This is a genomic window from Thermoflexus sp., from assembly GCF_042408815.1.
GTDB lineage: Bacteria > Chloroflexota > Anaerolineae > Thermoflexales > Thermoflexaceae > Thermoflexus.
Genome location: NZ_JBHOQR010000019.1, coordinates 1 through 45,039, shown reverse-complemented (window position 1 = coordinate 45,039; position 45,039 = coordinate 1). Strand labels below are relative to the sequence as shown.

Below are 45,039 nucleotides of genomic sequence, written 5' to 3'. Positions count from 1 at the left end.
ACGGATCGCCCTTCCCCTGTTCCTCCTCGCCCTCCTCCTGGGGCCGGCGGTGGGATCCCCAGGGGGACGATGGATGTGACGATTCTGGCTCATGCCGCTTCGCGTATAATGGATCGTTTCCATCGCCCCGTTTTAGGCTGTTCCACATTCCTCAAGGGCGCTATCGGCTGCCGGGCCACCGGAACCCGCAACAGCAGTTCTAGACCCCCTCTCTCCGCCGTTTGGAGCCCCTGTCCCTCTGCGCGATGGACGTCTCTTTCCCTGGCGCTGCCTCGAATTCTGCAATAAAATCAATGAGGTAATTTTTGTGTGAACTTCACTTAATTTGCTTGATGCTGAGATGCCCTGCCTGCGGGGAACTATCCTCGGGGAGTTCGCCATGGGACGCCTGTCACGGTCTTTCTGGACACGCTGGGGGGTGCCCGCATTGCTGATTCTGCTTCTCGTAGTGATGATCGGGCTGATCGGGGTCGCGATCGGCATCGCAGCTGGCTGGATCCCATGGTCCTGAGCGAGGAGCCTCGCCACCGACCCGATCCGCCCTGTTTCTTCGGATCCGGACCTGCACCTTCTCCATCCCAGGCCCAGGAGGTCCAGCGATGTCGGTGCAGCAGATCCTGCCCTTTGTATCGACCGCGGTGATGGCGATCTTTATTCTCGCCGTGTTCCGGCGATATGCCGAACGACGGGGAACCCATCTCCTGCTCTGGGGAATCGGGCTCACGATGTTCGGCCTGGGGAGCTTCGCGGAAGCCTATCTGGCCCTGGCCTGGAATCCGTGGGTCTTTCGGATCTGGTATCTTTTCGGTGCCGCCCTGAACGCTGCCTGGCTAGGCCAGGGAACGGTCTATCTGCTGGCCCGCCGGCGCGCGCTCGCCCACGGGCTGCTCGCGCTGCTTGTGCTGGGAAGCCTGATCGCGGCCTATTTGATGTTGACCACCCCGCTGGAGGCCTCGGCCTACACCCCGGCCCGTCCGATCAGCGAGCAGTATCGCGCGATCATGCCGCCCCGAGCGCCGGTTCGCATGACCACACCCTTCTTCAACATCTATGGGCTGATCACCCTGGTGGGAGGCGCCCTCTACTCGGGGTATCTGCTATGGCGGCGGCAGATTTTCCCCCATCGGGTGCTGGGGAACGTGCTGATCGCGGCGGGGGCGCTCTCCGTCGCTACAGCCAGCACCCTCACCCGCCTGGGGCTGGGCCAGTATCTTTACATCGGGGAGCTGGTGGCCGCCACGTTGATGTTCATCGGTTTCCTGCTGGCCACTCAGCGCCCCGCTGCCGCGCCACAACCCCAAAAGGCGTAGGGCTCCGCTTCCGATCGGCCGGAGGCGTCCCCTGGGCGATTCGGAACAGCGAAGGACTAGCCTTTCCCTCGGGCATTTCCCCCCGCTGGATGTTCCTCGGGGCCAGTCTGGGGATCGGCCGGACGCCTTCGGCTCCTCGTCCGATCCCCCCGCTTGGCACTTCGCCAGGATCCACCCTAAACTGGAAAGACATCGCCGGTTGAAGCCCGCGAGGCTTCCCGAAATGGCATCCGAGGCCCACAATGGCTGGGGATTTTGGGCGCTCCCGGTGCACATCCCGCAGGAGGAAGGAGCATGGCCGAGGGATCGATGTGGCGCGGCATTATCCATGCGTATCGTCCATTTCTCCGAATCGCCCCGCTCGCCCCCATCACCCTGTATGAAGGAAACACGCCGCTGCTGCCCGCTCCCCGTCTGGCCCAAGCCATCGGTCTCGCCGGTTCTCTCTTTTTGAAATACGAAGGCCTCAACCCGACGGGTTCGTTTAAAGACCGGGGGATGACCACGGCACTGACCCAGGCGGTGGCGGAGGGCGCGCAGGCGGTGATCTGCGCCAGCACCGGGAACACAGCCGCCTCCGCAGCGGCCTACGCCGCCCGCGCCGGCCTGCAGGCCATCGTCCTGGTCCCGGCCGGGAAGATCGCTCTGGGGAAGCTGGCGGCCGCCATGGCCTACGGCGCCGTCGTTCTGGCAGTGGAGGGGAACTTCGATGAGGCCCTGAGGTTGGTGCGACGCGCCGTGGAAGCCTATCCCATCGCGCTGGTGAACTCCCTGAATCCCTACCGTCTGGAGGGACAGCAGACGGCCGCCTTCGAGATCTGCGACCAGCTGGGGCGCGCGCCGGACTGGCTGTGTATCCCGGTGGGGAACGCTGGGAACATCACGGCTTACTGGAAGGGTTTCCGCGCCTACTATCAGGCGGGACGGATCCACCAGCTCCCGCGCCTGCTGGGGGTTCAGGCCGAAGGAGCGGCCCCGCTGGTCCTTGGCCATCCGGTGGATCAGCCGGAGACCATCGCCACAGCGATCCGGATCGGCCGCCCCGCCCGGGGGCCTGAGGCCCTACAGGCGGTTCAGGAATCCCGAGGGCGCTTCCTGGCCGTCTCCGACGCTGAGATCCTAGAAGCGTGGCGGATGCTGGCGGCGCTGGAAGGGATCTTCGTGGAGCCGGCCTCGGCGGCCGCTATCGCCGGGCTGCGCCGAGCGCTGGCCCAGGGCCTGATCTCGCCCTCTGAGGAAGCGATCGTGGCCGTGCTCACCGGCCACGGCTTGAAGGATCCGGAGATCGCGTGGCGGGCCCTGCCGGCCCCCACCCGGATCTCAGCGGACTGGGAAGCCCTCCGCCGCGCCCTGGAACCGTTGCTCGAGCGCTCGGCGGAAGTCCGGATGAAGCTGGAGCCCCCGCTTCCTTTCCCGGGCGCGCCCTGCAGCTCTCCGCCGCAGGCCTGATTTCCCATGGGGCTGGAGGACAGATGGATCGCCGAAGACCGCTCGCCTGCCCTTGATCGCTTCTCTCCTCCCCGGCCTCTTCGAAAACCACCGGGGGATGGGATCGCTTATCCCTGCGAGGATCCAAACGATCTGCACCCCGCCATCCACAGCGGAGGGAAGCGGCCATGGCCGAAGTGCAGATCAAGTGGCTGGAGAAGCGCCAGTTCGTGGGGATCGACAGCACGCGGCACAGTGTGGTGATCTCCGGCACTGGGCCGGAGGACAGCGTGGGGATGAAGCCGGCGGAGCTCCTGCTGATCGCCCTGGGAGCGTGCTCGGCCTTCGATGTGCTGGACATCCTGGAGAAGAAGCGGCAGAAGGTCACAGGCCTGGAGGTCCGGGTGCAGGGGGAACAGGATCCGGATCCCCCCTGGGCCTTCCGGCGCATCCACGTGATTTACCGAGTGCGCGGGCGCGGTCTCTCCCCGAAAGCCGTCGAGGATGCGGTCCGGCTCTCGGAGGAGAAATACTGCTCGGTCAGCGCCACTGTGCGCGGCGTGGCCGGGATCACCCATACCATCGAACTGATGGAAGAAGGATGAATGCCGCTGGCGCAATGGATGGGGGATCTTGCGCCAGGCAAAGATACGGCAGGTGAGGCGCCGTCTGGATCAGCTGGCCGCGGAAATCGGGAAAAATCGATCCCCTAACCGTCCCGCCGGGTCCGTCTCATCCCCTGCAAATAGCCGGGGGCCCGGCAAGTTTCGCCGGGCCCCCGGCCCTTAGGGGGTGCGCGCTCCTCTATCGGCAGCGGGTGAAATCCTTGCCCCATTTATTGTTCCCCATTTTAATAGAGAGGAACACGCGGGTCAACTTCCCGCGACCAGGCGTTAATGCCCCCGCGCAGGTTGCGGACCCGGAGCCCGGCTGCCTGCATGATCCGGGCGGCTTGAGCACTGCGCGCCCCCGTCTTGCAGTAGACCACGTATTCCCGGGTGGGATCCAGCTGGTTCAGGCGCGCCGGCAGCTCCCGAAGGGGGATCAGGATCGCTCCTTCCAGGCGGCAGATCTCCCACTCGTGGGGCTCCCGCACGTCCAGCAGCACGATCCCCTGGCCATCCCGTTCCAGCATGGCCTTCAGCTCTTGAGGCGCGATGTCGAACTCGGTGCGCACCTCATGCTCGTGGATAGGCATGCCGCAGAAAGCCTCGTAGTCGATCAGCTCGCGGATGGTCGGGTTTTCGCCGCAGACGGGGCAGGCCGGGTTCTTGCGCAACTTGAGCTCGCGGAAGCGCATGCTCAGAGCATCGTAGAGCAGCAGCCGCCCGATCAGCGGCTCGCCCTGGCCGATGATCAACTTGATGGCCTCTGTAGCCTGGATGGCGCCAATGACCCCCGGCAGCACACCGAAGACCCCGCCTTCGGCGCAGGAGGGCACCAGGCCCGGCGGTGGGGGCTCCGGATAGAGACATCGATAACACGGCCCCACCCGCGCGTCGAAGACGGTGGCCTGCCCCTCGAACCGGAAGATGCTGCCGTAGACCAGAGGCTTGCCCAGGAACACACAGGCATCGTTGACCAGGTAGCGGGTGGGGAAGTTATCCGTGCCGTCGATGATGATGTCGTAACCCCTCAGGATCTCCAGGGCGTTGGCGCTGGTCAGCACCGTCTCGTGGGTCTCCACCGTGATATCCGGATTGAGGTCCAGCAGACGCGCCTTGGCCGAGGCCAGCTTGGGCTTGCCCACCCAGGAGGTGCCGTGCAGGATCTGGCGCTGGAGGTTGCTCTCGTCCACCACATCGAAATCCACCAGGCCGATGCGCCCCACCCCGGCAGCGGCCAGGTAGAGCGCCGCCGGGGAGCCAAGGCCGCCGGCGCCGATGATAAGCACGCTGGCAGCCTTGAGCTTCTTCTGGCCCGTCAGGCCGACCTCCGGCATCAGGAGGTGTCGGCTATACCGACGGATCTCCTCGTTCGTCAGAATCACTTCATTCACGTTCAACATCCGGACCTCCTCAGGGATGCAGAATGCAAGTCGGGATGGGATCGTGTTCCCTCCGCCAGTCCAGATCCTTTCCGAAGCTGGAGCCATTGCCGGCGCAGCGTCTCCGCTGTCGCCACCCCATTGTTCACCACCCGCACCGTCCCGGAGGCGTCCACCCACATCGTGGTCGGCACTGTCCACACCCGATAACGGGCCGCCGCCTCTGGATCGGCGGTTACATCCACGGACCGCACCGTCACCGCCTCCTTCCACTCCGCGGCCAGGGTCTCCAGAATCGGCGTCTGGAGCAGCTGGCACGGCCCGCAGGTCGGCGTGTGGAAATAGAGCAACGTCAGCGAGCCCTCCAGGTCGGCGGCCCGGGGCCGCGCCAGCCGGCGCTGCGCGCCGGCGATCAGGCACCAGCCAGCCCAGAGCACCAGCAAAATCCCTGCCGCGAGGAGGAGGCGCTCGATCATCCCTCCCCCTCCCGACGCTCTATGGGCCGAACCGTGAAGCCGGGGACGCCCAGGCGGTTCAGCTGGTAATAAACGAAACAGCCCGCGCAGAAGCCGAAGAACAGGTTCAAAGCCGCCAGGACGATCACCACCCAGGTCAGCGCCCAGCCAATCACGGGATAACCCAGGAAGAGGGCAATCGCTCCGCCCGCCAGGACGGTCCCCCCAAGCCCCTGGGCGAAACGGTGCGGCTCGGGGTTATCGGTCAGCACCCGGGGCCGCAGCCAGCCCCGCGGCCGGAGGATCCGGAAGTAAATCTGCTGGAATAGCGCTGCCCCCGGCGCGGCGGTTCCCACCAGCATGACCAGGGCTACGAAGGCCACCAGCGCCGGCTGGTTCAGGATCCATCCCAGAAGGTTCAGCGTGATGATGGAGGCCTGGTTGAACTTCAACGCCGTGTGATCCACCTTCCGCTCGACCATGGCCCACCTCCCGCAATCGAAGGCACAATGCTTAACGTTTGCCCGTCCGAGATCGGGGTTTCCTCCCCCTGAAGGTATCGCACGTCCTCGTCGCCCAGGTAAAGGTTCACAAAGGAGCGCAGACGGCCCTCTTCGTTAAAGAGATGCCGCTGGAGTTCGGGGAAGCGCTCCGTCAAGGCCCGCAGGGCCTCCCCCACCGTCCTCGCCTCCACGGTGACCACCTTCTCCCCTCGGGTATAGACCCGCAGCGGGGTCGGGATCAGGATCTGAACGGCCATCGGGTTTCCACCTCCGCGCGGAAGTTTGTTCGGTTAGGAGTTCGGCATCCAGACTGCCCGATCCTGGAAGGCGAATGCCTGCCCGCGAGATCCTCAGGGCATGATCTCGAGGGTTCGCTCAATGAACGCCGAGCGATCTTCCTTCAGCTCCCATACGCGCCAGTCGGTCGCCCGGCCGTTCTCAACCGAGACGATGAGATAGGCATACCAGGGCCAGGCATGCTCCCGATCGAAATCCGAGGGCCGGGCCGGATGATCCGGATGGGAATGGAAGAAGCCGAGGACGTCCAGGCCCTCCGCAGCGGCTTCCCGCTCGGCTGCCAGGACCTCCTCCGGCGGGATGAGGAACCGGTGGGTCTGCTCCTCCGGATCCGCCCACCGGTTATCCACCAGCCGAAGGCGTTCCACGATCTTGGCGCCATCCACCTCGCGGCCGAGGAAGATCCCGCACGCCTCGGCCGGATAGCCCGCCTCCACGTGAGCTCGGATCTGCTCTCGATGGGCTTGACGCAACCGCAGAATCATCGAGCCTCGCTCCTGTGCGTTAGGCATTCCCCTCGAACCAGAAGTTCTCGCTTAAATACTTATATCCCGCATCCGGGAAGATCGTCACCACCACACCTTCTCGCAACCGGGCGGCGACCTTCAGGGCGGCGGCCATCGCCGCCCCCGCCGAGATCCCCACAAAGAGCCCCTCCTCCCGGGCCAGGCGCCGGGCCATGGCATAGGCCTCCTCGGTGGCGACCGGGAGGATCTCATCCAGCAGATCCGGGTCATAGATCCCGGGCCGGATGGCCGTCTCCATATGCTTGAGGCCCTCCAGGCCATGGAAGGGCCCGTCCGGCTGCACCCCGATGAGGCGGATCGACGGGTTCCGCTCTTTCAGATAGCGGCCGACGCCCATCATCGTCCCACTGGTCCCCAGGCCGGCGACGAAATGGGTGATCCGCCCCCCGGTCTGCTCCCAGATCTCCGGACCGGTAGTGCGGTAATGGGCCTTCCAGTTGGCCGGATTGTTGTATTGATCCGCATAGAAGTATCGCTCCGGGTCCGCCTCATATCGGCGGCGGGCTTCCAGGATGGCCCCATCGGTCCCTTCCAGCGGATCCGTGAGGATCAACTCCACGCCGTAAGCCCTCAGGATCCGCAGCCGTTCCGGACTGGCGTTGGCCGGAATGCACAAGGTCACGCGATAGCCCCGGGCCGCCCCCAGCATGGCGTAGGCGATCCCCATGTTCCCGGAGGTCGCATCCAGGATGACCTTGCCGGGATGCAGCCGACCCTCCCGCTCCGCTGTCAGGATGATCTCCCGAGCGGGGCGATCCTTGACGGATCCGCCCGGGTTATACCATTCCGCCTTCGCGTAGATCTCCACAGGCGCGAACGGCGCCACCAGCCTTCGAAACCGGAGCAGAGGCGTGTCTCCGATCAGCTCGAACACATCCTTCGCCGCCTCCGCCCGCATCCTCGGGATGGTCTTCAGCATCGCTGCTCCTCTCGAAAGGCGAATCAATGGGCGAACGCCATCTCCGCTTCATCGGGATCCTACCGGATGGGCGCCCCGCCGCAGGCCCCTCTCGCTCCCCCTCCAGAAGCCGATTGCGCCACCCTAAAATAAAAAGGACCAACACGACGCGGCGGGCTGGAAACGGCCAGCAGCCTCAGCACCCCTTGGGGCGCGGGGGCGTTGGCCACCCACCGATCGGTTGGTCCCTCGGTCCGGCGGGAAGAAAGGCCAGGTTCGGCCTTCATCCCGGGCGGGTGGCGCTAACGCCCCCGCCCAGGACAGATGCAGTGGATGGGAATCAAAGCGTGTAGCATCTTTTCGCTCGACTCCATCGGCATTTTGTATGAATCATAGGGGCGACTCTGGGGTCTGTCAAATTTTGGAGCGCTCGGGGCCGGGCTTGCCAGTCTTTCCAGGATAGAATCCGATCAACCCGAACTTGAACCCATCCGGAGCAGACGATGTCCCGAATCCACCGATGGGCGATCATCAGCGGGATATTGCTGGCGCTCTGGCTCGCGGCGTGGGCAGGCTTGCCAGGCCATGGGAGCTCGTTGCCGAACCCGCCTCCGCGGCAGCTGCCCACCTTGACGCTCTCTCCGGCGCTTCCTCCCCCCACTCCTCTCCGCTCCCGCCCAGCGCCGAAGCGGGCGCTGACCATTGAGGCATTTCGCCTGCATCCCGATGGGCCGCTCTACATGGGTGACCGCCTGAGTTTCGAGGTTCAGGTTCGAAACACCACCCCTGCTTCCATCGTCTCGGGCCGGGTGGAGATCCGACGGACAGACCCCGGAGCGGAGGAAATCCTGGCGGACGCGTGGCTCCCGGAGTTGCCCCCAGGGGCCTCCCATACCACGATCTGGACCTGGGTATGGGAAGCCTCGCTCTCCGGCCCCCTCTCCCTGACGGCAGTGGCCAGGCCCGAGGCAGACCTCCAGGGAGGGGACCGGATCACCCGCACGGTCTTTCTGCGCCCCCGAGAGCAGCTTCCAGAGGCGGAGCGACAGGCCCAGTGGGCCCAGGCGGAGAGCCGGTGTTGTGTCCACCATTACCTGACGGGTACGGCAACCGAGGCGGAGCTGGGGCAACGAATGCAATGGGCCGATGAAGCGGAGGCCGTGGTTCGGGCCCGATTGAGCCTTCCCCCCCAGGTTCCTACCCACATCGTATGGATCCCCCGGCTGCTCGGGCACGGCGGGTTCACCGTGGGGGACAGCCTGATCCTGACGGACCCGCTCTCGGATCGCCTGCCGGTGGATGTTCCCACGATCCTACGCCATGAGTTCACCCACCGAATGACCTGCGCATGGCTGGCGCGCGAGGATTGCCTGACCCACCTCCCGTCTTTCATCGTTGAAGGCCTGGCTGTCTTCGTAGCCGGCGGGCACTATCGCCCGGAGCCCCTGACCCAGCGGGCCGCTGCGCTCCTCTATCTGGGTCGATGGATCCCTCTGGAACGTCTGGTGGAGGATTTCTACACCCATCCCCACGAGATCGGCTACCTCGAAGCGGGCGCCTTCGTGGAGGAGCTGGTGCGGGAGGGAGGATGGCTCCGCTTCCGAGCTTTCCTCCAGACGATGAAGCGCCGTCCGGGAGAATCGGACCGGGAGGTCCTTGACCATGCCCTTCAGGCTATCTATCATCAAGATATCCGGACTGTAGAAGCGCGATGGCTTCCGCGCCTGTGGACGGATCCGGTCGATCCGGCGCAGGTTGCGGATCTGCAATTCACGATCGCTTTCTATGAGACGTTCCGGGCTTACCAACGCGCCTACGATCCTTCTGCCTACTTTCTGAACGCCTGGCTTCCGGATTGGCGGCAGGCAATGCGGGAAGGGATCGTGGCGGATTTCATGCGGGAGCCGGAGGATCCGGAGGGACGGCGATTCTGGGACCGGTTGCAGGAAGCCCGACGGCGAGGTCTAGCCGGGGATCAGCAGGGCGCTCAGGAAATCCTTCAGGCGTTATGCCAGGCGCTGCACTGTGCGGAGGGCGCGCTTCTCCGGGATGCCAGGGCCAAAGAGGAGCATATCCCCTCCCTGGAGCGATGATCCCCAGGGCCGTGGGTGGCCCTCCATCTCTGGGAGGGCTGCCGCCCATCGAAGCGTTCGGAAAGCACACCGATGCGTGCAGCTTATGCGGGATGGTATAGAGGATCACAAGCGCAGGGGCTGGTGCTGGAGCTGCCTCCGCGCGGACGCAGGCGGCCGGAGCCGCTCTACGCCGTCCTGACGGTTCGCGGCGACCCCACATTCTTCCCCTTTGAAGAGGCGGCCCGCCTGCTGCGGGCCACCTTCGACCGCCACCCCGGCAGCTTGACTTCCGCCCTCCGGGAAGCCCTCCTCGCTTTCAACCACTGGCTCCTGGAACAGAACCGCCACGCTACCCCGGAGGAACGATGGGAGATCGGCCTCACCCTGCTCACGGTGCGCGAGGAATCGATCTTTCTGCTCCAGGCCGGGCCAGCCTGGGCCGCTCACGTGACCCGGGAAGGAGTGCAAGTGATCGCGCCGGAAGGGGGAGCGTCCTCAGCGTTGGGCGCCGCCCGGGCCATCTCCCTGCACTACGGAATGGTCCGGTTGCGACCGGAGGACCGGCTGATGGTAGCCGATGCGGAGACGGGGCCGCTCTTGGATCCCGCGGCGCTGACCGCCCTGACTCGTATCCAGAATCTCCCCCTGATCATTGAGGCGATCGAGATCCAGGTGGCCCGCACAGTTTCCCACCCGGTGGCCTTTCTGATCCTGGCCATCGATCGCACCCCCGCGCCTCTCCCCTTGACGAAGCCGACGGCCTCTCCGCCACCGCCTGCTCCTCCGGTTCCAGCCCCTCTCGAGGTTCCCCGCCGGCCCCTTGGGAAGCTCCGCCTGCCGGGCCGGCTTCGACTTTCGCGGCCGCGATGGACGTTCCCCCGGATGCCCCGATGGGGATGGCCCACCATCCCGCTGCCCACCGCGCCGGGATGGGTGCACACCCTGGCATGGGTTTTGCCCTGGGCGATCACTCTGATCACCTTCGGGGTTTACATTCATCAGCGGAATGTCCTGATCGCCCACCGCCTGCTCGCTCAAGCCCAGGCGGAGGCAGAGGAGGCCGCCCGGGCACCGGCCCCCGGGGAGGCCCGGCGCCACTGGGAGGCCGCCCGGGATCTGGCGCGAACCGTCCAGCAATACGCCGCGCTGCCGGAGGCGGCTGCGCTCCAGGAGCAAGCGCAACGCCAGCTGGACCGACTGGATCAGGCCGTGCAGCCGTTGCATCCGATGCCCCTGGCCCGCCTTCCCCCGGGCCGTCTGTGGCGGTTGATCCTGCGGGACAATGAGCTATATCTGCTGGATCCGGAGGGTCACTGCGCCTCCGAAACCCTGCGCCCCGGAGGTTGTGTGCTCTGGATCGGATACGATGAGGTGCATCGGACATTCCTCGGCGAGTCCATGCAGGAGCTCCTGTGGAGCGGCATGATCCTGCAGGGCCATCCCGTGGGGGCGTTGCTGGATCTGACCTGGGCGGGGGCGGAAGGCGGGCGGTCCGTCGGCGGTCTGATCGTTCTGCACACACAGGGTCTGGCAGAGAGCCGCAACCGAAACCCCCGATGGGTGCCCAGCCGCTTTTCCCCGCCTGCCGATGGGCGGTTACGATTTTATGGGGGGAATCTCTATGTGCTGGATCGGGCGAGGGGCCAGATCTGGCGACTACGCCCCACCGGGGACGATTACAATGGGGATCCCGAGCCTTATTTCGCCTCGCCCCGGGCGGATCTGGGGGAGGCCGTGGATTTCCTGGTTTACCAGAACCTCTATGTGCTGTATCGGGATGGACGGGTGCGGATGTTCACGATGGGCCATGAGGAGGAAGGGTTTCCCCTGCGGGAACAGCCCGCCCCCGCGCTCCCGAGCCCGGTGCGTCAGCCGGTGGGCCTGGCTATGGATCTCCAGGCCCCCCGACCGTGGCTTTACATCCTGGAGCCGGATCGCCTGATCCAGGTGGGGCCGCGGGGTGATTTCATCCGCCAGATCCGGGGCGAGAGCTTGAAGGATCTGGTCGCTGTGGCCGTGGATGAGGGGCGGCGCTGGCTCTTCTTCCTCCGGGCCGATGGCACCCTGTGGGTCGCGGATCTGCCGCCTGTGGAATAATGGAAATCCATCCCGTCACTCCGAACCCGAATCCTTCCGGAGGGCTCACGATGCGCGCGCTGGGGTTCATTGGGCTGGGACGGATGGGAACGCCGATGGCGCGGCGGCTGCTGCGGGCCGGGCATCGGCTCACGGTCTATAACCGCACTCGGGAGAAGGCGGAACCCCTGATCGCCGAAGGGGCCCGCTGGGCCGATTCCCCCCGCGCCGTCGCCCAGGCCAGCGAGGTGGTCTTTCTGATGCTGGCCGATTCCGCCGCCACCGAGGCCATGCTCGCTGGATCCCACGGCGTGCTGGAGGGTGCCTATCCGGGCCTCATCGTGGTGGATATGAGCACTATCGCCCCGGCCGTCTCCCGGCGTCTGGCCGAACAGGCCGCACAACGAGGCGTCCGGATGCTCGACGCCCCCGTCTCCGGCAGCGTGGGGCCTGCGACGGAAGGCACCCTCACGATCTTCGTCGGGGGTCCACGGGAAGCGTTTGAGGCAGTCGAGGATCTCCTGCGGGTCCTGGGGCGGAACATCCATTATGTGGGCGACAACGGGATGGGATGCGCAGTGAAGCTTGCCGTGAATCTCATCCTGGGCGTGTCGATGCAGGCACTGGGCGAGGCGTTCGCCCTGGGCGCCCGCGCCGGGATCCCTCCGCAACAACTGTGGGGGATCCTTCAGGATCTGGCGGTGATCTCCCCCGCGCAGCGAAACAAAGGCGGAAAGATCGTGGAGGGAGATTTCACACCCTCTTTCGCCCTACGCCTGATGGAGAAGGATCTCAGCCTGATCGTGGAGTTCGGCCGTCAGATCGGAGCGCCCACGCCGCTGGCCGCCGCGGCCCAGCAAACGTTCCTAATGGCCCGGGAGCACGGATGGGCGGATGCCGATTACTCCGCCATCGCAGCCTGGCTGCTGGATCAGCCACCCTTAGAGAACACGGGAAGGGCATCCTCGATTTAATCATCGGGGAACCTCGAGGGCTTGGCCCTCATTCCGGAAACACGTCCCCATCCACCTTCCCGAACCCGAGGGCAACAGCGTAAATTCAAAGAAGTCCAGCGCACCAACCGGACAGGGCTTCAGGGAGTCCCGATGGCGCAACCGGAACACCGGATGGAATGGATCTCGCCAGAGGAGGCGGGGCTCACCGATCGGGAACAGGAGATCCTCCGCCTGGTGGCCCAGGGGCTGGCCAACAAGGAGATCGCCTACCGCCTGGGGATCAGCCAGAACACCGTGAAGGTCCATCTCCGCAATATCTTCTCCAAGACCAACCTCCAGTCCCGCACCGAGGCCGCGATGTATGCGCTCCGCTTCCGGCTGGTGACCCTGACGCCTTCCCTCCCGGGGATCGGAGAGGAAGAAGCGGAGGAGGGAGAGGGGGTAGAGGCGCCCTTGCCCGCGGCGCCGGAGGAGGCCCCGAAGCCACTGGCGCTGGCCTCCGCCCTTTCTAAGATGGAGGAATCCACCCTCGCGGCCTTTCCGCGCTGGCAGGCCGTCCTCCTCCTGATCGCCTTCCTCCTGGGGATCGCGTGGGCGGTGGGGCCCGCGCCGGCCCGCTCCGAAGCCCCCGACGTGATCTTCCAGGGCGATCAGGCCGGCCAGGGCATCGAGCGGGCTGAGGCGCTATCCCGGTGGAAGCTGGTCGGCCAGATGCCCACGCCCCGGGCGCGCTTCGCCCTGGCCCGTTGGCGGGACTGGCTGATCGCGATCGGGGGGGAAGCCCCCGAGGGCATCACCGATCGGGTGGAGCGCTTGGATCTCCGAAGAGCGACCTGGGAGCGGGGGAAGCCTAAACCGTATCCGGTGGCGGCGGCCGCCGCCGGAACGCTGGGGGATCGGATCTATGTGCCGGGAGGGATTAATCTTCAGGGACAACCGGTCGATCGGGTGGACGTTTATGAGCCGGAGACCGACCGCTGGTTGGAGGGGCCTTCCCTGCCGGGGCCGCTGGCGGCCTATGCGATGGCGGTCGCCGGGGATCGCCTCTATATTTTCGGGGGGTGGGATGGCCGCCGCCTGCAGGGAACAGTCTGGATGCTGGATCCGGCACGAGGGCGCTGGGAGCCCCGCGCCCCGATGCCTACCTCCCGCGCTTTCGCCGCCGCCGCCGCGCTGGGCGATGCGATCTACGTGGTGGGAGGTTACGACGGTCAGCGGGAACTGGCAGTCTGTGAGCGCTACCGGTTCGCCGCCAACCGCTGGGAGCCATGCCCGCCGTTGAACGTGGGGCGGGGCGGGCTGGCGCTGGTGGCGATGGATGGCTACCTCTTCGCGATCGGGGGCGGATGGCGGATCCCCCTGGCGTTCAACGAGCGATACCAGCCCGGCGCCGATCGCTGGACACCCTTCGAGACACCGATCACCGGGACGTGGCGGAATCTGTCCGCCGCGCCAGGGGACGATGCGATCTGGATCCTGGGCGGATGGAGCGGAGAGCTGCGCGCCGGGGTATGGCGATTCACCCCCTTCCCCTTCCGGCTTTTCCTCCCCGCAACCCAGCGCTGAGCTCTTCCCGCCCGGGCGAGCGGATCCCCTGTCCTCTCCGTGGAGTCGACCGCTGGATCGGAAGGCGCATGGAGATCTGGTTCCTGATCCCGGTGAAACGGCTGGAGCGGGCGAAGTCCCGTCTGGCGGCCGTGCTCCCGCGGCGGGCACGGATCCGCCTCACATGGCTGCTGACGCAACGCACCCTGCAGGTAGTCACCCGGGTGCCTGAAGTCCATCCCCTGGTGATCAGCGCCGACCTCCGGGTGCTGGCCCTGGCCCGGAGCATGGGGATGGATGCGTATTTTGACCGATGGGAGGATCTGAACCGCGCCCTGACCGCCGCCCGCCGGTATGCGGTCCGCCACGGCGCGGGTGGGATCGGTGTGCTCCCCATCGACCTCCCCCGCGTGACCCCGGAAGCGATCCAGGCCCTGCTCCAGGCCGGCTTCCCGGATCGAGGCCTGGTGCTGGTCCCCGATCAACGGGCTCAGGGCACCAACGCCCTTCTCTTGCGCCCGCCGGAAGCCCTCCCCTTCCGATTCGGCCCAGGGAGCCTGGAGGCGTTCCAGGCGGAAGCCCGGGCCCGGGGCCTCCCCGTGCGCCTTTTCCATCACGAGGCCCTGACCTTCGACCTGGACACCGAGGCGGATTGGGCCGCGTGGCGCGCCCGGGCAGATCGGAAGAAGTTGTAAGACCCCAGCAGGCCGCTGCCGAAATCGCCCTGCCCCCTTGACAAATCCTTGCAAAAGGGCTATGCTCTCAATTAGAACAAATGTTCTAATGCGGGGGAGCGATGGTGGACCAGGATCGGCTGCTGAGCTATCTGGAAGCATACTGGGAAACCCACGGCTATAGCCCCACGCTGGAAGAGGTCCGCCGGCAGATGGGGTTTGCCTCTCGTTCCCACGCTCGTTATCACCTGCTCGCGCTGGTTCAAAAAGGTATGGTGGCCCGCGAACCCGGGAAACATCGAACCTGGCGGCCGGTCTCCCTTCCGCCCCCGCCCGTATCGATCCCCCTGAAGGGCGTGGTCCCCGCCTCCTCGCCGGATCAGGTGGTGGAGGTCATCCCCCAGGATCTGGGGACCCTGCGCCTGCCCGCGGCTTGGGTGCCTCGCCGTTGCCAGTTCGCCCTCTGGGTCCGCGGGGAATCTATGATCGGCCGAGGGATTCAGCCGTATGACATCGTGCTGATTGAGCCGGTGACCTGGAGCGAGGTCCGCTCCGGGGACCTGGTGGTGGCGCGGCTGCGCGGTCGCAATCAGCTGACCCTGAAGGAACTGGTCATCGAACAGGCGAAGGGTGCCACGCGGAAGAATGAAGCGATCTACTGGCTGCGACCCGCCCATCCGGAGCTGCCACCGATCCGCCTGGATCGGCGGATGTGGGTGCTGGAGGGACGCGTGGCGTTCCGATTCGGCCCAGTGAGGGATCTGGGGGCCATCGTTCAGGAAGGATAGCCGAAGGCGCATGGGCGCTGCATCTCCCCAGGCGTTCACTGGATCAGAGGAGGCATTCCCCATGAAGCGGAGGTGGCTGGAGGCCCAGGCGGATCTCGTGGAGCAGGTGCTCTGGCAGCATCGATCGCCCGGGCGGGTGACCGGCGGCCGGGTCACGCCGACGACGATCCTCTTCCAGGTCGTCCCCGCCCCCGGCGTCCGGTGGTCCCGCCTGAAAGGGCTGGCGGAGGAGCTGGCCATGGCCCTGGGGGTGCCTGGGGTGCGGATCCAGCGGGAAGGGCCGGTGGTGCAGCTGGAAATCCCCCGCCCCGATCCCCAGGTGGTGCGCTTCCTTCCACTGATGGAAGAGGTCCGCCGATCGATGTCCCGTTATCCGCCTTATACCGCCCTCCTGGGGCTGGCCGCTGACGGGGCGCCGCTGCTGATCCGCCTGACCAGCCCGCAGGTCGCCCACATCCTGATCGCCGGGACCACCGGATCGGGGAAGACTTCGCTGGCGCGGACGATGCTGACCAGCCTGCTCATGACCCACCGTCCTGGCCAGCTCATGCTGATCCTCGTGGATCCCAAGGGAACAGCCTTCGCCGCGTTCCGGGAGCTTCCCCATGTGTGGACATTCGCCGCGGGGGAGATGCCTGAAGCGACGGCCAGCCTGGAGGAAGCCGTCCGGCTGATGGAGCGCCGCTCCCGGGAGGGGATCTTCACGCCCCGTCTGCTGATCGTCATCGACGAGCTGGGAGATCTGGTGCAGCAGGGTGGGCGGGAAGTAGGGGAGCTGCTGACCCGGCTGGCCCAGCGGGGGCGAGAGGCCGGGATCCACCTGCTGGCCTGCACCCAGAAGCCGACTGCCGCGCTGCTGGGCGGGCGGCTGACGGCCAATTTCCCGGCCCGGCTGGTGGGGCGGGTAGTCTCCGCGGAGGACGCCCGGGTGGCGGCCGGGATCGGGGGGACAGGCGCGGAGCGCCTGCCGGGGAAGGGGGATTTCATCGCCGTGGTGGGTGGGGCCCTCACTCGTTTCCAGGCAGCCTATCTCGCGCCCGAGGAGCTCCGGCCGCTCCTTCCCTTGATCGCCCGGGGATCTGGCGCACCCCAGCCGTAAGGGGACCCTGCGAGATGGGCCGGGGCGCATGGCGGTGTGCCCTGGCTTTTCCAGCGATCCTGAACCAGGAGGAGTCCACCATGAGGCAGGTGCTGCTCAGACTTCTGCTCCTGCTCTTCACCACCGCCTTCGGGATCAGCGGAGCCATCTGGGTGGGGATTCATCTGGGCGCATGGGGCCTGGCGGTGATGGTTGGGGTGGCCATGGGAACCATGATGGCCTTTCTCCTTGTCGCCCTGGGGATCCAGCGGGCGAACCTCCCGGATCCCTACGCCGGTGTGGGGCGAGACGGGCATTCGGGATGGATGCCGGGAGCTGAGGGGTATGGATTCCCAACGAGGATCGGGGCGGGCGCTCCCGGGCGGGGGCCCTCGGGCACGCCGGGCCTTCCCCTCCTGGGAATGCCGTGGATCCCATGGATCGCCTGGATGCCCGGACCGCCGGTGCCGGATTTCCACCGTAGCTGGCCGCTTCCTCCGCCCCCGGCTCCCCGGACGTTCACGGTGATCGGGGAAGAAGGGGAGGAGGAATAGAATAGAGGGTGAGGGGGCATGGCGATATGCCTCTTTCCTCCCGGGAGCCGCCTTCAGCGATTTTCCCATCTCTAAACGATGGGGGAGGTGATCGGGAAGCCTCCCCCTTCGTTTTTCTGCGTGGGGTTCACCCGGTGTTCCTCACGGCCGAGGGCGACGGGAATCCGCGGGGTTTTTCGTCATGGCTTCCTCTCGGTAGATCGAAGTTCCCCAATTCGTCCGCTGGCCTCTTTCGCAACGCCTGAAGGAAAGGGAGGAGACCGGGCCGGTGGTCATCAACGAATACTCCCGGGAGGTCGCATCGAAAATCGTCATCACGGCCCGCGGGCCCCCGATCCACAGCCGTCCGCAGCAGCGTCCAGCCCATCTGATCCGCCATCAGGGCCGGCCGGGCCGACCACACCCCAGTAAGGAATCGCTCGAGGCGTGGGGCGAGGTCGCCCGTCAGCCTCCCCCCGAAGGCCCCGAGGGTCCTTCTGCGCTGGATCCCTGGCCCTCCAACGGCCCAGGAGAGCACTGACAGCGCCAGGTGAGGGTTCTGGGTTATTCGGGTCACAGAGCGGGCGACGGGACTCGAACCCGCGGCCTCCTCCATGGCAGGGAGGCGCTCTACCGTCTGAGCTACGCCCGCACGAGCGGAGGGGGCGGGATTCGAACCCGCGGTGAGCCTTTCGGGCCCACAGGTGATTTCGAGTCACCCGCCTTCGTCCACTCGGCCACCCCTCCGCCACAAATTATACTCCAGACCGCCACACGGAGGGTGTGGCTCCGAACGCCACGCCCCGCCTATGCGCTCAGCTTCAGAGGGGCTCCAATAGAGCTCCCGCGTCTCGAAGGCCAGCGCCAGAAGATTGACGAAACCCGGCTTTGCGGATACGATGAAGACAGTGGAGATCCGTACTCGTTCTATACCGATGGTTCGGGATGGGGCCGCCGGCTGCCCGCTGGGGCGTTGGCGGCCTTTTTGTTTGAGGACCTCCCGGGCTGGGCTCGGATCTCAGGGCCCCTTGGGTTACATAAGGAAGCAGGGTCAAAATATTCCTTGGGAGCGCTTTTCCGCGACCTCCTATCCGCCGTGGAATCTCGATCCAGAACAGGAGATAGGCTCCATGGCACAGGTTTTACGGATCGTCCCTCTGGGGGGACTCGGCGAGATCGGCAAAAATATGATGGCCATCGAATATGGCCGCAACATCCTGATCATCGACGCCGGGATCATGTTCCCGGAGAACGATATGCTGGGGGTGGATTTCATCATCCCCGATTGGCAATATCTCCGGGACAAAAAGGCCTGGGTGCGGGCCATCGTGGTCACCCACGGCCATGAGGACCACATTGGGGCCCTCCCCTTCCTGATCCGCGAGATCCCGGCCCCGGTCTACGCCACGCCCCTCACCCGGGGGTTGATCGAGGTCAAGCTCAAGCAGGCGAAGGTCACCGAGGGCGTCCCCCTCCACACGGTCCAGGCCGGCGACCGTCTGACCATCGGGCCGTTCACGGTGGAGCTGTTCCGGGTCTGCCACAGCATCCCCGATGGGGTAGGGCTGGGGATCACCACCCCGGCGGGCCTGATCGTCCACACCGGCGACTTTAAGTTCGACCAGACCCCGGTGGATGGCAAGCCGACGGATTTCGCAACCCTCGCGGAGTTCAGCAAGCGGGGAGTCCTGGCTCTGCTCTCCGACAGCACCAACGCAGATCGACCTGGGTGGACTCCATCGGAGCGGGTGATCGATGCAGCCTTCGACGCGGTCTTCCGTCAGGCCAAGGGCCGCATCATCGTCGCTACCTTCGCCTCGCTGATCTCCCGCTTTCAGCAGGTGATCCAGGCGGCCCTCCGCCACGGCCGCAAGGTGGCCTTCGCCGGGACCAGCATTCTGGAGAACGTGAAGATCGCCCAGAAGCTCGGCTACTTGGAGATCCCACCCGGGGTCATGATCCGCCTGGACGAGGTGGATCGCTATTCCCCGCACCAGGTGGTGATCGTCACCACCGGTGCCCAGGGGGAGCCCTCTTCGGTCCTGGCCCGCATGGCGGTCGGCCAGCACCCTCAACTCCGGATCGTCCCGGGCGACACGGTGATCCTGTCGGCCCACCCGATCCCGGGCAACGAGGAGATGGTGCATCGAACCATCAACCGGCTCTTTCAGCGGGGGGCCGATGTGCTGTATGACCCCATCGCCCCCGTCCATGTCTCCGGCCACGCCAGCCAGGAGGAGCTCAAGTTGATGATCAACCTGGTCCGGCCTCAGTACTTCATCCCCATCCACGGGGAGATCCGTCACCTCAAGGCCCATGCCCGCCTGGCGATGGAGCTGGGCATCCCGGCGGAGCGCATTTTCACGGTGGAAAACGGCTGGGTCCTTGAGTTCCGGGACGGCCAGGGGCGGGTGGCGGAGCGGGTGCCAGGCGGCTATGTGTTCGTGGACGGGGCACTGATCGGGGATATCGGCCCGGAGGTGTTGCGGGAGCGGGAGGTGCTCTCCCGGGAGGGATTTGTGGTCGCCATCGTGCGGCGGGATCCGAAGACGGGCCGGCTCATCGGGCGGCCGGAGCTGATCACCCGCGGCTTCGCTTTCGCCCGCGAGGCGGAGGAGCTGTTGGCCGGCGCCGAGGAGCTGATCATCGAGACCGTGCGCTCGGCGAACGGAGGGGGGAAGTCCCGTCAGGCCCTGGCCCATCGTATCCAGAGCGCCCTGGCCGAATATCTCTACCGCCACACCCGCCGCCGGCCGATGATCATCCCCGTGGTGACGGAGTGAAGCCGCAGGGAAGCGCCTGGCCCGAGGGAGAAGCGGTGCGGATCGATGTGGTGACCCTGTTCCCGGAATATTTCGAGAGCCCCCTGCGGGTGAGCATCCTGAAGCGGGCACAGGAGACCGGCCGCGTTCAGATCAGGGTGCATTCCCTGCGGGCCTTTGGGCTGGGACGCCACCGCGTGACCGACGACACCCCCTATGGAGGCGGCGGGGGGATGGTCATGCGGCCGGAGCCGATTTTCGACGCGGTGGAGCACATCCTCTCGGATGCCCCGCCTGACACGCGGGAGGAGATCCCCATCATCCTCTTGGATCCCGCAGGGCGCCGCTTCACTCAGGAAGTGGCCTGGGAGCTTTCCCACTCCCCCCGGCTGGTGCTGATCTGCGGGCATTACGAAGGCGTAGATGAGCGGGTGCGGGAGCACCTGGTCACGGATGAGATCTCCATCGGGGATTTCATCCTGACCGGTGGGGAGCCAGCCGCCCTGGTGATCATCGATGCGGTGGTCCGCCTGCTGCCCGGGGTGCTAGGGGATCCAGAGGCCCCTCGCCACGATTCCTTCGCGGAAAGCCTGCTGGAACACCCCCACTATACCCGCCCCGCGGTCTACCGCGGATGGGAGGTCCCCGAGATCCTGCGCTCCGGCCACCATGCGGCCATCGCCCGCTGGCGGCGGATGCAATCCCTACGGCGCACCTGGGAGCGGCGCCCGGACCTTCTCCTGCGGGCAGCGCTGACGGACGAGGAGCGGGCCTGGATCGCCCGATGGGAAGCGGAACGCCGCGCGCTCCTGAAGCCGCTCCTGGAAGGGGAAACCGGGCCGACGAGGGGATGAATCGATGAGAAGAGGATAGGGATGGGGCTGCTCTCCTGGAAGCCCAACAGGACCTGTCTGGAGCGGACAGTGGAGATGAAGCGGCCGGCTCGAGCTGAAGAATTCTGGGTTCGACCGGAGACCCGCCGCCAGCGTCTGCAGGCGCTGGCCGGGCTCCCGCGCCTCCCCTACGCCGTTGCGGCCTTCAGCTTGGGGGAAGGGGACAAAACCGTGGGATTGATCTGCCGCAACGCAGTGGCATGGGGCGCAGAACGCCTGCTGGTGATCGGCTCCCCGCTCTGGGATCGCGCCACCGCCTGCGCCGCCGACGCCTTCATCCGGATCGAACATTTCCCCTCAGTCGCCGATTTCCTGATGTGGATGGAAAGCGAGGCATGCCCCTACGAGCCTGTGATCGCGGAAAAGACTCCTTCTTCCATTCCTCTGCAGGCTTTTCCATTCCCCCCTCGCATGCTCCTGATCCTGGGGCATCCTTCCTTCGGGGTTCCCGATTCCCTGCTCTGGCGGGCGCCTCAGGTCCATATCGAGACGGCCCTCCCAGTCCCCAGCCTGAACGTCGCCGTCGCCGCTGGCATCCTGCTGTATCATTACTGGCAACAGGCATGGGGAGGGAACCCCCTCTACCGTTCCGACGGGTGATGGGACCACCCCCGGAAGCAGCGGGATAGCCCCTGGCCATCCGCCCACTCCGATGGGCGCTCAACCACCCCATGGGCGTGCGACGAAACCACCCGCCCCACCCCGACCGAGCTTTCTGGCTTATAATCAAAAGCACCGGATCTTCAGATATTGGAGGAGCCCAATTCAATGACCCCCTTATCGAGAGGTTCGGCCCGCGGGGCAGGGATCCAGCATGGGATGGTAGCCCTGATTGTAATCGCCGCCGCATGTGGGCGAGTGGTTTCGGAGCGTCTGGCTCCTTCCCCATCGCCCGGCTCTCCGCCTACCATTCCTTCGTTGAGCACGCCGGTGGTGGTGCGGGTGCCTACCCCCACCCCGATCCCGAGGCCGACGCCCAGCCCGACGCCGATCATCTATGTGGTGCAGCCCGGGGATACCCTTTATGGCATCGCCCAGAAATACGGGATCTCGGTGTCCGCCCTGCAGGAGGCGAATGGGATCACCGATCCCACTATGCTCCAGATCGGCCAGGAACTGGTGATCCCGATGCCGGGCCTGGAGGGCGAACCGGCGCGTCCTCCCACCCCCACCCCCATGCCCCTGCTGATCCAAGGATTCGGATGCACGGCCAGCGCCCTGGGCAGCCTGAGCTGCATCGGTGAGGTGATCAATCCCCAGCCTCATCCGATGCGAAACGTTCAGGTGCAGATCGTCCTTCGAAATGGAGAAGGGCAGGCGCTGATCAGCGGGATCGCCGGGACGGGCCTGGATATCCTGATCTCGGGGGGGCGGTCTCCCTTCGCTCTGGTCTTCAACACGGTTCCGACGGGTTATGCCCGGGCGGAGGCGCAGGTGATCCGGGCGGAGCCGACCCAGGAGCCCGGGAATCGCTACGGATGGGTGGAGCTGGCCCAGGCGGAGGGACGTGTGGAGGGGGCGGATTTTGTGGTCCGCGGCCAGGTGCGCAATGCCGACAAAGCGCCGATGCGCCGGATCAACGTGGTAGTGGCTTTCTACGATGGGCAGGATCGGCTACTGGGGTTCCGGCAGATTATATTCGCGGAAGAGGCAACCGGTCCAGGGGCCACACGGGACTTTGAAGCCCGGTTCGCCGCGGCAGGCGTGAAGACCTTCCGGGTGTTCGTGGAGGGACAGCGATGAGCAAGCGGGGCCTGGGCATGATGATGCTGGGAGCGGCGCTGCTGATCGCCGCGGCTCAAGTAGGGATTAACTGGTTGCGTCTGGGGCGTTCGACGGAGTGGGGCCCGTTCCAGCAGGCCGCCCTTGGGGTGGCCGGGCTCATCGCCCTGCTGGCCCTGCCCCTCCTGTGGCGAGACGGCCGCCCGGCTTAATCCGGGCAGGATAGGGGCACCCAAGCGCCCCACCCTGCTGAAAGCCGCTTAATTGGGAAACCCAAAAGCGCTTCGCGCCCGTCGATCCTCAGGCCGCCAGATGACACGCCACCCAGTGGCTAGGGCGGACCTCCCGCCACTCCGGCTCCACGTGCTTGCAGATCTCCTGGGCGATCGGGCAGCGAGGATGGAACCGGCAACCGCTGGGCGGATGGACCGGGCTGGGCACTTCCCCTCGCAGGATAATCCGCTGACGCCGGGCCTCCACCGCCGGATCCGGCACCGGGACCGCCGAGAGCAGGGCCTGGGTATAGGGATGCAAGGGGTTCTCATACAGCTCGATCCGATCCGCCAGCTCGACAATCTTCCCCAGATACATCACGGCCACCCGGTCGCTGATGTGCCGGACCATGGCCAAGTCGTGGGCGATGAACAGGTAGGTCAGGTGGAAGCGCTCCTGGAGCTCCTGGAGGAGGTTCACGATCTGAGCCTGGATGGAGACGTCCAGGGCGGAGATGGGCTCATCGCACACGATGAAATCCGGCTGCAGGGCCAGCGCCCGCGCGATGCCGATGCGTTGGCGCTGCCCGCCGGAGAACTCGTGGGGATAGCGATCGGCGAAGATGGGATTCAGACCCACCAGACGCAGCAGCTCCTCCACCCGCTCCCGCGCCTCCTTCCCCCGGGCGATGCCGTGAATCTCCAGCGGCTCGGCGATGATCTGGCCCACAGTCATGCGGGGGTCGAGGGAGGCATAGGGATCCTGGAAGATGATCTGCATGCGGCGCCGCATGCGCCGCAGCTCCCTTCCCTTCAGCTGGGTCAGATCGATGCCATCGAAAATCACTTGGCCACGCGTCGGCCGGTGCAGCTGCAGGATCGTGCGGCCGACGGTGGACTTCCCACAGCCCGACTCCCCCACCAGCCCCAGGGTCTCGCCACGTCGGATCTCAAAGGAGACCCCATCCACCGCGTGGACGTAGCCGATGGTGCGGGTGAAGATGATCCCCCGGGTGATGGGGAACCACTTCACCAGGTTTTCCACCCGGAGCAAGACCTGCCCGTTCCGATTCACCGCGGCCTCCCCGTCTGAACATCCACCCAGCATGCTATGCGATGGTTCGGTGCGATCTCCTCCAGTCGAGGGTTCTCCTCCCAGCAGCGATCGAAGGCGTAGGGACAACGCGGCGCGAAGGGGCAACCGCCCGGCAACTCCAGCAAATCCGGAGGCATCCCATCGATGGAGACCAGTCGCCGACGCTCCCGCCGGTCCAGTCGGGGGAGGGACCCGAGCAGCCCCAGGGTATAAGGATGTCGGGGGTTGTGATAGAGCTCCAGGACCGGGGCTTCCTCCACGATGTAGCCGGCATACATGACCGCCACCCGATGGGCCAGCCCCGCCACCACCCCCAGATCGTGGGTGATCCAGATAATGGCCATCCCCAGCTCATCCCGAAGGCGCTTGACCAGATCGATGATCTGAGCCTGGATGGTTACGTCCAGCGCGGTGGTGGGCTCATCGGCGATGAGGATCTGCGGATGGCAAGCCAGGGCCATGGCGATCATCACCCGCTGCCGCATCCCACCGGAGAATTGATGGGGGTAATCGTTCAGGCGCTCCGCGGCGTTCGGGATTCCCACCATCCGGAGGAGCTCCATGGCCCGCTGGCGCGCCTCGCGGGGAGACATGTTGAGATGGGTCTCCAGGACCTCGGTGATCTGCCGGCCGATGGTGAGCACCGGATTCAGAGAGGTCATGGGATCCTGGAACACCATAGCGATCTTCGAGCCCCGAATACGGCGGATGTCCGCCTCGTCCAGCTTCAACAGGTCCACCCCTTGGAACAGGACCTCGCCCTTCGTGATGCGGCCGGGTGGCTGGGGGATCAGCCGCAGGATGGAAAGCATCGTCACGCTCTTCCCGCTTCCCGACTCCCCCACGATCCCCAGCGTCTCCCCCTCATGGAGCTGAAAAGAGACCCCGTTCACCGCATGCACCACGCCATCCCGCGTGAAGAAACGCACCTCCAGGTTCCGAACATCCAGAAGCGGCGGCATTGGCTCCATGCCTCGCGTTCAGGATCCCATGCCTCCGGGCATCGCTTGCGCATTCCGCCCGGGCGACATGCATTAGAATGATAAGCAAGCGGGGAACATCCGTCAAGATCTTTTTACGGATTACGGTTCCTCGGGAAGCTGTTCGGACATCGGGGCTCTGGATCCGGCCCATGCGCTGGCTCCAGCCCAAGCGTAAGGGGTTTTTCACGGCTCATCCGGCCGGCCCTGGACCGGTTCAAAGCCATTGTCGAAGGCCAGCTTTTCATCGAGGTTCCATGCTCGCCTACTGGAGGAGCCCGGACGGGCCTCCTCCGCCAGCCCAGTCGGAGCGATGGACCATGGTCGTCGAACGCGTGGAGCTCCGCGTAATCCGGATGCGACTGAAGGAGCCCTTCGAGACCTCCTTTGGTCGGGAGCACGATCGCGAAGCCATCCTGGTGACCGTATATGCGGATGGCCTGGAGGGATGGGGCGAGGTGGTGGCCTCGCGGGATTTCGGATACTCCTATGAGACCATCGAAACCGCCTGGCATGTGTTGCGGGCCTTTCTGATCCCGGCTGTGCTGGGGCAGGACATCCCGGACATCGAAACGGTGGCCCGCATCGGGGAACGACTCCGAGGGCATCCGATGGCCCGCGCCGGCCTGGAGGCGGCCTTCTGGGATCTCTTGGCCCGCCAGGCCGACCTCCCCCTCGCCCGCTACCTCGGGGGGACCCGCGATCGGGTTCCGGTGGGCGTGAGCATCGGGCTCCAGCCCACCGATGAGCTCCTCCTGGAGAAAATCCGGGGTTATCTGGAAGAAGGCTATCAGCGCATCAAGGTCAAGATCAAGCCGGGCCGGGACGTGGAGATGATCGCCGCGATCCGCAGGATGTTCCCCGAGATCCCGCTGATGGCCGACGCGAACTCTGCCTATCGCCTGGAGGATGCGGATCGCCTGGCCGCCCTGGATGAATTCCACTTGATGATGATCGAGCAGCCGCTCCACTGGGACGACCTCTATGAGCACTCGCTCCTCCAGGCGCGCCTGCGCACGCCCATCTGTCTGGATGAAAGCATCCACACCGCCCGGCACGCCTGGGCGGCCCTGGAGATGGGTGCCTGCCGGATCATCAACATCAAGCCCGGGCGGGTCGGCGGGCTGCTGGAGGCCAAACGGATTCACGATCTGTGCTGCGCGCGGGGGATCCCGGTGTGGTGCGGCGGGATGCTGGAGACCGGCATCGGGCGGGCGGCGAACGTGGCCTTGGCCTCGCTGCCCGGCTTCACCCTCCCCGGGGATCTCTCCGCCAGCCATCGCTATTACCACGAGGACCTGATTGATCCTCCCTTCGCCCTGAACCCGGATGGCACGCTGAGCGTGCCTACAGGGCCCGGCTTGGGCGTGCACATCGATCGACGAAAGGTGGATCGAGCTACCCTGCGGATGGAGGCTTTCCAGATATAGTTCCGCCGAGGACTTCCATGGCGGCCATAGCCAAAGCCGGGGATCTGGCGCTGCTCATCGGACCGGGTGGGAAGCCCTTCCTGGTCCGGCTGGAGCCGGGCGGGCGCCTGCATACCCATCGGGGGATGGTCGCCCATGAGGATTGCATCGGGCGGCCGTGGGGGACCGCCGTGCGCTCCCATCGGGGGGAGGTCTTCTGGCTGCTGGAGCCCTCGATGGAGGAATTAATCCGCTACCTGCCCCGCCAGACCCAGATCCTTTACCCGAAGGACATCGGCTACATCTTGTTGAAGCTCTCCGTTCGACCCGGGCGCCTCGTTCTGGAAGCGGGGACCGGGAGCGGCGGATTGACCCTCGCCCTGGCTCAGGCGGTCTGGCCCCTGGGCCGGGTGGTGACCTATGAAGTGCGGCCGGAGATGCAGGCCCTCGCCCGCCGAAACCTGGAGCGGGTGGGGCTAGCTGAGATGGTCACCTGGCGGATCCGGGATATCGCGGAAGGGTTCGAAGAAACCGAAGCCGATGCCCTTTTCCTGGACCTGCCAGAGCCCTGGGCCTATCTGCCCCAGGCAGCCGCAGCCCTGCGCAGCGGCGGCTTCTTCGGGGCCATCCTCCCCACCGCCAACCAGGTGATCCGATTCCTGGAAGCCCTGCCGGCCCATGGTTTCGGGCTCGTCGAAACCGTGGAGATCCTCCTGCGTCCCTATCACACGGTGAGCTGGCGCTTCCGCCCCGCCGACCGGATGGTAGCCCATACCGGGTTCCTCATTTTCGCCCGACGCCTGCAGGAGCCTGTCGAGCCGGAAGCCCTCGTCGGGGAGCCCGAAGCCCCGGAGGCTGGAGCGGGGTGAGCTTGGATTTGGATTCAGAACGAACCCACACGAGCGCCTAATCCAGCCGGAGAAAATCTCCTTCACCCCCGCTCCCGGCGGGCTACTGCCCACCGCCGATGGATATATGGCACCGGGAAGATTGATCGAAACGGGGCAGACTATTTGGATTGAAATGAGCAGGTCTTCGATGGGCCACCGGAGGAGCGGAAGAGGCAATCACGGGGCGCGGCTGCTTCGGGTGCTGGGCCCGGTGCAGGCGGCGGGTGATTTAAGCGGTGGCCTAACACGGCGGACCGATGCTGGGCGTGGATTGGAAGAGGCGGCGGTTCCTTGGACGAGCCATGGGCGCCCTGGCCGGATGCCTGCTGACCAAATCCCCTTCGAGGGCGGATCGGCAGCCCGCATGGAGAGTGCAGCGCTCCGACTCCGAGTGCAGAGCGAAGCGTCCAGCTTCTTGCTTAAATGTGAACGGCCAAGCGGAACGGGAGGCGCTGCTTCGCCTCGCCGGGGAGACATAAGGCGCGGCCCCTTATGAGAAAATAGGGAAACCCTCGGGACGAACCGGGAGATCGCAGCGGATGCACCGGGGACAGACCGGAACGATGCGCCGATGGGAATGCCTTCCCTTCACTCTTCTCCTGCTCGGAACGCTGGCCTTCCGGGCGCCGGATGCGGAACGGGCCATAGGGCCCGGGACTGTCCCACCCACCCCTCCACCGGCGCAGGTGCGCTTCGCAGTGATCGGCGACTACGGGCAGGCCGGGCCACCTGCTGAGGCCGTCGCCCGGCTGGTTCAGAGCTGGAACCCTGATTTCGTCGTCACCACGGGGGATAACAACTACCCGCGCGGCGAGGCCCGGACCATCGATGGGAACGTCGGGCGCTATTATCATCTGTTCATCGCGCCCTATCGGGGCCGCTACGGCCCCGGCGCCGACCGCAACCGTTTCTTCCCAACCCTGGGGAACCACGACTGGGCGACCGCCGACGCGCGGGCGTATTTCGATTACTTCTCCCTGCCTGGGAACGAGCGCTACTATGAGGTCCGCTGGGGTCCGGTGCATCTGTTCTTCCTGGACAGCGATCCCCACGAGCCCGATGGGATCACCGCGGACTCCCCCCAGGCGCGATGGTTGCGGGCGCGGCTCCAGGCCTCGGATGCCCCATGGCGGCTGGTGATCCTCCATCATCCCCCCTACTCCTCCGGCCTCCACGGCTCCACCCCCGCATTGCAATGGCCCTTCGCCGCCTGGGGGGCCACCGCGGTCCTCACCGGTCACGATCACGTCTACGAGCGCATCGAGCGGGATGGGATCCTTTACTTCGTCAATGGCCTGGGGGGCCATCCCGCCCGCTACCCCTTCCGGGCTCCCATCCCCGGCAGCCGGGTCCGCTACCGGGATAGCTACGGGGCGATGCAGGTAGAGGCGGACGCCTGCCGCATGGCGTTCCGGTTCATCGCGATCGATGGCCGCTGGGTCGACACGGCCATCCGCCGGCATCCCGCATGCGAGGCCCGGCGGGACAGGCGCGTTCCGCCTTGACGGAGAGAACCGCGCACGGTAAGATTAAAGGCGAAAGACCGTGGCCCCGTCGTCTAGCCCGGTCTAGGACGCTGCCCTCTCAAGGCAGAGATCGCGGGTTCAAATCCCGCCGGGGCCACCTCCGTCCGGGCGCGGCACAGGCCGCGCCCGATTGCTTTATTCGCCCGACCGGCCTCCAGCCGGACCTGCGCCTGAGCGGGGGCGCAAGGAGCTTCTCCAAGCGATCTACACCCTCGGAGATCGATTCCCGCGCATGGACTACGTTCGCTGGCTGCGACAGCAAATCGGATCGGAACCGGTCTGGCTAGTCTACGCGACCGCTCTGATTGTGGACGAGGCCGGACGTATCCTCCTGCAGCAACGCGCGGACTTCGAGGCATGGGGCCTGCCCGGCGGCGCGATGGAGCCCGGCGAATCCCTCCTCCAGGCCCTCCATCGCGAGGTCGCGGAGGAAACCGGCCTGATCATCCAAGCCGGGAAACTGATCGGCCTGTATACATCCCCTGCGTTCATGGTCCGTTATCCCAACGGCGATATCGTCCACCCGGTGACCGCCTGCTTCCTAACGCGCCCAATCGGGGGCACCCTGTGCCCCGACGGCCGGGAGTCCAGGGCGTTGCGGTGGTTCCCCCTAAAAGCGCTCCCGCCGATGCCCCGTTGGTATGCGGCGATGATCGCGGATTACCGGCGGGGCGATCCCACGGCGGCCTTCCGGACCGGCACGCCCGGGCAGCCGGTCCGGAAACCCGGAGAAACCATTCGGCGTCTGCGGGAACGGGTCGGCCCGGCCACCCTGGTGGTCCCCGCCACCAGCGCCGTGATCTTCAACGAGCGCGGGGAGATCCTCCTGCAGCGCCGTGAGGACAATGGGGAGTGGGGATTGCCCGGCGGGATCATGGAGATCGGCGAGCGCATCGATCAGACGCTCATCCGCGAGGTGATGGAAGAGACGGGACTGCAGGTGGAGCCGACCCGCCTGGTGGGCTTGTATACGGATCCGGCGTGGACGTTTACTTATCCGAACGGCGATCGCTCCCAGCCGGTGGTCGCATGCTTCGAAGCGCGCATCACAGGCGGCCGTCTCCAGGCGGATGGCGTCGAATCCTTGGAGGTGGGGTTCTTCCCGTTAAATCGGCTCCCTGAGCCGCTGGATGTCCGCTGGCGGATTCGGATCGAGGACGCCATGGCCCGTTATCCGCATGCAGTGGTTCGGTAGAAGCCAGCTCCACCTTCTGAACCCAAAGCCTACGACGGAGATCCGCGCTACCTAATGATGGACATGCCTGACAAGGCGCGAAGGCTCAACTGGCTTATCCTCCTGGGAATGCTGCTGACGCTGAACCGGGCCTTGCTCCTGACGCCGCAGGCCATGGTCGATCTCTCCCCACCGCCCACGCCCACATCGACCGCGACCCCTATTCCCCCCACCCGGACGCCCACCCCGACGTGCACGCCGGGGCGCTGGGAGGCCGGTTCAGTCCAGGTGCCCGCCACTAACGTGGAGATCCGCTATCAGGTGTATCTTCCTCTATGCGGGGATCCGGCCCGGCGCTATCCGGCACTCTATCTGGTCCACGGTTATCCATATGATCTGACCCACTGGGATCAGCTGGGAATCGACGAGGCCATGGAAGCCGGGATCCGCGCCGGACGCTGGCCGCCTTTCCTGATCGTGCTACCGGGCTTCCCCGATGATCTGTATCTCTACACCAGCGGCGGGCCGGGATCGGTGGAGGCCGCGATGATGGAGGTCCTGATCCCCCATATCGAAGCCTCCTATCCCGCGGAGAGGGCCCGGTGGGCCCGGGCGATCGGCGGGATCTCGCGGGGCGGTGTGTGGGCATTGGAGATCGCCCTGCGCCATCCGGAGGCTTTCGCCAGCGTCGGGGGGCATAGCCCGGCGCTGAGCGTGAATCAGGCCCCGCCCGCTTACGATCCCTTCCAGCTGGCCCAGGAAGCCGATCTACAGGGGCTGCGGATTTATCTGGACGCCGGCGATACGGACTGGGCCCTGGCGGGAACCCAGCAGCTGGCGGAGATCTTGAAAGCCCGGGGAGTCCCGATACGCCTGGAGATCCATCCCGGAGGGCATGAGGATACCCTGTGGGCTCAGGCATTGGAAGCCTATCTGGATTTCTATACGGAGCCCTGGCGAGGATTGGGGCAATAGGCCGGCCTGATGGCGCCATAGGAAAACCCGTTGCGGAATCCCCTTAAGAGATGCCCACGGTGTCGGAAGAGCTCCATGGATTCCTCCGCCGAATCATGCATCCAGCGGCTGTGGTGGCAGGCCTGAGCTTGCTGGGGAAGCTCACCGGCTTCCTGGCGCAGGCGGTGATCGCCGCCCGCTTCGGCACCGGGCCGGATAAAAGCGCCTTCGACGTGGCGATGGTCATGCCGGACTTTCTGTTCCTGTTCACTGGCGGGACCCTGGCTGTGGTCCTCGTGCCCGTGCTGACCATGTGGTCGGCACGCAACCCGCAGGAGGCCGCCCGTCTCGCCGCCACGGTGGCCCTCCTGACGCTGGGGGCGCTGACCCTGGCCGGGCTGCTGATCGCCTGGAGCGCTCCTTTCTGGGTGCGGGTGGTCTTTGGACCGGGACTTCCCCCACCCGTGCAGGATCGGGCGATCTGCCTGCTTCGAGTGCTCTGGGCAGGGACGGTTCTGTTCGGGCTCAGCGGGGTGCTCACGGCGGTGCTGCACTCGGCGCGGCGCTTTGTCTGGCCAGCCCTGGGCTCGGTGTTGGCCGATGGCGGCCCGATCCTTGGAGCGCTTTTCCTGGCTCGTCCCCTGGGCATCACCGGGCTCGCATGGGGGGTGGTTCTGGGCGCCTTCTTCCACACCATGACACTGCTCCCCGGGTTGCGGGGCTGGCCGTGGACCTGGGGGATGGATCTCAGGCATGCAGGGTTGCGGACCGTGGGCATGTTGCTGATCCCACGGGCTCTGATCGTGGCGCTGGCCTATTTCCAGATCGCCTGGGGCTATCGCCTGATCGGCGGTCTGGAGCCTGGAGGGGTCGCGGCCCTCGCCTATAGCTGGCGCCTGATGCAGGTCCCCCAGACCCTGATCAGCACCAGCCTGGCGGTTGTGCTCCTTCCTACCCTCTCGGCCCATGCCGCCCGAGGGGATCGGGAGGCCCTGCGACGGGATCTGGGCTGGACCCTGGGAATCGCGGGGGCGCTCTCCGCGCTGGCCGGCGGCGTGTTATGGTTCGAAGGAGAGACGCTGGTGCGAGGGTTGCTGGCCCGAGGAGCCTTTGGGGAGGCGTCCGTGGAGGCCGTAGGGGCGGCCCTCCGGATGTTCGCGCCCGGACTGGTGACCTACACCTTTGCAGAGCTCACTGCGCGCGCCTTCTACGCCCGTCACGATTTCCTCCGGCCGCTGGCGGCGGCCGTCGCAGGCACCGCGGCGTATCTGGCCATGGCCTCGGCGCTGGTTCCCACCCTGGGCGCCTCCGGCCCGGCCCTGGCCAACAGCATGGCCATCGGCCTGGAGGCGCTCCTCCTGTTGCTCTGGATGCGATGGCTCGATCGGACTCCTAACGTTTCATTCCCAATGGAACCGGGAGAAAGCCTCCCCACGGGCGAAGGGCGCTCACGTTGACGGGGCAGGCCGGGTTGCCAGGCTCTCCCGGCGGGCCAGCCGCTCCGCCCGACGCTGATCCGCCTCCTCCGCCTTGCGGCGCTCTTCCTCCGTCTCCAGGATCAGCGGGGGCACCGGCGCGGGTCGACCCTCCCGATCCAGCGCCACGTAAACGAAATACGCCGTCGCCGTCACCCGTCGCTCCCCGGTCAGCAGATCCTCCGCCTCGGCCTGGATCTCCACCTCCATGGAGGTGCGCCATGCTCGGGTCATGCGTGCCCGCACGTGCAGCAAATCCCCCACGTGGACTGGGGCGCAAAACTGGATGGAATCCACCACCACGGTCACAGTGGGCCGGCGGGCGTGGCGGGACGATACAATCGCCCCTGCCTCATCCATCAACTTCATGATCCATCCGCCGTGGACATTGCCCAGGATGTTGGCATGCTCCGGCTGCATGATCTGCGTCAGTACCACCTCGCTGTCCTGAACCCGCTTCCCTTCCATAGGCGTAGGACCTCTTCGTGGGGAAGGATTGAAGAACCCACCCTGCATGCGACCCCCTATTCTCCTCGCGGAGGGGGCCGTGGGCAACCAGGGATTTACGAGGGGCCCTCGGGCACCAGACGGACGAAGCGGCGGCGGCCTACCTGAAGCACCCTCGGCCGGTCGATCGCGACTACGGCCTCCACATCGGAGACCGTCTCCCCATCCAGCCGGACCCCACCCTGGCGGATCAGCCGGCGAGCTTCACTGCGGCTGGGGGCCAACCCGGCGGCCACCAGCACATCTACGAGCGCCTGCGGGCCGGACAGGGAGAAGGCAGGCATCTCTTCGGGGAAAGCCCGCTCCTGGAACACGGTGCGGAAATGGGACTCCGCCCGCTCCGCCGCCTCTGCCCCAAAGAAGATCGAAACGATCTCACGGGCCAGCTCCATCTTCACATCCCGGGGGTGTAGGCTCCCCGATCGCAAACCCTCCTCAATGGCTGCAATCCGTGGGGGCGGGTAACGAGTGACGAGCTTGAAGTAAATCGGCATCGCCTCATCAGGGATGCTCATGACCTTCCCGAACATGTCCTCCGGTGTTGTGTTGAGCGGGATGTGGTTGCCCAGGGACTTGGACATCTTGCGGACGCCATCCGTGCCCGGCAGCAACGGGAGCAGGATTGCCACCTGGGGCCGCTGACCGAAGGCTTCCTGCAGCTTCCGGCCAGCGACCACGATGTTAAACAGCTGATCCGTCCCGCCGATCTGCACGTCCGCCTGCAGGGCCACGGCGTCGTAGCCTTGCATCAGCGGGTAAAAGGTCTCATGCAAGAAAATGGGATCGCCGCTCTTCAGACGTTCGGCGAAGGATTCCCGGGCCAGGAATTGTTGCACGGTGAAATGAGAGGCCAGACGGATCAGATCGGCGAACGTGAGTTTGGAGAGCCACTCGGCGTTATAGCGGAGGATGGTCCTGCGGGGATCCAGTACCCGGAAAGCCTGCTCCGCATAGGTGCGCGCGTTGGCCTCCACCTCCTCCGGGGACATCAGCGCCCGTCCCCGCAACTGATCGGAGGGATCCCCGACCAGCGCGGTGAACGTGCCGATCACCAGGATGGTCTCGTGTCCCAGGTCCTGGAATTGGCGCAGCTTCCGCAGGGGCACCGTGTGCCCCAGATGCAGATCGCTGGTCCGCGGGTCCACCCCCAGATAGACCCGCAGCGGGCGTCCCTCCTGGAGCCGCTCCCGCAACTCGACCTCCATCGTCCGGCGCAGCGTCTCATCGCCGTATTCGGTGCCCTGCATCAGGAGAGCAACCTGTTCGTCGATCGACATCGACATCCCACAACCTCCCCGCTCGGGTCGTTCCCTTCGGGATCCCGCCGTACGGAGGCTCGAGGGAGCGAGGTGACCAGGCCGTCTGCCTCCCCCCCTCCCATCGCATGCCTGCCGAGCCGTGCCTACCGAGACGCTCCTAACCCCTAAAGTATGCCATCCGGAGTCTCCATCGCCAAGTTCAGCGGAGCGGGCAACCGGGCTTCCTTCTCAAATGGCTATCATGATTATGGAACGCATCCATCATACACCAGGAGGCAAAGGATGAGCTCCAGCCTGCGTATCCATCCAGAAGAAGTCCGCCAGCAAATCCAGCGCCTGCGGGAATGGCGAGCGGAATGGGCCGAGCGATTGAGGACCGCCCAGTGGTTGGGCATCGCTCTGATCGAGACGGTCCACGCGGTTCCCGGGCGGGGATTTCAGACAGAGAACAAGGCCCAGGCAAGACACCTGGGCCGGGTCGAGGGCCAAGTGGAGCTCCTGGCGCGGACGCTGGAGCAGGCCCTGGCCCGACTTGAGGATGCTTTCCAGGAGGCCGCCCGGCTTCTCCAGGAGCCGATCCTATCCGCCACGATGGGCACCCTCCCGACGGCGGCGGTGGCCGCCTCCTTTGAGGAAGCCTATGCCTTCATCCGCAAGTGGGAGGGCGGATATGGGCACGACCCCCATGATCGGGGCGGACCGACGAACATGGGCATCACCCAGGCCACCTATGACGACTACCGTCGTCGCCACGGCCTGCCCCCGCAGGAGGTGGCCCGGATCACGCCGGCAGAAGCCGAGGCGATCTACCGGGAGTTCTGGGAGCAATCGGGGGCAGGAAGGCTCCCCCGGCCGCTGGGGTTGGTGCATATGGACACGGCCGTCAACATGGGGCCGGGGCGGGCCCAGCAGTTCTTGCAGGAAGTTCAGCAACGGAACCCGGGAACCCCGGAGGCGGCGGTGGAGGCGTATCTGGATCTGCGCCTGAACCGCTATCTGGAGCTGGCCCGGGATCCCTCCCAGCGCCGGTTCCTGGCCGGATGGCTGAACCGCCTTCAGGATCTGAGTGGCCACGCCGTGAGCCCGGAATTCCAGCGCGCTTTCCGGGAAAAGATCCTCAATCGCCTCACGGAGGATCCGGAGTTCACCCCCACCCGTGATTTCCTGGTCCGTTTATGGGCACCCCAGGGAGGTCGGAACCCATGAAAACATTGCGATGGCTTCTCATGGGCATGGTGATCCTGAGCGCTGCTTGCGCCCGGGCGACTTCCGGGAGGGATTCCCAGCCGACCACCGAGGCCCCAGTGAATGTCGCGCCGGCGGGGCCAGCGGCTTCTTCCAGACCACCCACCCTCACCTTTGAAGAAGCGATCCAGAGCGGTGATTGGGCCGCGGCCCAGGCGATCCTGGAATCCGGGCGAGAGCTTTCGTTTCCCGCGTCCGTTCTGAACCGGATCATGATCCAGGGTCTCCGCCTGGCCATGAATGCGGAAGGCGCAGAGGCCCGGCGACACCTCGAAGGCGCCCTCGCGCTGGTCCGCAAGGCCTGCCGGTGCCTGGACGATCGAGGCCGCCTGATCCCCGGGATGCCACCGAAAGGCTTTCGGGGGGAGCTCTATCTCGCGCTTTATCATATGCAGGGCGCTACCTCCTACGATCCTTTGTATGATTGGGCCATCGAGCAGGTGGCACAGCGCCACCGCCTGAGCAAGGAGGAGATCTTCGATCTGAGCGGCATAAAGACGAATCCTGTGGGGGTGTGCCGGTTCGGGAATCGAATCTTCGTGGTGGCAGGTTTCTGGATTTTCGACCTGGAGGGATCCCTGCAACAAGAAGCCCCCGGCCTGGATTCGCTGAGCGAAGGAGAGCGACTCCCCCGGCTGTATTATGTCTTCTGTGATGAGAAAGAACAGAAAATCCAGTGGATCAATGTGTCGGGAGGCGGACGGGGGGTTTCGCTGGAGGCGGAGTGGGATGGAGAAGGGTTCCGCCATGTGGAGACGGCCCGTACCGATCTGGCCGCCCAGACTTATGAAGAGGTCCGGAGGCAGATCGAGGCGGGACGACTGGAGGAGGCCTTCGAGGCCTATGCCAAGGGGTTTACGAATGAGGTCGACGCGGATCCGGAACTGGCCGCGCTGGCCCTCCAGCAGGGGATGGCCGTGGCCCGCCAGCGGGCGGAGGCCGGAGATGTCGCCAGGGCGCGGCGTGCGCTTCACGCCGCCTTCTCAATCGCCTCCTTCCGTTACCAGCTGGATGGGGGGACTTTCCTGCCCATGGACTGGAATCAACGTCCCCGATCACTGGAGGAGTGGGCCCAGGAGGTGTTCGGCGCGGATCCCCGAGCCCCGAGCTTTGCCCGGACCTATCGGGATGCTCTGACGGAATACGCCGCCCTGCTGGTTCAGGACCATCACCCCCAGGAGGCCGAACCGATCCTGCGGGCTCTGATCATCCTCGCTCCGAACCACGCGCCGGCGTATCTCTATCTGGGCGACGCCCTCTGGGATCAGGGGAAGCCCGAGGAAGCTCGTCGCTTCTATCAACGCTATCAGGAGCTCACACCGGGCGGGCCCTGGCCGGATCGGGTGCGAGAGCGCGCGCCGTAAATCCCTCGGGGGCCTGGATCGCGCAGGCCGGATCTCCCCCAAACGGGCCCCCAGGCTCCGCCGGAAGAGAACCTCTCACCTCACCATGCGCAGTGCGGGTGGGCGTGCTGAAGACGCCCGCCCGCACCAGCGCTAAGGTCCCCAGGCGACCCGCTGGTTTAGGGGATCAGGAAGTTGTTCGCCCAGGTCGAGGATCTTCCGGGGCGTTCCCCCGCCGGCTGGGATTAGATACACCCCCCAACGCCCATCCGCGTTGGAGAGATAGGCGATCCACGCCCCATCGGGAGACCATGCGGGGCCAATCTCCCAACCTCCGCCGGTAGTGAGGGCCCGGAAGAACCCTCCGGTCGTAGCTACAATCAGATCCCAGCTCCCCTGGATATCGGTTGCGTAAACCAGGAGCGATCCATCCGGAGCCCAGGCGGCCTGAAGATCGTTGGGATGCTGGCTCAGACGGATGGGCGCAGAGGCATTTGGAGGCAGCATGAGCAGTCCGCACCCGTCTCCTGCACAGCCCGTCCAGGCCAGCGTCCCATGGGGCCCCCAGGCCGGGAATCGGCCGGAGGCCACGCGCTGGGAGGCTTGCGGATTTCGGAGGTCGATCACTCGAATCCCCCCGACGCCGTCCATGAAAGCCAGCCGTTGCCCATCCGGCGACCATGTAGGCCAGGCGGCCCCGGGCCCGGCCACCTGCATCGTCTCGCCGCTCTCCAGATCCTTCACCCAGATCCCTGCCCCGGCGATCCGATAAGCCAGCCGTCGCCCGCCCGGCTGCCAGGCTGGTTGATCAGCCCCCAGGGCGACTCGCATCCCATGCCCGCCCGCCTCCACCACATAAAGGGCGTAGGCCCCGGCCTCCGCCTCATACACGGCGTAGGCCAGCCGCCCGACGGGGATCAACGGTGGGAGAGGCGTGCCGGCCCCCGCAAGAGCGCCGGGGATCGGCGTGGGGGTCGCCTGAAGGCAAAGGGTTCCCATCTCCTGGGCTTTCTTATGAACCTCAGGATCCGCAAAAAGTCGGAGGGCAGCCTGATACTCAAGTTCCGCCGGACAACTTTCCCCCTTTGTCCTCAGAAGATCTCCATAGGCAACATGGGCTTGGAAGAGACGGCGCGCGGTATCCCGATATCCTGGGTTCAGCGCATAAATTTCCTGGAAACGCCGGATCGCCTCCGGCCAGTTCACTCCCCAGTAATCCCGGGCCGCTAAATAGAGGGTCGCCATCTGGTAAGCGGCAGACGCCTCCGGCGGCAACGGGCCCAAACGCGCCGCCTGATCAAGATAGAATAACCCTTCGGCCAGACGCTCTTCTTGACCTTCCAGTAAACGCATCCCATAACGAAGCGCCGCATCCCGCAGCATTGAGAGGACCTCCTGGGACCGGAAATCCGGGTCGCGGTTTCGGATCTGCATCAGCAACTCAACCGCACGAGGGAGATCGTCCCGGGCATAAGCTTCCTGAGCGGCCTGAAAAACCTCCTCCAGAAGGATGGAAGGGGGAATCGGCGTAGGGGTTAGACGGGCTGCAATGCGCCGACGAGCCTCCGCAAGGGCCGCCTCCACCGTGGGGTCAGCCGGCCGAAGGCGGCGCGCGCCCTCCAGGAAGGCCAGCGCCCGCTCATCCTGGCCAGCTTCCAGCATGGCCATTGCCTGACGGACCGCGCTATCTACTGTGGCCTGAGCCCGTCGCTCCCGCTCGGCCGTCCCGTGTTCCCAACCGACCCGCCAACCCGCGAAGGCCATCCCCCCGATCACCCCGAAGGAGAGCAGGGCCATCCCCATCCCTGTCCAGAGGCGTCCGAAACGTCGAGCTGGAGTACTGCTCATCCTTCAACCTCCCATTCGATCATCCGCAGGCCGTAGAGAACGAGTGCAAAGGCTAGGCCCAGACGGCACCCCGCCAGATCAGGCCTGGGCCGATTGCGAAAAGCCAACGAATCGACGGGTATGAGGACCATCGCCAGGCCCATGTTAAACTCAATTTTGAAGAGCTGGAACATCGGGTTTCCACAGGGGCTTTCGGGATCAAGCGGGATGCTTCCGGCATCTGAACTGGCCCTGGTTCGGCCAGCAGGCAATAGAGAACGCAAGGGAGAAGACAGCTATGCCTTCCCACAAGCTCTCGGAGTTGCTGAACGCGCTGCCATTGCCTTATCGACGCACCGGAGGCGACCCGGAGATCCTGGAGGTGGTGACCGACTCGCGCCGGGTTCGTCCCGGTGCCCTCTTCGTGGCCTATCGGGGGTTGCAGCATGACAAACACGCCTTCATTCCCGATGCTTTGGCCCGCGGGGCTTCCGCCGTGGTGGGAGAGCGACCCCGTGAGGAAGTCCCGATCCCTGAATCCATCCCGTATGTGGAAGTGCCCAGCGGCCGGGAAGCCCTGGCCTGGCTGTGCGCCGCCTTCTGGGGCTTCCCCTCCCGCCGGTTGCTTTTGATCGGCGTGACCGGGACGGACGGCAAGACCACGACGGTGAATCTCATCCATTCGATCCTGACGGCCGCAGGACGTCAGGCCGGGATGATCAGCACGGTGAACGCAGTCATCGGGGATCGGGTCTACGACACCGGACTCCACACCACCACCCCGGAGGCCCCCGACGTCCAGCGTTACCTGGCGGAGATGATCGAGGCTGGCTTGACGCATGCGGTGCTGGAGACCACTTCGGAGGGCCTGGCCCAGCATCGGGTCACCGCCTGCGATTTCGATATCGCGGTCCTGACCAACCTCACCCATGAGCATCTCTACTTCCATGGCACGTGGGAGAACTACCGGGCCGCCAAGGCCCGTCTCTTTGAAATGCTCAAAACCTCCGCAGACAAGGGCTTCCCCAAGACGGCCGTTCTCAACGCCGAGGACCCCTCGTATGATTACTTCCGGCGGATCCCAGCCGACCGCTATCTCAGCTACGCCCTGGAGCGACCGGCGGACCTCACGGTGGAAGATCTGCGTTTCGAGCCCGATCGCACCCGTTTCCGCCTTTGGACGCCGGCCGGTGCGATCTCCGTGGAGACAACCCTGGTGGGCGCCTACAACGTTGCCAACATCCTGGCGGCCGCCGGGGTGGGGATCGCCCTGGGGCTTCCCTTAGAGGCCATCGCAGAAGGAGTGCAGCGCTTGCGCGGCATCCCCGGCCGGATGGAGCGGATCGATGAAGGGCAGGATTTCCTAGCCATCGTGGATTTCGCCCACACGCCGAATGCCCTGGAGCAGGCCCTGAAGACCGCCCGGCGGATGACCTCCGGGCAGGTGATCGTGGTCTTCGGCAGCGCCGGTCTGCGGGATGTGCAAAAGCGAGGGATGATGGGACGCGTGGCCGGACGGCTGGCTGACCGGATAGTGATCACCGCCGAGGATCCGCGGACGGAGGACCTGGAGACAATTCTGGAGGCCATCGCGGAAGGGATACGGGCAGAAGGACGAGTAGAAGGGATGGATTTCTGGCACATCCCGGACCGCGCGGAGGCGATCCGGTTCGCCGTGGGGCTGGCCCGGACCGGCGATCTGGTGATCGCCTGTGGCAAGGGCCACGAGGCTTCCATATGCTATGGGACCGTGGAATATCCATGGGATGAGCGGGAGGTGATGCGAGCGGCCCTGCGAGAACGACTGGGGAAAGGCCGCAACCTGATCTCTCCGTGGTGTCATCTCCGTCGAGCCCACGGATCCCCCATGCCTTTCTTTGAACGGGAAACTCCTTGAGCACTGCCTGCAGCCGATAGCTCCCCCTCTCCTCCGCGGGCGAGAACGGCGGATCAGCGAGAGGCGCTTCGGGCCAGCTGGAATCGCTTGGGAGAGCTCCACCGCTATGTGGAGCTGCTGCTCCCGCTGCAGATCACGCGGGAAGGGAAGCCCCTACATCAACCCCTGGACCTGCGACAGCTATCTGCGTCGGCGCTCCCCCCCGGGGCATGGAGGCGATCCTGGAGCTTCCAATTGGGGGCAAATGATCGGTGAAGGGTGCTCATGAAAGGGACTATCCCGCCCATCCGGATTCATCCCCGCGGATCCGGAACGCGCAGGGCTCGGCGCAACTGTTCCACCCGTTCCCAGTAGGCGCGGGTCTGGCGGAAGGCAGGATCCCCCGCCCCCGGGTTCTCCACCACCTGCGGCCGCGTGTGAGGCGGGGCGCCCAGGATCAGAATCCGCTGCCCCATGAAGACGGCCTCCTCAATGTGGTGGGTCACCAAGATGAGGGTGAGGGCTTCCTCCTCCTTCAGCCTCCAGGTCAACTCCTGTAGATCCTCCCGGGTTGGCGCGTCCAGCGAGGCGAACGGCTCGTCCATTAACAACAGATCCGGCTTCAGCACCAGCGCCCGCGCGATGGCGGTCCGCTGACGCTGGCCACCGGAGATCTGCCCGGGATATCGATCCTGCACCCCGGTTAATCCCAGACGTTCTAACCATGCGCTCACCGGCCCGGCGATATCCGTCACCGGCGCCTCCGCTGGGGCATGGCGTCCATCGGGCCCGTAGAACCGACGGATGCGCAAACCCAACGCCACGTTCTCCCACACCGTCGCCCAAGGGAGCAGGCCATAGTCCTGGAGGATCAGGCCGGTGCGGGGGCGTGGCCGTCGAAGCGGCTGCCCATCGATCCGGATCTCCCCGCGCGAAGGCAGGCGCAAGCCGGCCAGCAGATAGAGCAGCGTGGTCTTACCGCAACCCGAAGGGCCGATGACGGCCCAGGCCTCTCCGCGGGCCACCGACCATGAGAAGTCCTGGAAAAGCCATAGCCCGCCATATCCGAACCAGATCCGGTCCACCTCGATCATTCCCCCATCCCTCCGTGGGCCGATCCTCACCCTATCCCAATACTGTTGCCCCAGGGAAGGGCCTCCCCTTCCCCAACGCGGGGCCATAGGGGTCCGCGCCCCCGGCCTAGGCCTTGTCGTTCGCGCGGAAAACGCCCCCAGGGGATTCTGGCATAGCCGTCCGAGGCGGCGCAAAATTTTTGAAGAAGGATTCGCTTCATCCACCCCACCCTCGGAACGCCGGATGATGGAACCGAAGGCCGGGATCCACCAAATGAACTTAGAGGAAAAGCTCCGCGCGCTGCCGGCGCGGCCGGGCGTTTATCTCTTTAAGAACGCTCAAGGGGAGATCCTCTACGTGGGCAAGGCCATCTCCCTCCGCCAGCGGGTCCGCTCCTATTTCCAGAACAGCGCCGACCTCTCGCCCCGGACCCGGCGCATGGTCCAGGAGATCGCAGATTTGGATTTCATCGTGACCGACTCGGAGCTCGAGGCCCTGATCCTTGAGGCGAACCTCATTAAGAAGCACCGGCCGAAATACAACATCCGATTGAAAGACGATAAGCGCTATCCTTATATCCGCATCTCCATTCAGGATCCATACCCGAAGGTCACCATCACCCGGCGGATCGAGAACGACGGCGCCCGCTACTTCGGCCCATACACCTCGGCCACCGCGGTCTACCAGATGCTGGATGAGCTGCGGCGGATTTTCCCCTACCTAACCTGCGATCGGACCATCACCGGGCAGGACCGGCGAGCATGCCTGTATTACGACTTGAAGCGATGCCTGGGTCCGTGCATCGGGGCAGTGAGCCAGGTGGAATACCGGGCGATGATCAATGGACTGATCCGCTTCCTGGAAGGCCATATCGAGGAAGTGATCTGCGATCTGGAATCCCGGATGTGGGCAGCCGCAGAGGCCCTCCAGTTTGAGCGGGCAGCCCAGCTGCGGGACCGCCTGCGGGCGATCCGGCAGATTATGGAGCGCCAGAAGGTGGTCTCCACGGTGGCCGCCGACCGGGATGTGATCGCCATCGCCCGGGCCGATGGCGAGGCATGTGTGGAAGTCTTTTTCATCCGCCAGGGGCGGCTGATCGGGCGGGAGTATTTCGTCCTCGAGGGCCTGGAGGAAGCGGATTTACAGGAAGCTCTGGCCGGATTCCTGAAACAGTTCTACCAGGCCGCCGCGGAGGTCCCTCCCGAGATCGTGCTGCCGGAACACATCGAGGAGGCCGCCATCATCGAGCAGTGGCTGCGCCAGCGGCGGGGCGACGCGGTGACCCTGATGGTGCCCCGGGAGGGAGAGGCCGCAGAGCTGGTGCGACTGGCCACAGAGAACGCCGTGGAGACCCTGAACGCCCTGCGGGCGCGCTGGCAGGCGGATCGCCATCGCCAGGAGGCGGCCCTGCGGGAGCTGGCGGAGGCCCTGGGCCTCTCAGCCCCCCCAGCGCGCATCGAGGGCTTCGATATCTCCAACACCCAGGGGACCGCAGTGGTGGGCAGTATGGTCGTCTTCATCCACGGGGTCCCCCTCAAAGCCCATTACCGCCGCTTTGTGGTCCGCACCGTGCAGGGACGGCCCGATGATTACGCCAGCATGCGGGAAGTCCTCACCCGCCGCTTCCGCCGCTGGCAGGAGGCAACTTCCCCTCAGCGGCCCCCGGGCCAGAAACCCGATGAAAGCTTCGCGGCGCTTCCAGACCTCCTGCTGGTGGACGGCGGGAAAGGCCAGCTGGGAGTCGCCCTGGAGGTCCTGGAGGCCTTCGGGCTTCGGGAACGGGTTCCGGTGGCCGCCCTGGCCAAGGAGCGAGAGGAACTGTTCCTGCCCGGCCGCCCGGAGGGGTTGCTCCTGCAACGCCATGCGCCGGCCCTTTTCCTGATCCAGCGCATCCGGGATGAAGCCCATCGCTTCGCCCTGAGCCACCATCGGAGCCGTCGGGAGCGTCTCTCCCTGGCCTCTCTCCTGGAGGAGATCCCCGGCATCGGGCCGAAGCGCCGCCGGGCGCTGCTGGAGCATTTCGGCTCCCTGGAGGCGATCCGTCAAGCTTCGGTGGAAGCCCTGATGGAGGCGGGGCTCCCGCGAGGCGTCGCCGAGCGATTGAAAGCGGCGCTGGGATGAGGGGCGTGATGGAATTTCCGGAAGCCCTGGCAATTTACATCCATATCCCCTTCTGCCGCTGGCGCTGCAGCTACTGCGATTTCAACATCTACGCCGGCATGCGGCGCTGGTTTGCCCCCTATATCGAAGCCCTGGGGAAGGAGATCCGCTGGTTCGGTAATCGGGCCGGGCGACCCCTCGCCCGCACGATTTACATCGGCGGGGGAACCCCTTCCCTGCTGCCCCTGTCGTTACTGGCGCGCCTCTTCGAAGCCCTTCACGAAGCGTTCCGCATCCCCCCGGGGACGGAGATCACGATGGAGGCGAATCCCAGCGGCCTCTCCGTCGCTTACCTGGAAGCCGTGCGACAGCTAGGAGTGAACCGGATCAGCTTCGGGGTGCAGAGCACCCATCCCGAAGAGCTGCGCCTGCTGCGGCGCGATCATACGTTCGAGGAAGCCTGCGCCCATATCGCGATGGCCCGCGCGGCCGGATTCACCAACCTGAACGTGGATTTGATCTACGGCCTCCCAGACCAGACCCTCCATCGCTGGCAGGAAACCCTGGAGGCCGTCCTGACGCTGAACCCCGAGCACCTTTCCGCATACGCCTTGATCGTGGAGGAGCGCACGACCCTCCATCGCTGGATCCGCGAGGGTCGGGTCCCCGCGCCGGATCCCGATCAGGCGGCGGAGATGTATGAATGGACGCAAGACCGTCTGGCGGAGGCCGGCTATCGACATTACGAGATCTCCAACTGGGCTCGACCGGGCCATGAGAGCCGACACAACCTTGTTTACTGGCGCTATGAACCCTACATCGGCTTCGGCGCCGGCGCCCACAGTTTCATCAACGGCCGTCGATGGATGAACGTCTTCCATCCGAAGATCTACATCCGCCGGATCGAGGAGGAGGAGAGCCTCATGGCGGAGGAAGAGCCCCTGGATCCCCGTACCCAGATGGCCGAGATGGTCATCCTGGGCCTCCGCCTGGTGGAGGAGGGCATTGAGGACGCCCGCTTCCGCGCCCGCTTCGGCCATGGGATCGTGGAGGTCTATGGAGCGGTGATAGGGGAACTGGAGGAACTGGGGTTGGTTCAGTGGGATGGCGTCCGATTGCGGCTGACCAGGCGAGGACGGTTGCTGGGGAATGAGGTGTTCTGGCGGTTTCTGTGAGCAAGGGCTTCCCCCACTGGTCTCGTTATCGCCGCACACAGGGATCGCATGGATCCCAACCCCCGGTTGCCTCTCACCGGGCTGATCTTGACCCTTACCCTTCAGCTCCCATGTCCTGTCTTCGGGGGCGAAAGCCCGACCATCCCGCAGCCACCATACCCCCCGCTCCCGGGCCAACACCCCCGCCCGCTCCACCGCCCGCACCACGTCCTCCGTGCTCCCCAGCCCGGAGATCTCCACCCCCAGATACACACCCGCCGATCCTCTCGCCGGTGAAACCCCTCTACCAACCGGTCCAGCAGGGCCGCCCGATCGGCCTCCTTCCCGGGTGATCCGCCCCGCCGCCTCCGCCTCCTCCAGGATCTCCAGCTGGCGCACCGCAGCGGGGGGCGAAAGAGACCAGGATTCTC

40 protein-coding genes and 3 tRNA genes are annotated in these 45,039 nt (G+C 65.7%); 29 read left to right on the top strand and 14 right to left on the bottom strand.

Going from position 1 to position 45,039, the window contains the following annotated elements; translation table 11 throughout:
• Positions 1–379 precede the first annotated feature (379 nt).
• The 4 genes from ACFMO3_RS06415 (at position 380) to ACFMO3_RS06400 (ending at position 3,343) form a co-directional block, all read left to right on the top strand.
• A complete protein-coding gene (locus ACFMO3_RS06415; RefSeq protein WP_376789593.1) occupies positions 380–511 on the top strand; it encodes a hypothetical protein in 132 nt (43 codons plus the stop codon).
• 88 nt (positions 512–599) lie between these two features.
• Positions 600–1,310 carry a hypothetical protein gene (locus ACFMO3_RS06410; RefSeq protein WP_376789592.1) on the top strand — a complete coding sequence of 237 codons (711 nt, stop codon included), beginning with the start codon at positions 600–602 and terminating at the stop codon, positions 1,308–1,310.
• Positions 1,311–1,604: 294 nt separating this feature from the next.
• Positions 1,605–2,759: a threonine synthase gene (gene thrC / locus ACFMO3_RS06405; protein ID WP_376789591.1), complete on the top strand. Its 1,155-nt coding sequence runs from the start codon at positions 1,605–1,607 to the stop codon at positions 2,757–2,759.
• Positions 2,760–2,926: 167 nt separating this feature from the next.
• Positions 2,927–3,343 carry an OsmC family protein gene (locus ACFMO3_RS06400; RefSeq protein ID WP_376789590.1) on the top strand — a complete coding sequence of 139 codons (417 nt, stop codon included), beginning with the start codon at positions 2,927–2,929 and terminating at the stop codon, positions 3,341–3,343.
• A 245-nt stretch (positions 3,344–3,588) separates the two neighbouring features.
• On the opposite strand, the gene moeB is transcribed toward ACFMO3_RS06400, so the two are convergent.
• The 6 genes from moeB to ACFMO3_RS06370 all read right to left on the bottom strand — a co-directional run bounded on the left by moeB (position 3,589) and on the right by ACFMO3_RS06370 (position 7,426).
• Complete coding sequence (gene moeB, locus ACFMO3_RS06395; protein ID WP_376789589.1) at positions 3,589–4,746, bottom strand: molybdopterin-synthase adenylyltransferase MoeB; 1,158 nt, start codon at positions 4,744–4,746, stop codon at positions 3,589–3,591.
• Entirely contained in the window at positions 4,740–5,201 is a 462-nt protein-coding gene (locus tag ACFMO3_RS06390; RefSeq protein ID WP_376789588.1) for a thioredoxin family protein, read from the bottom strand. The genes moeB and ACFMO3_RS06390 overlap by 7 nt, the downstream gene beginning before the upstream one ends.
• On the bottom strand, positions 5,198–5,662 hold the full coding sequence (locus ACFMO3_RS06385; RefSeq protein ID WP_376789587.1) for a DUF4395 domain-containing protein: 465 nt from the start codon (positions 5,660–5,662) through the stop codon (positions 5,198–5,200). The genes ACFMO3_RS06390 and ACFMO3_RS06385 overlap by 4 nt, the downstream gene beginning before the upstream one ends.
• The gene (locus ACFMO3_RS06380; RefSeq protein WP_376789586.1) at positions 5,629–5,940 is read right to left on the bottom strand and encodes a MoaD/ThiS family protein; all 312 of its coding nucleotides are present in this window, start codon (positions 5,938–5,940) and stop codon (positions 5,629–5,631) included. Before ACFMO3_RS06380 ends, ACFMO3_RS06385 begins: the two co-directional genes overlap by 34 nt.
• 93 nt (positions 5,941–6,033) lie before the next feature.
• Positions 6,034–6,465 (bottom strand): M67 family metallopeptidase, encoded by a 432-nt coding sequence (locus ACFMO3_RS06375; RefSeq protein ID WP_376789585.1) that lies wholly within the window; start codon positions 6,463–6,465, stop codon positions 6,034–6,036.
• A gap of 19 nt (positions 6,466–6,484) precedes the next feature.
• Positions 6,485–7,426 (bottom strand): PLP-dependent cysteine synthase family protein, encoded by a 942-nt coding sequence (locus ACFMO3_RS06370; protein ID WP_376789584.1) that lies wholly within the window; start codon positions 7,424–7,426, stop codon positions 6,485–6,487.
• 482 nt (positions 7,427–7,908) lie between these two features.
• Here ACFMO3_RS06370 and ACFMO3_RS06365 point away from each other — a divergent pair, with 482 nt between their 5' ends.
• The 8 genes from ACFMO3_RS06365 (at position 7,909) to ACFMO3_RS06330 (ending at position 17,151) form a co-directional block, all read left to right on the top strand.
• Positions 7,909–9,498, top strand: coding sequence for a hypothetical protein (locus ACFMO3_RS06365; RefSeq protein ID WP_376789583.1), 1,590 nt, complete (start codon positions 7,909–7,911; stop codon positions 9,496–9,498).
• A 123-nt stretch (positions 9,499–9,621) separates the two neighbouring features.
• The gene (locus ACFMO3_RS06360; protein ID WP_376789582.1) at positions 9,622–11,577 is read left to right on the top strand and encodes a hypothetical protein; all 1,956 of its coding nucleotides are present in this window, start codon (positions 9,622–9,624) and stop codon (positions 11,575–11,577) included.
• A gap of 50 nt (positions 11,578–11,627) precedes the next feature.
• Positions 11,628–12,530: an NAD(P)-dependent oxidoreductase gene (locus ACFMO3_RS06355; RefSeq protein WP_376789581.1), complete on the top strand. Its 903-nt coding sequence runs from the start codon at positions 11,628–11,630 to the stop codon at positions 12,528–12,530.
• A 132-nt stretch (positions 12,531–12,662) separates the two neighbouring features.
• Positions 12,663–14,078, top strand: coding sequence for a kelch repeat-containing protein (locus ACFMO3_RS06350; protein WP_376789580.1), 1,416 nt, complete (start codon positions 12,663–12,665; stop codon positions 14,076–14,078).
• Positions 14,079–14,146: 68 nt separating this feature from the next.
• Complete coding sequence (gene cofC / locus ACFMO3_RS06345) at positions 14,147–14,752, top strand: 2-phospho-L-lactate guanylyltransferase (protein ID WP_376789579.1); 606 nt, start codon at positions 14,147–14,149, stop codon at positions 14,750–14,752.
• Between the two features lie 101 nt (positions 14,753–14,853).
• Positions 14,854–15,519, top strand: a complete 666-nt coding sequence (locus tag ACFMO3_RS06340) for a LexA family protein (RefSeq protein ID WP_376789578.1) — start codon at positions 14,854–14,856, stop codon at positions 15,517–15,519.
• Between the two features lie 61 nt (positions 15,520–15,580).
• Positions 15,581–16,618 carry a DNA translocase FtsK gene (locus ACFMO3_RS06335; protein WP_376789577.1) on the top strand — a complete coding sequence of 346 codons (1,038 nt, stop codon included), beginning with the start codon at positions 15,581–15,583 and terminating at the stop codon, positions 16,616–16,618.
• A gap of 80 nt (positions 16,619–16,698) precedes the next feature.
• Positions 16,699–17,151 (top strand): hypothetical protein, encoded by a 453-nt coding sequence (locus tag ACFMO3_RS06330; protein ID WP_376789576.1) that lies wholly within the window; start codon positions 16,699–16,701, stop codon positions 17,149–17,151.
• A 558-nt stretch (positions 17,152–17,709) separates the two neighbouring features.
• On the opposite strand, the gene ACFMO3_RS06325 is transcribed toward ACFMO3_RS06330, so the two are convergent.
• A tRNA-Gly gene (locus ACFMO3_RS06325) sits at positions 17,710–17,782 on the bottom strand.
• Between the two features lie 5 nt (positions 17,783–17,787).
• Positions 17,788–17,877: transfer RNA gene (locus tag ACFMO3_RS06320), tRNA-Ser, on the bottom strand.
• Between the two features lie 383 nt (positions 17,878–18,260).
• On the opposite strand from ACFMO3_RS06320, the gene ACFMO3_RS06315 reads away from it, so the two are divergent.
• The 5 genes from ACFMO3_RS06315 (at position 18,261) to ACFMO3_RS06295 (ending at position 22,719) form a co-directional block, all read left to right on the top strand.
• Positions 18,261–19,913, top strand: a complete 1,653-nt coding sequence (locus ACFMO3_RS06315) for a ribonuclease J (protein ID WP_376789575.1) — start codon at positions 18,261–18,263, stop codon at positions 19,911–19,913.
• A gap of 35 nt (positions 19,914–19,948) precedes the next feature.
• Entirely contained in the window at positions 19,949–20,746 is a 798-nt protein-coding gene (gene trmD, locus ACFMO3_RS06310) for a tRNA (guanosine(37)-N1)-methyltransferase TrmD (RefSeq protein ID WP_376789574.1), read from the top strand.
• A 21-nt stretch (positions 20,747–20,767) separates the two neighbouring features.
• A complete protein-coding gene (locus ACFMO3_RS06305) occupies positions 20,768–21,385 on the top strand; it encodes a TrmH family RNA methyltransferase (RefSeq protein ID WP_376789573.1) in 618 nt (205 codons plus the stop codon).
• A 168-nt stretch (positions 21,386–21,553) separates the two neighbouring features.
• Entirely contained in the window at positions 21,554–22,528 is a 975-nt protein-coding gene (locus ACFMO3_RS06300) for a LysM peptidoglycan-binding domain-containing protein (protein ID WP_376789572.1), read from the top strand.
• Complete coding sequence (locus ACFMO3_RS06295) at positions 22,525–22,719, top strand: hypothetical protein (protein ID WP_376789571.1); 195 nt, start codon at positions 22,525–22,527, stop codon at positions 22,717–22,719. Before ACFMO3_RS06300 ends, ACFMO3_RS06295 begins: the two co-directional genes overlap by 4 nt.
• Positions 22,720–22,807: 88 nt before the next feature.
• Here ACFMO3_RS06295 and ACFMO3_RS06290 read toward each other — a convergent pair whose 3' ends face one another.
• Together ACFMO3_RS06290 and ACFMO3_RS06285 are read right to left on the bottom strand one after the other, a co-directional pair.
• Positions 22,808–23,827, bottom strand: coding sequence for an ABC transporter ATP-binding protein (locus ACFMO3_RS06290; protein WP_376789570.1), 1,020 nt, complete (start codon positions 23,825–23,827; stop codon positions 22,808–22,810).
• Positions 23,791–24,777, bottom strand: coding sequence for an ABC transporter ATP-binding protein (locus ACFMO3_RS06285; RefSeq protein WP_376789569.1), 987 nt, complete (start codon positions 24,775–24,777; stop codon positions 23,791–23,793). The genes ACFMO3_RS06290 and ACFMO3_RS06285 overlap by 37 nt, the downstream gene beginning before the upstream one ends.
• Before the next feature lie 338 nt (positions 24,778–25,115).
• Here ACFMO3_RS06285 and menC point away from each other — a divergent pair, with 338 nt between their 5' ends.
• The 7 genes from menC to ACFMO3_RS06250 all read left to right on the top strand — a co-directional run bounded on the left by menC (position 25,116) and on the right by ACFMO3_RS06250 (position 32,205).
• Complete coding sequence (gene menC / locus ACFMO3_RS06280) at positions 25,116–26,225, top strand: o-succinylbenzoate synthase (RefSeq protein WP_376789568.1); 1,110 nt, start codon at positions 25,116–25,118, stop codon at positions 26,223–26,225.
• A gap of 17 nt (positions 26,226–26,242) precedes the next feature.
• Positions 26,243–27,073 (top strand): tRNA (adenine-N1)-methyltransferase, encoded by an 831-nt coding sequence (locus ACFMO3_RS06275; RefSeq protein ID WP_376789567.1) that lies wholly within the window; start codon positions 26,243–26,245, stop codon positions 27,071–27,073.
• Between the two features lie 560 nt (positions 27,074–27,633).
• Positions 27,634–28,599: a metallophosphoesterase family protein gene (locus ACFMO3_RS06270; protein ID WP_376789566.1), complete on the top strand. Its 966-nt coding sequence runs from the start codon at positions 27,634–27,636 to the stop codon at positions 28,597–28,599.
• A gap of 42 nt (positions 28,600–28,641) precedes the next feature.
• A tRNA-Glu gene (locus ACFMO3_RS06265) sits at positions 28,642–28,717 on the top strand.
• A 135-nt stretch (positions 28,718–28,852) separates the two neighbouring features.
• Positions 28,853–29,815: an NUDIX hydrolase gene (locus ACFMO3_RS06260; RefSeq protein WP_376789565.1), complete on the top strand. Its 963-nt coding sequence runs from the start codon at positions 28,853–28,855 to the stop codon at positions 29,813–29,815.
• Positions 29,816–29,869: 54 nt separating this feature from the next.
• Positions 29,870–30,769: an alpha/beta hydrolase gene (locus ACFMO3_RS06255; protein ID WP_376789564.1), complete on the top strand. Its 900-nt coding sequence runs from the start codon at positions 29,870–29,872 to the stop codon at positions 30,767–30,769.
• A 59-nt stretch (positions 30,770–30,828) separates the two neighbouring features.
• Positions 30,829–32,205: a lipid II flippase MurJ gene (locus ACFMO3_RS06250; protein WP_376789563.1), complete on the top strand. Its 1,377-nt coding sequence runs from the start codon at positions 30,829–30,831 to the stop codon at positions 32,203–32,205.
• On the opposite strand, the gene ACFMO3_RS06245 is transcribed toward ACFMO3_RS06250, so the two are convergent.
• Together ACFMO3_RS06245 and tyrS are read right to left on the bottom strand one after the other, a co-directional pair.
• Entirely contained in the window at positions 32,197–32,691 is a 495-nt protein-coding gene (locus tag ACFMO3_RS06245; RefSeq protein ID WP_376789562.1) for an acyl-CoA thioesterase, read from the bottom strand. The two genes, ACFMO3_RS06250 and ACFMO3_RS06245, sit on opposite strands and share 9 nt — an antisense overlap.
• A gap of 95 nt (positions 32,692–32,786) precedes the next feature.
• A complete protein-coding gene (tyrS, locus tag ACFMO3_RS06240; RefSeq protein WP_376789594.1) occupies positions 32,787–34,007 on the bottom strand; it encodes a tyrosine--tRNA ligase in 1,221 nt (406 codons plus the stop codon).
• A 264-nt stretch (positions 34,008–34,271) separates the two neighbouring features.
• Between tyrS and ACFMO3_RS06235 the strand changes: the two genes are divergently transcribed.
• Together ACFMO3_RS06235 and ACFMO3_RS06230 are read left to right on the top strand one after the other, a co-directional pair.
• A complete protein-coding gene (locus ACFMO3_RS06235; RefSeq protein WP_376789561.1) occupies positions 34,272–35,195 on the top strand; it encodes a glycoside hydrolase family 108 protein in 924 nt (307 codons plus the stop codon).
• Positions 35,192–36,598 (top strand): tetratricopeptide repeat protein, encoded by a 1,407-nt coding sequence (locus ACFMO3_RS06230; protein ID WP_376789560.1) that lies wholly within the window; start codon positions 35,192–35,194, stop codon positions 36,596–36,598. Before ACFMO3_RS06235 ends, ACFMO3_RS06230 begins: the two co-directional genes overlap by 4 nt.
• A 132-nt stretch (positions 36,599–36,730) precedes the next feature.
• On the opposite strand, the gene ACFMO3_RS06225 is transcribed toward ACFMO3_RS06230, so the two are convergent.
• Positions 36,731–38,425: a hypothetical protein gene (locus ACFMO3_RS06225; RefSeq protein WP_376789559.1), complete on the bottom strand. Its 1,695-nt coding sequence runs from the start codon at positions 38,423–38,425 to the stop codon at positions 36,731–36,733.
• A gap of 277 nt (positions 38,426–38,702) precedes the next feature.
• Here ACFMO3_RS06225 and ACFMO3_RS06220 point away from each other — a divergent pair, with 277 nt between their 5' ends.
• Positions 38,703–40,301 carry a UDP-N-acetylmuramoyl-L-alanyl-D-glutamate--2,6-diaminopimelate ligase gene (locus tag ACFMO3_RS06220; protein ID WP_376789558.1) on the top strand — a complete coding sequence of 533 codons (1,599 nt, stop codon included), beginning with the start codon at positions 38,703–38,705 and terminating at the stop codon, positions 40,299–40,301.
• Positions 40,302–40,594: 293 nt separating this feature from the next.
• On the opposite strand, the gene ACFMO3_RS06215 is transcribed toward ACFMO3_RS06220, so the two are convergent.
• Positions 40,595–41,374, bottom strand: coding sequence for an ATP-binding cassette domain-containing protein (locus ACFMO3_RS06215; protein ID WP_376789557.1), 780 nt, complete (start codon positions 41,372–41,374; stop codon positions 40,595–40,597).
• 223 nt (positions 41,375–41,597) lie between these two features.
• Here ACFMO3_RS06215 and uvrC point away from each other — a divergent pair, with 223 nt between their 5' ends.
• Both uvrC and hemW read left to right on the top strand, forming a co-directional pair.
• Entirely contained in the window at positions 41,598–43,475 is a 1,878-nt protein-coding gene (gene uvrC / locus ACFMO3_RS06210) for an excinuclease ABC subunit UvrC (RefSeq protein WP_376789556.1), read from the top strand.
• An 8-nt stretch (positions 43,476–43,483) separates the two neighbouring features.
• Complete coding sequence (gene hemW, locus ACFMO3_RS06205) at positions 43,484–44,629, top strand: radical SAM family heme chaperone HemW (protein WP_376789555.1); 1,146 nt, start codon at positions 43,484–43,486, stop codon at positions 44,627–44,629.
• Positions 44,630–45,039 lie beyond the last annotated feature (410 nt).

Coding starts and splice junctions, on each gene's coding strand:
- tyrS (WP_376789594.1), bottom strand. CDS start 34,007: ATGTCGATCGACGAACAGGTTGCTCTCCTGATGCAGGGCACCGAATAC.
- thrC (WP_376789591.1), top strand. CDS start 1,605: ATGGCCGAGGGATCGATGTGGCGCGGCATTATCCATGCGTATCGTCCA.
- ACFMO3_RS06385 (WP_376789587.1), bottom strand. CDS start 5,662: ATGGTCGAGCGGAAGGTGGATCACACGGCGTTGAAGTTCAACCAGGCC.
- ACFMO3_RS06350 (WP_376789580.1), top strand. CDS start 12,663: ATGGCGCAACCGGAACACCGGATGGAATGGATCTCGCCAGAGGAGGCG.
- ACFMO3_RS06370 (WP_376789584.1), bottom strand. CDS start 7,426: ATGCTGAAGACCATCCCGAGGATGCGGGCGGAGGCGGCGAAGGATGTG.
- ACFMO3_RS06295 (WP_376789571.1), top strand. CDS start 22,525: ATGAGCAAGCGGGGCCTGGGCATGATGATGCTGGGAGCGGCGCTGCTG.
- ACFMO3_RS06245 (WP_376789562.1), bottom strand. CDS start 32,691: ATGGAAGGGAAGCGGGTTCAGGACAGCGAGGTGGTACTGACGCAGATC.
- ACFMO3_RS06225 (WP_376789559.1), bottom strand. CDS start 38,425: ATGAGCAGTACTCCAGCTCGACGTTTCGGACGCCTCTGGACAGGGATG.
- hemW (WP_376789555.1), top strand. CDS start 43,484: ATGGAATTTCCGGAAGCCCTGGCAATTTACATCCATATCCCCTTCTGC.
- uvrC (WP_376789556.1), top strand. CDS start 41,598: ATGATGGAACCGAAGGCCGGGATCCACCAAATGAACTTAGAGGAAAAG.
- ACFMO3_RS06260 (WP_376789565.1), top strand. CDS start 28,853: ATGGACTACGTTCGCTGGCTGCGACAGCAAATCGGATCGGAACCGGTC.
- ACFMO3_RS06355 (WP_376789581.1), top strand. CDS start 11,628: ATGCGCGCGCTGGGGTTCATTGGGCTGGGACGGATGGGAACGCCGATG.
- ACFMO3_RS06315 (WP_376789575.1), top strand. CDS start 18,261: ATGGCACAGGTTTTACGGATCGTCCCTCTGGGGGGACTCGGCGAGATC.
- ACFMO3_RS06255 (WP_376789564.1), top strand. CDS start 29,870: ATGATGGACATGCCTGACAAGGCGCGAAGGCTCAACTGGCTTATCCTC.
- menC (WP_376789568.1), top strand. CDS start 25,116: ATGGTCGTCGAACGCGTGGAGCTCCGCGTAATCCGGATGCGACTGAAG.
- ACFMO3_RS06400 (WP_376789590.1), top strand. CDS start 2,927: ATGGCCGAAGTGCAGATCAAGTGGCTGGAGAAGCGCCAGTTCGTGGGG.
- ACFMO3_RS06365 (WP_376789583.1), top strand. CDS start 7,909: ATGTCCCGAATCCACCGATGGGCGATCATCAGCGGGATATTGCTGGCG.
- moeB (WP_376789589.1), bottom strand. CDS start 4,746: ATGTTGAACGTGAATGAAGTGATTCTGACGAACGAGGAGATCCGTCGG.
- ACFMO3_RS06285 (WP_376789569.1), bottom strand. CDS start 24,777: ATGCCGCCGCTTCTGGATGTTCGGAACCTGGAGGTGCGTTTCTTCACG.
- ACFMO3_RS06415 (WP_376789593.1), top strand. CDS start 380: ATGGGACGCCTGTCACGGTCTTTCTGGACACGCTGGGGGGTGCCCGCA.
- ACFMO3_RS06330 (WP_376789576.1), top strand. CDS start 16,699: ATGAGGCAGGTGCTGCTCAGACTTCTGCTCCTGCTCTTCACCACCGCC.
- ACFMO3_RS06270 (WP_376789566.1), top strand. CDS start 27,634: ATGCACCGGGGACAGACCGGAACGATGCGCCGATGGGAATGCCTTCCC.
- ACFMO3_RS06235 (WP_376789561.1), top strand. CDS start 34,272: ATGAGCTCCAGCCTGCGTATCCATCCAGAAGAAGTCCGCCAGCAAATC.
- ACFMO3_RS06410 (WP_376789592.1), top strand. CDS start 600: ATGTCGGTGCAGCAGATCCTGCCCTTTGTATCGACCGCGGTGATGGCG.
- cofC (WP_376789579.1), top strand. CDS start 14,147: ATGGAGATCTGGTTCCTGATCCCGGTGAAACGGCTGGAGCGGGCGAAG.
- ACFMO3_RS06290 (WP_376789570.1), bottom strand. CDS start 23,827: ATGCTGGGTGGATGTTCAGACGGGGAGGCCGCGGTGAATCGGAACGGG.
- ACFMO3_RS06390 (WP_376789588.1), bottom strand. CDS start 5,201: ATGATCGAGCGCCTCCTCCTCGCGGCAGGGATTTTGCTGGTGCTCTGG.
- ACFMO3_RS06215 (WP_376789557.1), bottom strand. CDS start 41,374: ATGATCGAGGTGGACCGGATCTGGTTCGGATATGGCGGGCTATGGCTT.
- ACFMO3_RS06375 (WP_376789585.1), bottom strand. CDS start 6,465: ATGATTCTGCGGTTGCGTCAAGCCCATCGAGAGCAGATCCGAGCTCAC.
- ACFMO3_RS06335 (WP_376789577.1), top strand. CDS start 15,581: ATGAAGCGGAGGTGGCTGGAGGCCCAGGCGGATCTCGTGGAGCAGGTG.
- ACFMO3_RS06220 (WP_376789558.1), top strand. CDS start 38,703: ATGCCTTCCCACAAGCTCTCGGAGTTGCTGAACGCGCTGCCATTGCCT.
- ACFMO3_RS06230 (WP_376789560.1), top strand. CDS start 35,192: ATGAAAACATTGCGATGGCTTCTCATGGGCATGGTGATCCTGAGCGCT.
- ACFMO3_RS06340 (WP_376789578.1), top strand. CDS start 14,854: ATGGTGGACCAGGATCGGCTGCTGAGCTATCTGGAAGCATACTGGGAA.
- ACFMO3_RS06275 (WP_376789567.1), top strand. CDS start 26,243: ATGGCGGCCATAGCCAAAGCCGGGGATCTGGCGCTGCTCATCGGACCG.
- ACFMO3_RS06380 (WP_376789586.1), bottom strand. CDS start 5,940: ATGGCCGTTCAGATCCTGATCCCGACCCCGCTGCGGGTCTATACCCGA.
- ACFMO3_RS06305 (WP_376789573.1), top strand. CDS start 20,768: ATGGGGCTGCTCTCCTGGAAGCCCAACAGGACCTGTCTGGAGCGGACA.
- ACFMO3_RS06300 (WP_376789572.1), top strand. CDS start 21,554: ATGACCCCCTTATCGAGAGGTTCGGCCCGCGGGGCAGGGATCCAGCAT.